A 55,153-nucleotide genomic window follows, 5' to 3' on the forward strand; every position below is an offset into this window, starting at 1 on the left:
CCCCCCCCCCCCCCCCCCCCCCCCCCCCCCCCCCCCCCCCCCCCCCCCCCCCCCCCCCCCCCCCCCCCCCCCCCCCCCCCCCCCCCCCCCCCCCCGCCGGTTCGGCGGGTGTTTCCGGTACGCGGGACACGGCGGGGCCCGATGGGCGTACGGTGGTGGACCGTGGCGCGAGGTGGTCGCGCGAGGAGGCCGGCCATGGAGGCGACGTTGAAGACGGTGATCGGCGGAGAGCTGGTCGAGCTGCCGGGCACCATCGCCGGTATCCGCGCCGTTCTCGACGAGGAGCAGGCGCGCGCGTTCGACCAGGAGATCCCGCACGTCCCGGCCGGCGAGCTGCCCGCCAGACTGGCCCGGTGGGCCCTGGGCGGCACGGCCGCCGACCTCGAGGACCAGGAGCTCTTCGAGCGACTGGAGCGCGGCGAGGACATCGGTGCCGTACCTGTCGAGGACAGCCGGCCGGAGGTGGCGTGACCCGCCGTCGCCTCCAGTACGCGCCCCCTGCCGACCAAGCCCGCGACTCCATGGAGCCCGCCCTGCGCACCCGCTTCGACGCGGCCATGCGCCGCCTGGCCGACGACCCGTACGGCCACGGCTCCACGGCGATAAAGAAGGAACGCGAACGCCGCGAAGCAACCGTCGCCGGCGTCGTCATCCGCTACTACGTCAGCGAGAGCGTCCTCACGGTCACGGTCGTGCGCATCGTGTACTTCTGAGCGGCGCCCGGCGACCGCGCTCGCAGGTGCGGTTCATGCCCGGTACGCGCAAGGCCCCCCGCCCTCCAGGAGGCGTTCCACCTCGTTGTGGGCCTCGTTGACGAGGCGGGCGACGGCCTGGGCGGCTTCGGCCGGGAGGCTTGCCTCTACTGCGGCGGCTACTTCCTGGTGACGGTGGACGGCTGACATGTCGATGTCGGGGGGCATCAGGGCCAGGTCCCGGCGGGCCGTGAGGAGTTCCTCCGTGACCTCGGCGAGCTGCGCGAACATGCCGTTGCCGGACGCCGTGAGCAGCGCGCGGTGGAAGGCCGCGTCCGCGGTGACGAAGCGCGCGCGGTCATTGGCCCGGGCGGCGCCCGCCATGGCGCGGGCGTGCTCGGTGAGCGCGGCGCGGGCGTCGGGCGCCGCGCCGGACGCGGCGAGCGCGGCGGCGGACGGTTCGACGGCGGCCCGCAGCTCGGCCAGTTCGCGCAGCTGGGCCTCGCGCCGGGGCGAGGCGAGCCGCCAGCGGATGATCTGCGGGTCGTAGAGGTTCCACTCGGCGAGCGGGCGTACGGTGATGCCGACGCGGGGGCGGCTGGTGACGACCCGCTTGGACTCCAGGACGCGGACGGCCTCGCGGGCCACCGTGCGCGAGACGCCGTACCGTTCCTGTACGTCCTCCAGGCGCAGCACCTCGCCCGCCCGGATCTCGTCCGCGGCGAGCGACCGGCCGATGCGGTCGACCACCTGCCCGTGCAGGCCCTGAAGTTCCACGCCGCTCCCCCGGTCTCCTCGTATCCGCCGGTGCTTCGTGTGCGCCGGTGCGGGGCGGCCGGCCGGCGGCCGCCCCGCTGATTGTCACACCTCCGGCGGCCCCTGGCGGTACGGGGTCAGAACGCCTGCCTCGGCGGTGTGGAGTCGGTCGCGCCGCGCAGGAAGTCCAGGTCGACGCCGGTGTCGGCCTGGGTGACGTGCCGGTCGTAGAGGTAGCTCCAGCCGCGTTCCGCGGGCGCGCGGGGCGGCTGCCAGGCCGCACGGCGGCGCTCCAGCTCGTCGTCGCCGACCAGGACGTCGAGGCGGCGGGCCGGCACGTCCAGGCGTACCGAGTCGCCGGTGCGGACGAGGGCGAGCGGGCCGCCGACCGCCGCTTCCGGAGCGACGTGCAGGACGCAGGTGCCGTACGCGGTGCCGGACATCCGGGCGTCGGAGATGCGGACCAGGTCGCGGACGCCCGCGTCGAGGAGCTTCTTGGGGAGCTGGACGTTGCCGACCTCGGGCATCCCGGGGTAGCCCTTCGGGCCGGTGTTGCGGACGACGAGGACGGTGTCGGCGGTGACGTCCAGGTCCGGGTCCTCGGCGACCGCGAGGTAGTCGTCGAGGGAGTCGAAGACGAGCGCGGGCCCGGTGTGGCTGAGCAGCTTGGGGTCGGCCGCCGACTGCTTGATGACCGCGCCGTCGGGGGCGAGGTTGCCGCGGAGTACGGCCGTGCCGGTGCCGGCGGGCTGGACGGGGCGGTCCAGCGGGCGGATGACCTCGCGGTCGTGGACCTCGGCGCCCGCGCAGTTGTCGACCAGGCTGCGCCCGGTGACGGTGACGGTGTCGTGGTGCAGGTGGTCGCGGAGGTCGTTGATCAGGGCCGGGAGCCCGCCCGCGTACGCGAATTCCTCCATCAGGAAGCGGCCGGACGGCATCAGGTCGATGAGCAGCGGGAGTTCGGCGCCGAGGCGGTCGAAGTCGTCCAGTTCGAGTGGCACGCCGAGGCGGCCCGCGAGGGCGAGGAGGTGCAGTACGGCGTTGGTGGAACCGCCGATCGCGGCGTTGACGCGGATGGCGTTCTCGAAGGCGGCGCGGGTCATGATGCGCTGCGGGGTGAGGTCGGAGCCGGCCAGTTCGACGGCTCGGATGCCGGTCTCCTCGGCGAGGGTGCCGCGGCGGGAGTCGACGGCGGGCAGCCCGGAGCCGCCGGGGACCATCATGCCGAGCGCTTCGGTGAGGCAGGCCATGGTGGAGGCGGTGCCCATGGTCATGCAGTGGCCGGCGCTGCGGGTCAGCGCGGTCTCGAACTCGGTGAACTCCTCCTGGGTGACGGTGCCCGCGCGCAGTTCCTCGGTCATCCGCCAGACGTCCGTGCCGGAGCCGACGTGCCGGCCCCGGAAGCGGCCGTTGAGCGTGGGCCCGCCGGTGAAGACGAGCGCGGGGACGCCGGCGCTGGCGGCGCCCATGAGGGCCGCGGGGGTGGTCTTGTCGCAGCCGGTGAGGAGGACGACGGCGTCCAGGGGGTTGGCGCGGATCTGCTCCTCGATCTCCATGGCGGCGAGGTTGCGGTACAGCATCGTGGTCGGCCGCATGATCGGCTCGCCCAGCGACATCGCGGGGAACTCCAGCGGGAAGCCGCCGGCCTGCAGTACGCCGCGCTTCACGGCGTCCGCGAGGATCTGCAAGTGGCCGTTGCAGGGCGTGAGTTCGGAGTAGGTGTTACAGATGCCGATGACCGGGCGGCCGTCGAAGTTGTGGCCGCCGCGGCCCATGGCGCGCAGGGAGTGCCGGGCGATGAAGCCGTTCTTGCCGCCGTCGCCGAACCAGGCGCGGGAACGGAGCGGGCCGGCTCCGTCGGGCTGCCGGTCGTTCACTGCCATGTGAAGTCCTTCCGACGCGGTGCGGGGTGGCCGTGTCCAAGCCGTGTCCTGCCGCCCCCTTCAATGGTGCTATCAAAGCACGATACGGTCCCGCCGCGTCCAGAGTTCAACGACGAAGAAGTCGACGAAGTGGAGAGCCGCGTGGAGAAGCAAGCGATGAAGGCGGTCACCTGGCGGCTGATGCCGTTCCTTGTCCTGCTCTATCTCGTGGCCTATGTCGACCGCTCGAACGTCGGCTTCGCCAAACTGACGCTCCAGCACGAACTGGGCCTGTCCAACGCCGCGTTCACCCTCGGCCAGGTCGCGTTCTTCGTCGCGTACGCGGTGTTCGAGATACCGAGCAACATCTACCTGGAACGGTTCGGCGCGCGCCGCTGGTTCACCCGCATCATGCTCAGCTGGGGCCTGGTCACGGTCCTCACCGCGGCGGTCGGCACCACCTGGCAGTTCTACCTGGCCCGCTTCCTGCTCGGCCTCGCCGAGGCCGGCTTCTATCCGGGCGTGCTGTACTTCCTCACCAAGTGGTACCCGTACCGCTACCGCGCCCGGATGGTCGGCTGGTTCATGATGTCCCAGCCGCTCGCCTTCATCCTCGGCAATCCGTACATGGGCGCGCTCGGCGGGCTGCAAGGCACGTTCGGGCTGGACGGCTGGCAGTGGATCTTCATCGCGACGGGCGCCCCGGCCGTCGTGCTGGCCTTCGTCACCCTGCGCCTGCTGCCCGACGGGCCGGAGGGCGTGCGCTGGCTGAGCACGGAGGAGCGGGGGTGGCTCGCAGCCGAACTCGCCGCCGAGGCCGCGGCCGTGGGCACCGCGCACGGCAGTCCGCTGCGGGCACTGCGGGACCGGCGGGTGGTCGCCCTGGCCCTGTACTTCCTCTGCTTCCCGCTGGGCTGTTACGGGCTGAGCTTCTGGCTGCCGACGATCGTCGACGGCTTCGGCGGACTCTCCACGACGGCCACCGGCTTCATCACCGCGGTCCCGTACGTCTTCGTGGCCCTCGGCCTGTACGTGGTCCCCAGGCTCGCCGACCGCAGCGGGGCGCGCTATCCGTGGCTCGCCGGGTGCGCGGCGCTCGGCGCGGCCGGCCTCGCGGGCAGTGCGCTGACCGGCAACCACGTGGTGCAGGTGGCCCTGATGAGCCTCGCCGCGGTCGGCCTCTACGCGGCCCAGCCCGTCCTGTGGACGCTGCCCTCCCGCTTCCTGACGGGCGTACAGGCCGCGTCCGGCATCGCGATGATCAACGCGGTCGGCAACCTGGGCGGCGGCTTCGGACCGATGGGCATCGGCGTCATCACCGACCGCACCGGTTCCGCCGTGACGGGCCTGTGGTTCCTGGTCGCCGCGATGGCCGTCGCCACCGTCGCCACCTTCGGCATCCGCCGGCTGGTCGAGGGCGGCGTCAGCTCCGCGGAGCGGCGTCCGGCCCCGGCACCAGGCCGTCTGTGACCAGCCCTTCGTACACCGCGGCACCGAGCGCTGCCACCGCGGACTGCGGCCGGACCATGACCGTGAACTCCTTGATCAGTCCGGCCTCGTCGAAGTGCAGCAGGTCGATGCCGTGGATCTCCTTCCCGCGCACGGTCGTACGGAAGACGAGCACGCTCGCGTCCACCGCTCCGCCGCCGTCACCGGCCGCCGCCGGCGCGCTCGTCTCCGCCGCTCCCTCGAACCGCCCGAGGTACCGGAAGTCCTCGAAAGTGCGCAGCAGCACCCCGAAGAGCCCCATCACCATCGGACGCCCCTCGAAAGGGGTGAACTTCACCGGGCTGTAGAACCGCACGTCGGGAGCGAACAGCTCCTCGATCGCCCCGAGATCGCCCTTCTCCACTGCCGCCCGGAACCGGTCCGCCGTCCGCTGCACCATTCCCCGCTCCTTCTCCCGAGAGCTCGTACGCCATCGGTCCTCAGTCGGAACCGTGACTAGTCAGAATCATGAATAGTCAGATTGATGACTATGATGATGCACAAGCATTTCGGAAAGGGAAAGGGGTCGGGTGCGATGGCACTCCGCCACGCGGTGCTCGCCGCGCTGCTCGACGGCGAGTACAGCGGCTACGAACTGGCCAAGGCGTTCGACGTCGGCGTCGCCAACTTCTGGCACGCGCAGCCGCAGCAGCTGTACGCCGAGCTGACCAGGCTGGAGAAGGACGGGCTGGTCACCGGGCGGCAGGTGCGGCAGGAGACCCGGCCCACCAAGCGCCTCTTCACGGTCACCGACGAGGGCCTCGCCGAGCTGCAGCGGTTCGCGGCGGCCACCGCCAAACCGTCCTTCATCCGGGACGACCTGCTGGTGAAGGTGCAGGCCGTGGACCGGGTCGACGCCGCGCCGGTGATCGCGCAGCTGGAGGAGCGGATGGCGGTCGCCGCCGCGAAGACCGAACTCTTCACCAAGATCCTCCGGCACCTCCGCGGCGATCTGGACGAGGCGGAGTTCCTGCGCACCGGCGACCGCATCGGCCCGTACCTCACCTGTCTGCGCGGCCTCGGTTTCGAGCGGGAGCATCACGACTGGTGCCGCAGCACCATCGCCGTACTCCGGGCCCGCGAGCCCCGGCGGCTGGCCTGAAACACCCGGGCCCCCGGCGTACGCCATACCCCGTCGGCGCCGCCCGTCACCCCCGCCACCAGGCACGATGCATACCGGCCGTTCGGGGGGCAGGTTCGCGACACGCTTGCGCGAAAACTCATAGAGTATCAATTCACGTCATATTCTCCGGTTCTGTGCAGAAGCGTGACGACGTGGTCGTGTCAGGCATGGTCCGGGAAGCGGCGGCGTGTCCTCCGCCCCCTGTGTGGGCAGCACGCCGCCTCAAGGTGTGCTTCCTCCTCTTCAACCTCTACGGCATCGGCGGCACCATCCGCTCGACCGTCAACCTCTCCGGCGCGCTGGCGGAGGCGGGGCACGACGTCGAGATCGTCTCGATAATCAGAAGCCGGGAAACGCCGCCGCTGTCCGTCCACCCCCGCGTACGGACCGTGCCGCTGGTCGAGGCCCGCAGGGACCGGCCCGGTTTTGATCCGGCGCACGACCCGAAGGGCAACCCCTCACGCGTCTACCCCGCCTCCGACGGCCCGTACAAGCACTGCAGCGCACTGGTCGACGAGCGGATCGAGAAGTACCTCCGCGACACCGACGCGGACGTGATCATCGGGACCCGGCCCGGCGTCAACGTCTACCTGGCACGCTTCGGGCCCGCCCGCGCGCTCCTGGTCGGGCAGGAACACCTCACCTACGACATGCACCGGCCGGAACAGCGGGCGGCGCAGAACGCGGCGGTGGGCCGGCTGGACGCCTTCGTCACGGTCTCCCGGCAGGACGCCAGGATCTACCGCGAGGCGCTCCCGGACGTCAGCACGGAGATCCGCTGCATCCCCAACGCGGTACCGCAGCCGGACGTGTCGCCCTCCTCCGGGCGCAACAAGCTGGTGGTCGCGGCCGGCCGGCTGATCCGCATCAAGAACTACCGGCTGCTGATCGACGCGTTCGCGCGCGTGGTGGAGCAGCGGCCGGACTGGAAGCTGCGGCTGTACGGGCGCGGGCCCGAGGCGCGGGCGCTGCGGTCCCGCATCCATGAGCTGGGACTGTGCGAGCAGGTGACGATGATGGGCGCGCACGCGCCGATCGAGCCGGAGTGGGCCAAGGGGTCGATCGCGGCGGTCTCCTCGGACGGCGAGTCCTTCGGGATGACGATCGTGGAGGCGATGCACGCCGGGCTGCCGGTGGTCGCCACGGACTGCCCGTTCGGGCCCGGCGAGATCATCTCCGACGGGGTGGACGGGCTGCTCGTCCAGCCGGGGAACGCCGAGGAGTTCGCCGCGGCGCTGCTGGAGCTGATCGCGGACGACGAGCGGCGGGCCGCGATGGCCGCGGCGGCGCGCGCCAAGGCGCTGGACTACGCGCCCGCGGCCATCGCCCACGCCTACGTCAAGCTCTTCGAGGACCTCGTCGCGAAGACCGGCAAGTGCTGCGCTCCTCCGGAGGCGCGGAAGAAGCCTGCCGGGGCGCATGCGCTGGGCGGGTACGCCGGTACCGCTGGGCAGGGCAGGGCGCTGCGCGCGGGCAGGGCGCTCGCCCGGCGCGTGGCACGCCCCCTGCTCCAGCAGCCGGTGACCGCGGTGCCGCTGCTCGGGGTCCTGCGGAAGGTCGCACCCGCCGCTGCCGCGCGGGCCGACGGCACGGCACGCAAGCTGCGCCCCGAGGCGCGCTGCGCGGTGGCCGAGGACGGCGCGCTGGTCCTGACGTTCCCCGCCGCGGGCCTGACCGGCCCCGCCGACCTGGTACTGCGCCGCCGCAACTCCGCCGAGGAGCTGCGGGTGCCGCTGCCGCCGCCCGCCCGGGAGGGCCGCGGCGGCCCGTACCGGGTCCGGCTGCGGCTGGCGCGGGTGCCGCTCGCCGAGGGGCACTGGGAGGCGTGGGTACGGCGGCGCGCGGACGGGGCGCTGCGGCCCGTGCGGACCTCTATGGTCGAGCGGGCCGCGCTGGTCGGCCGGCTCCCGGAGGTGGCCGACGGAGCCGTGCGCTCCTGGATCCCGTACGCCACCGACCGCGGGCGGCTGGCGCTGCGCACCTGGCAGCGCGCCGCGCACGCGGAGGCGGTGTGGGTCGCGGTCGGGCCCTCGGTCACCTACGTCGAGGCCGAACTGCTGGGCGCGGAGCCGTCGGCGGAGGCGGTGGTGACGGCGACGCGCCGCGGCGCGCGGCCGACGGTGCTGCGGCTGCCCGCGACGGAGCTGGGCGCCCGCCGGTTCTGCGTGCTGCTGCCGCACGAGGACTTCACGGGCCGGGTGGCCGGGTCGGCGCCGGTGGACCGGGAGTTCTGGGACCTGCGGCTGGTGCTGCCGGGCGGCATGGCCGTACCGATCGGGCGGATCGGCGGGGACATCGTCGCCCGCAAGGACATCGACACCCATCCGTCGGCGTTCCGCGGCGAGGGCGCGGCCCGCGCGCGGGTCCGCCCGTACTTCACCGACGCCAACGACCTGGCCCTGGTGGCCGCGCCGGCTCCGGCACCGGACACCGCGGCCGTCCACGCGGCCGCACCCCGGTGCGCGCATCTGCGGAACGGCTGAGCGACCGCCTGTTCGTTGGACGGAACGGCTGAGCCACCGGAACCGGCTGAGCGACCGGGAACGGCTGAGCGACCGTCTCCCGCCCGCCGGCGGGTGCGGCCCGCCGGCGCGCCCCGGTTCACACCGACTTCGTCGTACCGGCGAAGACCGACCAGGTCACCGGGCGGCCCAGGAAGGGGCTGAAGGATCGGGCGCGCGGGCTGGGGGCGTTGCGCCGGCGGGTCGCGCGGTGTCCGGGGCCGCCGGCCGCCTCGGCGCGGCGGGCGTCGGCCGCGGTCGGGAAGGGCGCCCCGAACACGTCGTGCCAGATCCCGGTCGCGCCCGTGTGGTCGCCGGACTGCTCCCGGCGGCGGGCCTCGGCGGCCTGGGCGGCCAGCGCGGCCAGTACCTCGGCGCGGGCCGCGCGCTGTGCCTCGGACCAGTCGGCGGTGAGGTCCTCGGAGCCGGTGGGGTCCAGGACGGGGCCGGTGACGGCCTGCGCGGCGTGCGCCAGGGTGGCGGCGATCGCGTCGGTGTGCTGCCGCGGTCCGGAGACCGCTTCGTAGGCCAGCGCCTCCCACAGGAGACCGCTGGTCTCACGCAGTACGGGGTGGCTGCCCCTTAACGCCTTGAGCATGCGCACCTGGTGGACGAAGCGGCCGTCGGTGGCGTGGTCGTGCCGGCCGATCACGCGGTTGAGCGTACGGACGGTGGAGCGCTCCCAGGAGTCCCGCTCCCAGTTGGCGGTGAGCAGGTCGGTGCAGCGCGGGTCGGCGAGGGCCGGGGTCAGGCCGAAGGTCACGTCCAGGTCGGCGAAGGTGACCTGGAGGGCGCGGGAGGTGCGGTCCTCGTCGCCGAACCGGGAGCCGGGGAACGCCTCGGTGACCGTGTCGCAGAGCATCGCCATGGCGTCGGCCGCGCCGCCGGGGCGCTTGACGAGGCGGGCGAAGCGCCGGTGGAAGACCATGACCATCCCGATGTCGTCCAGCGGGGCGATGCGGGTCTTGCGCGCGAAGCTGCCCTGGAGGCAGGAGCTTTCGATCAGGCCCACGTTCTTCAGCGCCGCGGTGATCTGGCGGTGCCGGCGACGGGCCCTCTCGTAACGGCCGGGTTCCAGGGCGAGAGCCTGGTCGAAGTCGCCGAATGCGGTCCTGGTGGTGTACGTCATCGCGAGGGGCTCGTTTCTCTCGACATCAGCGGGACGAGGGGGCGTGCCGGGTGTTCCGGTTGAGCGCCGGCGGCCGGGCCGGATGCTTCCGCGGAGGAGCGAGCGTAGCGGGGAATCGTTTCAGCGGAAGGGGTCGAACGTGTCACATCATGCATGGGAAAAATCGTTCCTCTCCGACACCGGCCGACGGCCGGACAAGCCGCTCGAGTTGTCTCGTGCCACTCCGTGCCACTCCCGCACGACGGGTTCCGTTTCCCTCCGTGCGCACACCGGGCCCAGCCGGGCGGCCGCAGCTCCCGAGGAGCGCGCCGCGCCCCATTCAACTACGCATATATCTGTCATGGAGCACCGTGGAACAGCTCGTCCTGATCGATGATGAACTTAATTCCCCCTTCTTCGTCCACCGCCGACAACGCTTGTTTCACGCCCTGTTGCCATCGCGACCGCATCCGACAGCGGCAGCGACCGTCTGGCATATGCCAGAAGCGTGTCGGCGACATACCCCTCCGACGGGCCGCCGACACCGCTCAGTTCGTGAGATCCGCCGCCAGAAGGTCCATCAGAAGCGCGTCGTGCCAGGTGCCGTCGGGTCCGCGCTCGTACTGGCGCATGATCCCGACCGGGCGGAAGCCGACCTTCCGATAGCTGCGGATCGCCGCTTCGTTGTCCGCCGCCGGGTCGATCGTGATCCGGTGATGACCACGCTCCGTCAGCAGGTGCCGCGCCAGCGTGCGCACGGCGTCGGTGCCGAGCCCCCGGCCGTGCAGCGCCGACGTCAGATAGATGTCGATATTCGCGTGCCGATAGTCCGGATCCGATTCCTGGGACCACTGGATCGCGCCAATGATCCGGCCCGTGTACTCGATCGCGTACGTGAACTCGCCGGGCGAAGCGAGATCATCGGCGACCGCGGCCTCCAGGTCCTTGCCGCCGCGCCAGCGCGCGTACACCTCGGGTTCGCCCCGGATCGCGGCCAGGACGGGGATGTCGTCCGCCGTGGCGGGGCGCAGTACCACGTCGGCGCCGTACAGAGTCGTCTGCATACGCCATGACGCTAGCGGCCGGGCCCCGCCACCGCACCGGTGCCGCGGCCGCCGTGATCTTCCGCTCGCGGGCTACTCCGCCGCCCGCGCCGCGTGCCGCTCGCGCAGCGCGGTCTTGAGCACCTTGCCCGCCGCCGAGACCGGCAGCGCGTCCGTGAAGTGCACCTCGCGCACCCGCTGATACGGGGCGACGCGCTCGGCGACGTACGCCAGCAGCTCGTCCGCCGTGGCCGCCGCGCCGTTCCGCAGGACCACGTAGGCGGCGGGTATCTCGCCCGCGTCCGCGGCGGGTGCGCCGATCACCGCGGCCGCCGCCACCGCCGGATGCCCGGCGAGGATGTCCTCCAGGTGCAGCGGATAGACGTTGTATCCCTTGTAGATGAGCATGTCCTTGGCGCGCCCCGACAGGAAGAGGTGGCCCCGCTCGTCCAGTCGCCCGATGTCGCCGGTGCGCAGCCAGCCGCCGGCGTACTGCTCGGCGGTGAGTTCCGGGTGCCCCTGGTACCCGTCGGTGATCTGCGGGCCGCGCGCCCACAGCTCGCCGGTCTCCCCCGCCGGCAGTGCGCGCTCCGGGTCGAGCAGGTCGCGGATGGACACGCCGACCATGGCCACCTGGTGGGCCTCGATGTCGTCGAGGTAGCGGGCGGGGTCGAAGCGGGTGTGCAGCACGGCGGTGGTGCCGATGACGGTGTGCGCGGCCATGCCGACCAGGCCCATCGCGTGGAAGAGCGGGGCCACGGAGATCGTCGACTCGGTGCCGGGGACGGACTGGTGGGGCGTCGCGGCCGTCTCGTCGCGGACCAGGCCGAGCGCGCCGTCCGCGTCGTACAGCCGCCCGGCGGCACGTACCCAGACGGTCTGGGCGACGTTGGCGATCACGTTGCGGTGCAGCACGCGGACCGCCTTGGACCGGCCGGTGGTGCCGCCGGTGAACGCCAGGTGCGCCACGTCCTCCGGGCGCCGCCGCGCGGGCTCGGCTCTGCCGTGCGTCAGCAGCTCCTCGGCGGGCAGAACGGTACGGCCTGCCGGGGGCTCGGGGAGGGGCCCTGCGCCGCTGCCCGGTCCCGGTACGACGGCGGTGAAGCGCACGCCGGGCGCGTCGGCGGCGTACACGGACGGCAGCGCGCCCGCGTACGCGATCACCGCGCGGGCGTCCGCATCGGCGAGCTGCGCCGCCAGCGGGGCCGCGGGCTGCGCGGGGTTGGTGGGGCTGACGACCCCGCCGGCCAGCAGCGTGCCCCAGTACGCGACCGGGAACCACGGGCAGTTGGGGATCATCAGCAGCACGGTCTCGCCGGGCACGATGCCGTGCTCGTGCAGGCCGCGCGCGAACCGCAGCGCCCGGTCGTACAGCTCGGCGTACGTCAGGCTCTCCTGCCCGTCGGTCAGCGCGAGCCGGTCGGGATAGCGCCGCGCGGCCCCGGCGAGCACGGCGCCGACGGGCAGTTGCGGATAGTCCAGTGCGGTACGCGGCATGGGGCGACTCCTCGGAAGGCACGGAGGGCACAGAGAGCCGAACGATCGATAAGTTATGGCGGCGGCGCAGACCCTGTCCAGGGGCGGGACCGCCTTCGAGCGCCGCGTTTACCACGTCGGCGCGCGTTCCCGCGGAGACGGCCCACCCGGCACAGGAGTTGCACGCCCGTCACGGGCCTCACGCGCGTAACCGCGCCGCGCTGCGGCACCTGAGCCGACCAGCCCCGACCAGCGCCGATCAGCGGTGGCCCGCCCTCGCCGGCCGCGACGACGGCAGACCACCGTCCAGGAACTCGACGCAAAGAGATCGGTAAAGGTCCGAGACCCATCGGCGACGCGTCACCAGAGCCATCTCTCCAGGAACTCCACCCAGATGTAGCCGACGAATCCGTCGAAGGCCGGCGGGTCAATGGCCTTCAGCTGCACCGCCAGCCGCCCCAGCTCGGCCACCGCGGCGCCCTCGTCGCCGTTCGGGTCGTTCAGGACCGCCGACCGGCTGACGTGCAGCCCGTAGTGGTGCAGCGTGCGCAGCCACAGCTCGATCGAGGAGTTGGCGAACCACGCCTCGCCGTCGGGCAGGACGTAGTACACCGCCCCGGAGTCCGGATCGACGCCGAACGCCCAGGTCAGCGCGGACGAACGGCTGCCGTGCGCGTTCTGCGTCAGCCGGTACAGGAGCCGGCCGTCACGGGTGCGCAGCTGCGGTTCGGGCTCGTGCTGGAAGCACGCCGTGCCGATGAGGTTGTCCACCACCGGTATCCCGGTGGTCACCAGTAACGCCTTCTGACGGTCCGGTATCCGCCACTTCGCCACGGCGTCCGGATCGGCCCGGACGACCTGTCCGGCACCGGCCCACGCCACCAGCTCTTCATATTTCGGCACAGGAGCCCCTCCCCCCACGGCTGACCGCACGCGGCGGGACTCTACCGGGAACAACCGTCCGGCGAGTCGGACATCTGACCACGCGGCGCGGCGCGAAGGAGCAGACCGGGGCAGAAAAGAGTATTGAACGGTCGTTAAAAGCCGCTGCCCGAAAACCGGCGCGGGAGGCTGCCGGCCGGCCGGTACTCGACCAGTACGAGCGCCAACTCGACGTACCGCTCGGCCAGTTCGCCGACACCGACATCGCCGCCCGCGCGGTACCACTGCGCCACCGCGTTGCACATCGCGATCACGCCGCGCCGGGCGTCCTCCGGGTGCGGCGTACGGAACACGCCCTGCGCCACGCCCGCGTCGACCACTTCGTGGAACAGCCGCGAGCCGTCGTACTGCCGCTGCCGCGTTTCCTTCAGCCGGCCCTCGGAGAGGTGGCGCCACTCGGTCAGCAGCAGGCTGCTCTCCAGCCGGTGCTCGGCGCGGTACCGGACGGTGGCCCGCACCAGGGCGGCCAGCCGCTCCCCCGCGTCCGCGCCGGCCCGCGCGAGCTCCGCCTCGCAGGAGGCGAAGTACTGGGCGCTGCTCTCGTCCAGCAGGGCGTGCAGCAGCTCCTGCTTGCCGGCGTAGTAGTGGTACATCGCGGAGAGGCTGACCCGGGCCCGCCGCGCGATGCCGCGGATGGACGCCGCGCCGTAGCCGCGCTCGGCGAACTCGTGCCGGGCGGCATCGAGGACGGCCGTCTGCCCCGCGGGCCGCTCCGCAGTCACCTGGATCCTCTCGCCTACTGAACGAACGTTGGCTAAGTCTACGCGGCCGCACACACGAAAGAACGCCGCCCAGACGGATCCGGGCGGCGTTCTTTCGTTGGCTGCGCCCCTTAAGGGGCGCGGGGAACTGCGCGAACGGCCACGACGGCGGGATGGTCGACCACCGGCGCGAGCCACCCACGGCGGGGCGGCCGGTCAGTCCTTTACGGGCTGGCCCGACAGGCGCTCGACGCCGCGCAGCAGCGCCGAGTGGTCCAGGCCGCCGTCGCCCTGGGCGCGGAGCGAGGCCACGAGGTTCGCGACGACGGAGCCGACGGGCAGCGCGGCACCGACGGTACGGGCGGCGTCGGTGACGATGCCCATGTCCTTGTGGTGCAGGTCGATGCGGAAGCCGGGCTTGAAGTCGCGGTTCTTGAAGTTGTCCTTCTTGCGGGTCAGCACGGTGGAGCCGGCCAGACCGCCGTTGAGGACGTCCAGGGCCGCGGCGAGGTCGACGCCGGACTTCTCCAGGAAGACCACGGCCTCGGCGCACGCCTGGATGTTGACGGCGACGATCAGCTGGTTGGCGGCCTTGACGGTCTGGCCGGAGCCGTGCGGACCGCAGAGCACGATGGTCTTGCCCAGCGCGTCGAACAGCGGCTTGGCCTCGTCGAAGTCGGCCTGCTCACCGCCGACCATGATGGACAGCACGGCCTCGATGGCGCCGGCCTCGCCGCCGGAGACCGGGGCGTCCAGGACGCGGATGCCCTTCTCGGCGGCGTTCTTGGCCAGGTCGATGGAGGTCTGCGGGGTGATCGAGGACATGTCGATCAGCAGCGCGCCGGACTTGGCGTTCTCCAGGATGCCGTCGGGGCCGTACGCGATGGCCTCGACCTGCGGGGAGGCCGGGACCATGGTGAGCACGACATCGGCGTCGCGGACGGCCTCGGCGATGCTCGCGGCGGCGGTGCCGCCGGCCTTGGCGAGCCGGTCGAGCTTGTCCTGCTCAAGGGTGTAGCCGGTGACGGAGTAGCCGGCCTTGATCAGGTTCTCCGCCATCGGGGAGCCCATGATGCCCAGGCCGATCCACGCGATCTTGGGGAGGTTGCTGCTCATGGAGAGTGTGATCCTTTCCAGGGGAAAAATGGGGACGGTCGGGAGGCGGGACGGTCAGGCGCTGTAGAGCCAGCCGAACGCCTGCGAGCTGGGGCGGTCGCCGGGCTTGTACTCCAGGCCGACCCAGCCGTCGTAACCGGCCTTGTTCAGGCGACCGAGCAGGTCCGCCAGCGGCAGGTCGCCGGTGCCGGGCGCGCCGCGTCCGGGGTTGTCGGCGATCTGTACGTGCCCGGTCTTGTCCGCGTAGGCGTCGATGACCTGGTTGAGGTCCTCGCCGTTCATGGACAGGTGGTACAGGTCCATCAGGAACTTGGCGTTGCCCAGGCCGGTGGCCGCGTTGACCTTGTCGACGATCTCGATGGCCTTCGGGGCCGACACGATCGGGCACAGCGGCGACTCGGGCTTGTTCAGCGCCTCGATCAGCAGCGTCGCGCCGACGCGGTCGGCCGCGCGGGCGGCGAGTACGAGGTTCTCCAGCGCCAGGGTGTCCTGGACCTGGGGGTCCACGCCGTCGACGCGGTTGCCGTAGAGCGCGTTGAGGGCCTTGCAGCCGAGCGACTGGGCGAAGTCGGCGGCGACGTCGATGTTGGCGCGGAACTTGTCGGACTCCTCGCCGGGGACGGAGAGGGCGCCGCGGTCGGGGCCCGGCAGCTGCCCGGCGTAGAAGTTCAGGCCGACCAGCTGGGTGCCGGCGTCCTGCAGCGCGTGCCGCAGCGCGTCCAGTTCGGACTGCTCGGGGACCGGCGCGTCGACCCACGGCCACCACAGCTCGACCTCGGTGAAGCCGGCGGCGGCCGCCGCCGCGGGCCGCTCCAGCAGCGGCAGTTCGGTGAAGAGGATCGACAGGTTGACGTCGAAACGGGAGTCGGTGAAGCCCATGAGGGGTGGGTTCCTTCCGGTGTGGGCGGTACGGGGGCGCGCGGATGCGGGAGGCCCGCACCCGGGTACGGGCCTCCCGCACGCGAGTGCGGACGGGAGGCCCGGCACCGTCAGCTCTTCAGCGGCGAGATCGCGCTCGGCGCGTGCCACGGCTCGGTGGCGATCTCCTCGAACTCCGTGACATCGCTGATGTCCGCGGTCTTGCTCATCGAGATGTTGGTGATCCGCTCCAGGATCGCCTCGACGACGACCGGCACCCGGTGCTCGGCGGCGAGCTTCTTGGCCTGCTCGAAGGCGGCGCCCAGCTCGGCCGGGTCGGTGACGCGGATCGCCTTGCAGCCCAGGCCCTCGGCGACCTTGACGTGGTCGACGCCGTAGACGCCCAGCTCCGGGGAGTTGATGTTCTCGAACTCCAGGTTGACCTGGAAGTTGATGTCCAGGCCGATCTGCGCCTGGCGGATCAGGCCCAGGTAGGAGTTGTTCACGAGGACGTGGACGTACGGGATGCGGTGCTGCGCGCCGACGGCCAGCTCCTCCAGCATGAACTGGAAGTCGTAGTCGCCGGAGAGCGCGACGACCTGCGCGTCCGGGTCGGCGGTGGCGACGCCGAGCGCGGCCGGGATGGTCCAGCCGAGCGGGCCGGCCTGGCCGCAGTTGATCCAGTGGCGCGGCTTGTAGACGTGCAGCATCTGCGCGCCGGCGATCTGGGAGAGGCCGATGGTGGTGACGTAGCGGGTCTCGGGCCCGAACGCCTTGTTCATCTCCTCGTACACGCGCTGCGGCTTCATCGGGATGTTGTCGAAGTGCGTACGGCGCTGCAGCGTGGCCTTGCGCTCCTGGGTGGCGGCGGCCCACTCGCCGCGGTCGGGCAGCTTGCCCGCGGCCTTCATCTCCTTCGCCACCTCGACGAAGAGCGCCAGCGCGGCCTTGGCGTCGGAGGCGATGCCGTAGTCGGGGGCGAAGATCTTGCCGATCTGGGTGGGCTCGACGTCGACGTGGATGAACTTCCGGCCCTTGCGGTACACGTCCATCTTGTAGCCGGTGTGGCGGTTGGCCCAGCGGTTGCCGATGCCGAGGACGAAGTCGGACGCGAGGAAGTTCTCGTTGCCGTAGCGGTGCGAGGTCTGCAGGCCGACCATGCCGGCGTTGAGCTCGTGGTCGTCGGGGAGGACGCCCCAGCCCATCAGCGTCGGGATGACCGGGATGCCGGTCAGCTCGGCGAACTCCACGAAAAGGTCGGAGGCGTCGGCGTTGATGACACCGCCACCGGCGATCAGCACCGGGCGCTCGGCCTCGTTCAGCATCGAGAGGGCCTTCTCGATCTGGGCGCGGGTCGCGGCGGGCTTGTAAACGGGCAGCGGCTCGTACGTCTCGGGGTCGAACTCGATCTCCGTCTGCTGGACGTCGATCGGCAGGTCGATCAGGACCGGGCCCGGGCGGCCCGACCGCATCAGGTGGAACGCCTCCTGGAAAACGCCGGGGACCTGCGCGGCCTCCAGCACGGTCGTCGCCTTCTTGGTGACCGGCTTGGCGATCGAGGCGATGTCGACGGCCTGGAAGTCCTCCTTGTGGAGCACCGAGGTGGGCGCCTGGCCGGTGATGCACAGGATCGGGATGGAGTCACCGATCGCGGAGTACAGGCCGGTGATCATGTCGGTGCCGGCGGGGCCGGACGTACCGATGCAGACACCGATGTTGCCGGGATTGGTACGGGTGTACCCCTCGGCCATGTGCGACGCGCCCTCGACGTGGCGGGCGAGCGTGTGGTCGATCCCGCCGCCCTCCTTGAGTGCCTTGTAGAAGGGGTTGATCGCCGCACCCGGCACGCCGAAGGCGTTGGTCACGCCCTCGCGCTTGAGGATCTCCACTGCCGCACGAGCGGCGGTCATACGAGGCATCGAGTACTCCTGCGTCGTCGGCCGGCCAGACGCGTCTCCGGTACCTCCGGAGCGCGCTCTTTCCGTATCTCGGAATAACTGTTTTGCTTTATGGAAGATGAAAGTAGAGGCGACGACGCCGCTCGTCAAGGGGGGTGTCAGCGGACCGAGACGCACGCAGACAGCACGACGCCCTCCCCGGAGGGGCCGGGGAGGGCGTGGAATGTGCCGAAAGTCGGGAGCTGGGCGGCTCTGGAGGATCAGCCGCGCTTGATGCGGCCGCGAACGGCGAGCACGGCGAGGCCGAGCAGGGCCGGCTCGGAGAGGCGGGACGCCATCTCGATGTACGTACCGGCGGTGGTCAGGCCCTGGCCGGTGGCGCGGAAGACCACGGAGTGGAGGACCACGTCGGCGGCCTTCTCGGCGCGCTCCCCCGTGAACCGCTCCAGGAAGGGCCGCTGGAGCCGCGGGTGCTGCTTCCCGAGGACACCGGCGCTCGCGGGGTACGGGCGCGCGGGCGTGTCCGGCAGCCCGAACGCCATCATCAGCAGGACCGTGGCCGCCATCGCGAGAACGAGCCCGAGGAGGGCGCGGGAGGCGCGCAACCCGTACCCGGAGAGCAGCCAGTACGCCTGCAGCAGCCAGCGTTCCGCCTTGCGCCACCCGAAGCTGTACCGGCGCATCTCCATTTCGCCGTAATAGAAATCTGCGGCGCCCGGCTCGTCCTTCGCGTCCTCGCGGGCTTTGCGGAGCTGGCGGTAGGTCGTGGTGAGCGTGGCAAGCCCCGGTACGCTGTCCGGCGATTCCGGCGGATCACCCCAGGCGTGCCGCGCCGGATGGCGGCGACGGGGCAGCGTACGCCATTGCCGCTCTTCCTCGATGATCTGGCGCTTGGTGCACCAGCGGGGAATTCCCCGGCTCCACCGGACGCCTTTGGGAGCGGCGGAGAGCCGCCATTTCCCCTCGAATCTCAGCTGGTCGAGGTGGTGCGCGCCGGAGAAACGGCAGCGGGTCAGGTCCACGTCGCTGAGCAACAGCATCGAGGCGTCGACCCCGCGAATCGAGGCGATCGACACGTCGATTTCATGAGCGGCCGAGAGCGCTTCCTCGGCGGGGTGGCGGGGCGTGGACAGGTCGGTCGCCACGGAACTCGGGAACATTAGGACGGCATTGGTGAGATCGACCGTTGCCCATCGCGCGCGCAGTGCCACGGCACCCTCTAAACGCGCGGAACGGGCATCGATTCGCGCCGCCATGACGGATATCCGCAGGGTGTTACGGAATTCCGCCTCGTACAGTACGAGCGTTCCATGACAGATGAGCGGGCCCATCCAGCCACCGGCGAAAACCGCTTGGAAGAATTCCGCGTCACCGTGGAAAACCGTCTCCGCGAACCACGCCCGACCGTCGAAATGGGCGCCACCGAACCATGCCTGATCGCGAAATTCCGCGCCCTCGAATCCGGCGTTTTCTGCGAACCGTACGCCACCGAATACCGCAAGCCCCGCGAACGACGCGCCGCCGAACCAGCCACCCCGCTCGAAACGCACGCCGTCGAAGACCACCGACGCCTCGAAACGCGCCCCCTCGAAGACGCCCTCGCCGTCGAACCGTACGCGCGAGAAATCCGTATCCTCCGTGAACCGCGCGTGCGAGAACAGCGCCTCCCCGCACACCGGACGGCCATCGTCACCGCGCAGCCGCGCCAGCAGGTCCCTGACCAGCTCCGCGTCGAGCGTCACCCCACGGCAGTCGAGATCCGCGCCGGGCCGCAGCCCCGCCAAGTACGCCTCACGATCGGCGGGTTCGAGGTGTGCCAGGCACCGGCCCGCATCGGCCCGTACGCCCCTGCATCCGAGCGGATCGTCCGAAGTCGCCCCGATCCCGCAGTGGTCCCAGTCCGGTGGAGTCGTGTCCATGCGGGTGATCCGATCAGGGTGGCCCGCGCAGCGCAACGGGCCGGAACACACTGTGTGTTCCGGCCCGTTGCGAGCTGCGAGCAGCGTCAGCGGATCGGCATCCCCGCCAGCGTCCGCGCGATCACCAGTCGCTGGATCTCGCTCGTGCCCTCGAAGATCGTGTAGATCGCGGCGTCGCGGTGCATGCGCTCCACCGGGTACTCGCGGGTGAAGCCGTTGCCGCCGAGGATCTGGATGGCCTGGCCCGTGACCTTCTTCGCGGTCTCACTCGCGAAGAGCTTGGACTGCGAGCCCTCGGCCGCGGTGAACGGCTTGCCGTTCACGGCCATCCAGGACGCGCGCCAGACCAGCAGCCGGGCCGCGTCGATCGACGTACGCATGTCAGCGAGCTGGAAGGCCACGCCCTGGTTATCGATGATCGGGCGGCCGAACTGCTCGCGGGTCTTGGCGTACTCGAGGGCCTCCTCGTACGCGGCGCGTGCGGTGCCGACCGCCATCGCGCCGACCGCCGGGCGGGACGCCTCGAAGGTGGCCATCGCGGCGTTCTTCACGCGCTCGCCGCCGCCGGCCTTGGCGCGCTCACGGGCGCGGGCCAGCCGCTCGTCCAGCTTCTCCTTGCCGCCGAGCAGGCAGCTGCCGGGGACGCGGACGTTGTCGAGGACGACCTCGGCGGTGTGCGAGGCGCGGATGCCGTGCTTCTGGAACTTCTGGCCCTGGGAGAGGCCAGGGGTATCCGGCGGGATGATGAAGGAGGCGTGGCCCTTGGAGCCCAGCTCCGGGTCGACGACCGCGACGACGACATGGACGTTGGCGATGCCGCCGTTGGTCGCCCAGGTCTTGGTGCCGTTCAGCACCCACTCGTCCTTGGCCTCGTCGTACACGGCACGCGTGCGCATCGAGGCGACGTCGGAGCCGGCGTCGGGCTCGGAGGAGCAGAAGGCGGCGACCTTGACGTCGTTCACGTCGCCGTACATCTGCGGGATCCAGGTGCCGATCTGCTCCTCGGTGCCGTTGGCGAGGACGCCGACCGCGGCGAGGCCGGTGCCGACGATCGAGAGGGCGATGCCCGCGTCGCCCCAGAAGAGCTCCTCCATGGCCATGGGGATGCCGAGGCCCGTGGGGTCGAAGTACTGCTGCGCGTAGAAGTCGAGCGAGTAGATCCCGATCTTGGCCGCTTCCTGGATCACCGGCCAGGGGGTCTCCTCGCGCTCGTCCCACTCGGCGGCGGCGGGGCGCATGACGTCCGCGGCGAATCCATGGATCCAGTCCCGGACTTCCTTCTGCTCGTCGTTGAGTTCCATGATGAACTCGGCCATGACCCCTCCAGCAGTGCGTTACTTGCGGTAACAGCAGTCTGTTACTCACGAGTAAGCATGTCAACCTCAGCGACCGATATCTCCCCTCCCTTGGACAGGGTGTTACGTTGCGCGAACAGCACGAAGTCACACAGGGCGGGGAGCCGGACGATGGAAATGACACAGGAGAGCCGCCGTACGGCCAGTGAGCGCCGACGACGCGAGCTGCTGGAGGCCGCGGACCGCGTGGTGCTCCGCGACGGCCCCGAGGCGTCGATGAACGCGATCGCGGCCGAGGCCGGGATCACCAAGCCGATCCTGTACCGGCACTTCGGCGACAAGGGCGGCCTGTACCGCGCACTCGCCGTACGCCACACCGACGCCCTCCTCGCCGGCCTGCGGGCCGCGCTGGACTCCCCCGTACCGCGCCGGGACCGGGTCGAGGCGACGCTCGACACCTACCTCGCGGCCATCGAGGCCCGGCCGCAGGTCTACCGCTTCCTGATGCATCCGTCGGACGAGGGGCAGACGCCGGACAGCGGCTTCGACGTCGGGCGGCACTCCGCTCCCCTGCTGCGGCGGATGGGCGAGGAGCTGGCGCAGGTCATCGCCGAGCGGGTGGACCTGGGACCGGTCGGCGACGAGCTGGCGCGGGTGTGGGGCCACGGCATCGTCGGGATGATGCACGCGGCCGGCGACTGGTGGCTGCGCGAGCAGCCGTGTTCGCGGGCGCAATTGGTACAGCATCTCGCGGACCTGCTGTGGGGCCGCCTCGCGGCAGCGGGCGACCGCCCGGGCGGACCGGGGTTCTAGGGACGGGGCTCCAGGGACGGGGCTCCAGGGACGGGGTCCCAGGGGCTGGGCCGAGCCCTGGGGCTGGAGGTGACGTTTCGCCTCCTGGGCCCCCCTTGTACCGGGGAACGCTCCAGTGGCAGCTGTGGTGCCCGATCCGCCCGCGATTCCCGCTTTCCCGCTACGCGCGCCCCGCCGCCCACGGCGCCCTGGCCGCCGCCCGCAGTGCGCGGCGGCGGCGCAGGCCGGTGAGGTGGTCGACGTACAGGCCGCCGTCCAGGTGGTCGCACTCGTGCTGCAGGCAGCGGGCGAAGAAGCCGGTACCGGAGATCCGGCACGGCTCCCCGTCCAGCGTGACGCCCTCGACCACCGCCTCGTCGTGGCGCGGCGTACCGGACTCGATCCCCGGCAGCGACAGGCACCCCTCGGGGCCGCGCAAGACCTCGCCGTCCACCGCCACGAGCCGGGGGTTGACCACGTGCCCGAGGTGGCGGACGTCCTCGTCGTCCGGGCAGTCGTACACGAACACCCGCCGCGCGACGCCGATCTGATTCGCGGCGAGGCCGACACCCCGCGCCGCGTACATCGTCGCGAACATGTCCTCCACCAGCCGGGCCAGCTCCGGCCCGAAGTCGGTGATCTCCTCGCACGGCGCGTGCAGGACGGGATCGCCGAGCAGCCGCATGGGGCGGACGCGGCCGGAACTGCCGGGGATGGTGCGGTGTCGCATGGGGGCAAGAGTACGTTCCGGCCGCTGAGCAGCACCGTTCCGGCCCCCGCGACCGATGGCCGCCGACCCGTCCGGTACGTCGCTTGTGCGGGACCCGGGTGCCCTCTCACGGGTGGTCTGGTTCGGGCCCCGGCGCGGAAATCGATAGGCTGATCCCCAACCACAGCCTCCCGGCCGGCCGGGCCGGTACGGAGGGGCGTTCCACCGGCGGCCTCGGGGGCAGGAGGGCGCCGGATGCAAGGAGGATCTAGGACGATGGCAGGCAACACGGACCCGCTGTCGCCGCGGGCCAAGCTGGCCGTGACGGCGGGCAGGGCCGCGGCGGCGGCGTCGCGCGCGGTGGGCCGCGGCAGCGGATCGGTGATCGGTGGCAAGGTCGCGCTCCGGCTCGACCCCGACCTGCTGGCCCGGCTCGCCCAGCACCTGGACGTGGTCCTGGTGTCCGCGACCAACGGCAAGACCACCACGACGCGGCTGATCGCGGAGGCGCTGCGGGCCAGCGGCCCGGTGGTCTCCAACGCGCTCGGCGCGAACATGCCGGCCGGCATCACCTCGGCGCTGGCCGGGGGTTCGGACGCGAAGTACGGCGTCATCGAGGTCGACGAGAAGTACCTCGCGGGCGTTGCCCGGGACGTCACCCCCAAGGCCATCGCGCTGCTCAACCTTTCGCGTGACCAGCTCGACCGCGCCGCCGAGACCCGCATGCTGGCGGAGAAGTGGCGCGAGGGGCTGGCCGGTTCCAAGGCGCTCGTCGTCGCCAACGCCGACGACCCGCTGATCGTCTGGGCGGCCTCCTCGTCCGCCAACGTCGTATGGGTCGCGGCGGGCCAGGAGTGGAAGGACGACGCCTGGTCGTGCCCGTCCTGCGGCGGTGTCATGCAGCGTCCGGGCGACGACTGGTTCTGCGGCGAGTGCGGCTTCCGCCGCCCGACGCCGAGCTGGGCGCTCTCCGGCGACCACGTACTGGACCCGCACGGTTCGGCCTGGCCGATCAAGCTGCAGCTGCCCGGCCGCGCGAACAAGGCGAACGCCACGACCTCGGCCGCGGTGGCCGCGGCCTTCGGCGTGCCCCCGCAGGTGGCCCTGGAGCGGATGTACGAGGTCCAGGCGGTCGCGGGCCGGTACGACGTGGTCTCCTTCATGGACCGCGAGCTGCGGCTGCTGCTGGCGAAGAACCCGGCCGGCTGGCTGGAGACGTTCTCGCTGATCGACCCGCCGCCGACGCCGGTGATCCTGTCCGTCAACGCGCGCGGCGCCGACGGTACGGACACCTCCTGGCTCTGGGACGTCGACTACACCCGGCTCGCCGGCCACCCGATCTTCGTGATCGGCGACCGCAAGCTGGACCTCGCGGTCCGGCTGGAGGTCGCGGGCCTGGACTTCCAGGTGTGCGAGAACGTCGACGAGGCCGTACGGAAGGCACCGCCCGGCCGTATCGAGGTCATCGCCAACTACACCGCCTTCCAGGACCTGCGCCGCCGCGTGGGCAACTGACCCGATCCGCAACGGACAAGGACGAGCGAGCATGAGTGACAACAGCCTGCGTCTGGTGTGGATCTACCCGGACCTGCTGAGCACGTACGGGGACCAGGGCAACGCACTGGTGGTGGAGCGCCGGGCGCGGCAGCGTCGGCTGGACGTCCAGCGCCTGGACGTCCGCTCCGACCAGCAGATCCCCACCTCGGGCGACATCTACCTGATCGGCGGCGGCGAGGACCGGCCGCAGCGGCTGGCCGCCGAGCGGCTGCGCCGGGACGGCGGCCTGAATCGGGCGGTCGCCAACGGCGCGATCGTCTTCTCGGTCTGCGCCGGGTACCAGATCCTCGGCCATGAGTTCATCAACGACCTGGGCGAGCGCGAGCAGGGGCTCGGGCTGCTGGACGTGGTGAGCACCCGCGGCGAGGGCGAGCGGTGCGTCGGTGACGTACTCGCCGACATCGACCCGGAGCTGAACCTCCCGCCGCTGACCGGCTTCGAGAACCACCAGGGCGTCACCCACCTCGGGCAGACCGCCCGCCCGTTCGCGAAGGTACGGTTCGGCAACGGCAACGGCGTGGGCGACGGCTACGAGGGCGCGTGGAACGACACCGTCTTCGGTACGTACATGCACGGCCCGGTGATGGCCCGTAACCCGCACATCGCCGACCTGCTGATCAAGCTGGCGCTGGACGTCAACGCGCTGCCGCCGGTGAGCGACCACTGGTACGAGGCGCTGCGCCAGGAGCGGATCGCGGCGGCTACGCAGCCGGCGTGAGGCGCGAGACGCAAAGCGAGACGTAGAGCGAGCCGTAAAGCAACGTTTCGGCGCGAGGCCCCCCTTGCCGTGTCAACGGGCGAGGGGGGCTTTGCGTGCCCGGGGTGGGGCGTGGGGCGTGTGGAAAGAGGGATCCCGGAGGAGCTCCAGATAAAGAGGGCCCGTGAGAGGCCCGAGGTGACGTTTCGTCTTCTGGGCCCCCCTTGTATTGGGGAACGATTCAGGGGGCGAAGTGGTGCCCGGAACGGGAGAGGTGTCCAGGACCGGGAGGGGTGTCCGAGGGGCTTGTCCGGGCCAGTTCGGTGCGCTCAAGTGTGGCCGGGATTGGCGCATGTGAGGGGGCGGATTCCCGTAGTGCGGGCAGGCGCCGCGGAGGGGCGCGCCGCGCTTGTAGGGTGTGCGCATCCAACCGGACGACGGGGTCCGGTCATCCGGTTGAGCTGCAGAGGTTTCTACGAGTAATGCGTATTGGTGTACTCACCTCCGGAGGCGACTGCCCCGGTCTGAACGCCGTCATCCGCTCCGTCGTCCACCGTGCCGTCGCCGACCACGGCGATGACGTCATCGGCTTCGTCGACGGCTGGCGCGGCCTGCTGGAGTGCGACTACCGCAAGCTCGACCTGGACGCGGTGGGCGGCATCCTGGCCCGTGGCGGCACCATCCTCGGCTCCTCCCGCGTACAGCCGGCCCACCTGCGGGACGGCGTCGAGCGGGCCCGCGGGCACGTCGCCGACCTCGGTCTGGACGCGATCATCCCGATCGGCGGCGAGGGCACGCTCAAGGCGGCCCGGCTGCTGTCGGACGCCGGCCTGCCGATCGTCGGCGTGCCGAAGACCATCGACAACGACATCGCGTCGACCGATCTGACCTTCGGGTTCGATACGGCGGTCGGCGTGGCCACCGAGGCGCTGGACCGGCTCAAGACGACCGCCGAGTCGCACCAGCGGGTGCTGATCGTCGAGGTCATGGGCCGGCACACCGGCTGGATCGCGCTGCACTCGGGCATGGCGGCCGGTGCGCACGCCATCGTCGTCCCCGAGCGCCCCTTCGACATCGACGAGCTGAGCGAGCGGGTCGCGGCCCGGTTCGACGCGGGCAAGAAGTTCGCCATCGTCGTGGTGGCGGAGGGCGCGAAGCCGCGCGCGGGCTCGATGGACTTCGAGGTCGGCGGCAAGGACATGTACGGGCACGAGCGGTTCGCCGGCGTCGCCCGGCAGCTGGCCGTCGAGCTGGAGGGCCGGCTCGGCAAGGAGGCCCGTGCGGTGATCCTGGGCCACGTCCAGCGCGGCGGGACCCCGACCGCGTACGACCGCGTGCTCGCGACCCGCTTCGGGTGGCACGCGGTGGAGGCGGCGCACCGCGGCGACTTCGGGATGATGACCGCGCTGCACGGTACGGACATCACGCTGGTGCCGCTGGCGGAGGCCGTCGAGACGCTGAAGACCGTACCGGGCGACCGGTACGCGGAGGTGGAGACCGTCCTCTAACCCGCTCGCCCACTCGTACAGGTAGTTGCCCCTCGTACGAGCCGCCCCCGGTCACCGTGCGTGCCGGGGGCGGCTCTAGGCTGGTCGCGGAGCATTGGTGCGAATCAGGAGCGAGCGGATGGATCACAGCGGGCACGGCATGATGATGGATCTGCCGCCGTTCACGCTGGGGCGCGGGCTGGAGTTCGGCGGCGACGCGTTCTTCCTCGTCGGATGCCTGCTGGGGCTGGCGCTGTACGGCTGGGCCGTGCTGCGGCTGCGGCGGCGCGGTGACAGCTGGCCGGTGAGCCGGATCGTGGCCTGGGTCGTGGGTGTGCTGACGGTCGCCCTGGTGATGTGCACGAAGCTGAACGATTACGGCATGGCCATGTTCAGCGTGCACATGGTGCAGCACATGGTGATCAGCATGCTGTCGCCGATCCTGCTGCTGCTCGGCGCGCCGGTGACGCTGACGCTGCGGGCGCTGCCGACCGCGGGCCGCGGCCGCAAGGGCCCGCGTGAGCTGCTGGTGGCGCTGCTGCACAGCCGGTACATGCGGATCATCACGCACCCGGCGTTCACGATTCCGCTCTTCATCGCGAGCCTGTACGCGCTGTACTTCACGCCGCTCTTCGACTTCCTGATGGAGTCGCGGACCGGGCACATCGCGATGATGGTGCACTTCCTGGCCGTGGGTCTGGTGTTCTTCTGGCCGATCATGGGTGTGGACCCGGGTCCGCACCGGCCCGGCTATGTGATGCGGATGCTGGAGCTGTTCGCGGGGATGCCGTTCCACGCGTTCTTCGGCATCGCGCTGATGATGGCGTCGGAGACGATGATCAAGACGTTCCAGCACCCGCCGGCCTCGCTGGGGGTGGACGCGCTCGCGGACCAGCAGGCGGCGGGCGGCATCGCCTGGGCGTTCAGTGAGATCCCGTCGGTGCTGGTGCTGATCGCGCTGGTCTTCCAGTGGTACACGACGGAGAAGCGGCAGTCGGTACGTAAGGACCGGCAGGCGGACCGGGACGGCGACAAGGAGCTGGCGGCGTACAACGCCTACCTCGCGTCGCTGAACGCGCGCGGTCAGGGCTGAGGCCCCGGCTCCGTCCGTTGGCCGGACGGACGGCGCGGAATCCGACGAAAGCTGGCGGTGCGGGCCGCGGCCGGGGAACATGTCCCCAAGGCCGCGGCCCGTGGCATATCCCGGTACGGGCCGCCGTGAGGAGGGTGCCAGGATGCCCGGATCGGCTAAGGCGATGGCAGGGTGCACGGTGGGCGGGCTGATCCTGGCCACGGCGTACACGGTGGCGGTCGGCAGCAGTGGCTGGCTCTGGTTCGCGTGGGTGGTTCTGGCCCTCGTGACGGTCGGGGTGGTGGCCGGGAAGCGGTGGTGAGCCCTTTTCCCGGCCTTCCCGAGCTCTTTCCCCCGGCCTTCCCGGGCTTTCTCGGCCTGTCCGAGCGCTTCGCGGCCGTCCCGAACGCTATGCGTACCGCACGGTCGCGTGCAGGGGCTCCGGCGGCTGGAGGAGCAGGCCGACGCGGGGGTCCGGGCCTGCGGGGGTGACGTCGAGGTGGCAGTGCTGGGCGAGGGTGGCGAGCAGGAGCGCGGCCTCGACCTGTGCGAAGCGGGCGCCGAGGCAGGTGCGCGGGCCGCCGCCGAAGGGGTACCACGCGTGGTCCGGTACGGGGTCGGGTGCTTCGGGGTCCCAGCGTTCGGGGCGGAAGCGGGCGGGTTCGGGGAACCACCGCGGGTCGCGGTGGGTGGTCCACTGGCTGCACCACACGACGGTGCCGGCGGGGATGCGGGTGCCGGCGAGGGTGGCGCCGTCGCGGGCGACGGCGGGGATGAGCCAGGCGGGCGGGTAGAGGCGGAGGGCCTCCTTGATGATCTGCCGGGTCCACGGCAGCCGGTCGTAGTCGTCGATGGTGGGCGGGCGCCCGGCGAGGACCTCGTCGAGTTCGGCGGTGAGCCGTTCGCGGGCCTCCGGTGAGCGCGACAGCAGGTACCAGGTCCAGGTCAGGGCCGTGGACGTGGTCTCGTGTCCGGCGGCCCAGAGGGTGGCGGCCTCGTCGCGCACCTCCTGGGCGGTCAGCGGCCGGCCTTCTTCGTCGCGGGCCGCCAGGAGTCTGCTGAGCAGGTCGTCGCGGTCCTCGGTGTCGCCGTGCTGCTGCCGCGCACGGATCAGCCGGTGCACTTCGGCGTCGATGGTGGCGATGGCCCGGAGCAGGCGGCGCCGGCCCCGGGTGCGGATCCAGCCCGGCAGGAAGAGGGTCCCGTTCCGCAGTTCGGCGCCGATGCCGTGTTCGGCGACGGCCATGGCCTCGCCGAGCGCCCGGGTGCGGTCGCCGAGGTCGTTGCCGAACAGGGTGCGCAGGACGATGCGCTGGGTGAGCAGCGCCATCTCGTGGCGTACGTCGATGCGGTCGCCGTTCTGCCACTGTCCGGCCGCGGCCTGGGCGCACTCGACCATGGCGGCGGCGTAGCCGCGGACCTGGCGCGGGCGGACGGTGGGCTGGACCAGGGACCGTTTGCGGCGCCAGTCGCTGCCCTTGCTGAGGATGAGGCTCTGCCCGGTGAGCTGCTTGAACGCCCAGCCGATCTCGAGGAGCTCGAAGGTGCGCTCTCGGGCGGCGAGGAATTCGGCGATGTGCGTGGGGTGGAAGAGGAACAGGCTGCGCCGCGGCCCGAGGGACCAGGTCACCGCGTCGCCGTACTCGTCACGCAGCCGTACGAGGAAGCCCAGCGGGTCCCTGCCGAAGGCGGGGAGGTTGCCGAGGAGGGGCAGGCCGCGGGGGCCGGGGACGGGCTTCAGAGGGACGGGTGTCGGGGAGGCGGAGGGCGGGTGCACGGGTTTCAGCTCGTCCCGCGCAGTACGCGCTGCTCGAAGCGGTGGAAGGCACTCTCCAGCCGCCACTGCAGGCGCGCCTTGAGGCCGGTGGCCGGGGAGCCGGCGGCGCGGTCGTGGCGGCCGGGGCCGGGCAGGAAGGCTTCCTCGAGGGAGGTGCGGGCGAGGTCCTTCAGCTCGGGGTAGCTGAGGTGGTACGTGGTCGCGGCGCGCTGGTATTCGTGGCTGATGTCGGTGCGGGAGATACCGGGGTCGTCGGTGGCGAGCGTGACCGGTACGCCGGCCCGGCGGTAGCGCGGGAAGGGGTGGTCGGCCCCGCTGACGCCGAGGATCTGGGCGTTGCTCGTCAGCGGCGATTCGAGGGCGATGCCGTGCTGGGCCATGGTGCGCAGCAGCTCGTCGGCGCCGTCCTCGTGTGCCAGGTCGACTCCGTGGCCGATGCGTTCGGCGTGGCCGGTGTGTACGGCTTCGCGGATGTGGAAGCGCAGGTCGGCGGGTTTGACCAGGCCGGGGGTGAGTTCGCCGGCGTGCAGGGTGATGTGGGCGCGGGGGTAGACGCCGTGCAGGTGGTCGAGCATCCGCATGTGGAGCCGGTAGTCGCGCAGGGCGACTTCGCCGTCCTCCGGTGCGACGAGGTTCACGGCGACGAACCGCCGGTCGCGTTCGGCCAGCCGCATGCCGAGCGCGAGCTGGGCGAAGACCTGCTGGGGAGCCTCGGCCCGGATGGCCTGGGAGATGAAGCGGACGGTCACGCGGCAGCCGGGCGCCGGGGTGCGGGTGCCGCAGTGGGCCGTGCGGCGGAAGACGGCCGTGGTCCGGTCGGCCTCCCGCCGGGCGTCGCGCACGACTCGGTCCAGCTTGCCGTCGGCCAGCAGCGCGCGGTGCATCCGGGCCGGGTCGGTGTCGTACCGGACGCCGGCGGCCAGGCGGTGCACGGCGGCCGAGGCCGGGCTGATCATGGTCTCCAGGTACGACTGGTGGTTCTCGGCGGTCGTGCCGGCCACGTCGGCCAGCAGCTCGCCGGGGTGCCGCTTGACGACCGCGTCGAATTTGTCGAAGGCGGCGAAGAAGTGATCGTGGCCGGATGTGCCGGGCGGCAGGTCCTGCATCGACCAGGCGCGGATGAGCCGCTGCCGGAAGGCGGGGTCGGTGCGGGTGTCGGCGGCGGGCCGGGTGCCGGGGCGGCAGGGGGGCGGCTGGGCCGTGTCGGTCCGGTCGATGCACAGGCCGTCCTGCGCGGCGAGCCGGACGAGCAGTTCGGTGGAGGCCGCGCCGGTGAGGTGGTGGTGCAGGTCGCCGCCCTTGGGCAGGGCCCGCATGAAGGCCCGGAGTTCCCGCGGGTGGTGCCGGATGGCGTCCAGGTGTGCGTCGACGCGCTGCTCGGCGGGGGTGGCGGGTCGGCCGGGCGGTGGTGGTGTCGCGGCGGCGTCCGGTACGGCGGGCAGGGCTGCCGCGCCCAGGGAGGCGGCGGCCAGGAGGGCCAGTGCGGTGCGGAGGCCGGGCCTGGGGCGGGGTGTGGGAGCGCTCCTGCGGAGCCGGTTGCCGAAGATCACGGTGCATCTTCGGCACGCCGGGTGGCCGGGTGCGACCTGACAGGCCGCGGGCGCGGCAAGGCCACCCGGTCGGCACAGCCACGGGGACGGCGGGCTGCTCGGCACAGCCACGGCACAGTGGCCTGCTCGGCACAGCCACGGGCAGGGCGGCCCGGTGGCTGTACCGGTTTTCAGCGGCCGGGTTCCTATGCCCCCGAGGCGGTCAGCTCGCGCTCGCGCTCCTCCGCCGGCTCCCGCTCGGTGTCCATGGCGGCTTCCCGGCCGGCCTCGCGGGCGGCGAAGGGGCACTGCCAGTCGGCGGGCTTGGGGCGGCCGGAGTAGCGGCGGGCCTCGGAGAGCTGCTCGTACTCGTACAGGTTGGGGTTGATGTCCCCCTGCAGCTTGATGTCCTGCTTGCGTATTTTGTCCGCCAGCCGGTCCCACATGCCGGCGCCCTTTATCAGGTCGAACTGCTTGTGGGAGTTGAAGGCCAGCATCGGGAAGGGAGGCCGACGGCCCCAGCGGCGGTGCGTCTCGTGCAGACCTATGACGAAGAAGGGATGGCCGGCCACGCTGAACGCGAACTGTCCGGACTGCGGATCGGAGGAATAGCCCTCGGCCCAGCGATGGGATTCCGCGTCCTGCTCGTGGAGCAGCTGCAGCTGCTCCCAGAGAAGCTCTTCGAACCGCAGCTCATCGACGCCGCGAGGTTCCTCGAAGGTCGCGATGAAGCTGGTGAACGTCTTGGGGCTCCAGTCCGCCGAACCGACGAATTCCGCGAGGTCGAGCGCCATCAGCCGGGCGGCTTCCGTACTCCCCATCCGGTCGTAGTGCCGGTGGGTGATACCGCCCCGGCGCCAGGCCGATCGGCCCGCCAGACAGGCGAACCGCTCCCCCAGGATGAACTCCTCGACCTTGCCACGCGCATCCGCCGTCATGGCCAGCCTTCCTTCCAATTACGTGCCTCCTCAAAGGGAGATCGTTCCGCCGTGTGTACGTGCCGCGCCCACCCCGAAGTGGCGGCGCCCGGACCCACGGCGGCCGTGACAGCTGCGCCGCGTGGGCAGGACCGAGTCCGCTGGGAAATCAGGGAAAGGTCGCTCGGTGATTGTGACGGGCAAAGGCCGATCAAAGAAAATCCGCCGGGAAACGGGCGGCGACGAATCGCCCCATCCCCCTGCAATCGGGTGGTTGTGCGCCTCCGGGTGCCGTCACGGGGCAGGCGTTCCGTGGAAGCTTTCGGACCGGTCTCCGGACCGATCGACACCGGTCCGGACCGATCGGGGCCCGGTCCGGATCGCTTCGGACCGAGGAGAGGTGTGGCATGAGTGAGTACGAGCGTTCCCGCACGATGCCGGCGCTGCCCGAGCACGTCTTCGACCAGGCGAGCGATGTGTCGCGGCTCGATTCGTGGATGCCGGCGGAGCTGCACGTACGGGAGGAGCAGCTGCCGGCCGTGACGGTGCACGAGGACCGTACGGGCGAGGACGCGTCCGCCCTTTTCCGTGCCGAGCCGGATCAGCAGCGCCTGGAATGGGGCACCCGGGAGAACGGCAGCTACGCGGGCTGGCTCCAGGTGGCCGGCATCGGGAGCGGGGCGAGCGAGGTGACCATTCACCTGTCCTTCTTCGAGGCGTCCCACGACCCGGGCGGCGAGGCCGTGAACGCCGCGCTGGACCGGAGCCTGGAGCGGCTGGCCGAGCAGGTAAGGCTGCGTGTCGACGGCACGGAAGGATGAATGATCATGCATCACGACGAGTTCCTGCGGCTGGTGCAGGCAGGGGCCGCGCTCCCCGACCGCGGGACGGCGGAGCGCGCGGTACGGGCCACCCTGGAGACGCTGGCGGAGCGCGTCCCCGACGGCCTCGCCGAGCACCTCGCGGCCCAGCTGCCGCGGGAGATCGGCGAGCACCTCCGCCGGGTGGTCGCCGCGCACGAGGGCGGACCGGAGGAGTACCACACGGCGGAGCGGTTCGATCTGACGACCTTCGCCGCGCGGATCGCCTGGCGCGGCGGGGTCTCGGAGGACGCCGCACTGCAGGAGGCGAGCGCGGTCTTCGAGACGCTGGACGCGGCGCTCGCGCCCGAGCTCAGCGAGAAGCTCGGCAGCGTCCTCCCGCCCGACATCCGTGAGCTGCTGCCCGTCTCCCGTGCGGAGGACCGTTGACCGTGAACCCGACACCGGATCCGCGTACCGCCGTGATCACCGGCGCCGACTCCGGCATCGGCCGGGCCACCGCCGCACGCCTCGCCGAGCAGGGTCTGGACATCGGCATCACCTGGCACAGCGACCGGGAGGGCGCCGAAGCGACGGCCGCGGAAGTCCGCGGCAAGGGCCGGAACGCAGTGATCGAGCGGATGGACCTCGCGGACCTCCCCGCGGCCGCCGGCGCCGTCGACCGGCTCGCCGAACAGCTGGGCCGGATCGACGTCCTGGTCAACAACGCCGGCACCGGCACCGCGACGCCCTTCCTGGACATCGACCACGCGACGTTCCAGCACGTGCTCGACGTCGACCTCGCAGGGCCGTTCCTCTGCTCGCAGCTGGCCGCCCGGCGCATGATCGGCCAGGGGGACGGCGGCCGGATCGTCAACGTCACCAGCGTGCACGAGCACCAGCCCCGGGTCGGCGCGGCGCCGTACTGCGCGGCCAAGGGCGGGCTGGGCCTGCTGACGCAGGTCATGGCGCTGGAACTGGCCGAGCACGGCATCAACGTGAACGCGGTCGCGCCCGGCGAGATCGCCACGCCGATGACCGGGCAGGAGGACGAGGACGTGACCCTCAAGGACCGGCCGGGCGTCCCGCTGGGCAGGCCGGGCGACGCCCGTGAGGTGGCCGCCGTCATCGCCTTCCTCGCCGGGCCGGACGCGGCGTATGTGACGGGGGCGTCGTGGGCCGTCGACGGCGGGATGCTGCGGATGGGCCCGCAGGCCGGGTCCCACCTGCCGGACCACAGCTGGCGCCGCCCCTGAAACCGGGCCGACGCCGCCTTATGTGGCGCTGCGCTCGCTCTCGTCCCGCAGCTCGCGTTCCACTGCGCGGTTGCGGGCGTCGTCCGGCCGGCCGGCCGCGCTGCCGGGCCGGCCCGCTCTGAGCAGCTCGCGCCACCGCTCCGGGCTCCAGTCGGCCGGCCGGGTCGTGGCGAGGAAGTGCCGCACCGCGGCGAGGAAGCGGTCCGGGTCGGCGGTGAAGGGGAAGTGTCCGGCGCCCTCGAAGATCTCCAGGCGGCTGCCGGGCATCGCTTCGTGCGCGCGGTACGCGTGCCGTACCGGTATCACGCCGTCCCGGGACCCCCACAGCAGCAGGGTCGGCATGCCCTCGGCCAGGTAACACCGGTCCAGCATCGTGATGACCTGGCCGCGCCAGTCGACCACGGCGCGCAGGCTCCGGACGAAGGCGCTCCGGGACCCCGCGTCCGGGAGCGAGTCGACCAGCCGGAGCAGGGCCGGCGCGTCCTGCCCGAGGTCCGTGCCGAGGCCCTTGAGCAGCCCGACGACCAGCCGGGTCTGGCAGCGCATCCCCGGCAGGCCGAGCGCCGCGAGCAGCGCGGCGGCCACCGGCAGGGACACGGCCCGCAGGACGGGGGTGACCTCCCGGCCCACGCCGCCCGCGCTGACCAGCACCAGGCGCTCGGTGCGCTCGGGGAACTGGTACGCGAACTGCATGGCCACCCCGCCGCCGAGCGAGTGCCCGATCAGGGTCGCGCGGTCGATGCCGAGGACGCCGAGCAGGTCGCGGACGCCGTTGGCGTAGGCGGCGACCGAGTAGTCGGCGCGCGGCTTGTCGGAGGCGCCGTGGCCGAGCAGGTCGGGGGCGATCACGGTGTGGTTCCTGGCCAGCGCGGGGAGGATGCCCGCCCAGGTCGCGGAGGAGTCCCCGATGCCGTGCAGGAACACCAGCGCCGGTCCGCGGCCCGCGAGCCGGAAGGCGCGGCGGTAGCCGTGCACCACGTGGTAGCGCAGCTCCACGTCGTCCTGCACGCCGACGCCCCCTCCCCGGCCCGCTCCCCGCTTCTCCCTACGAGCGTAGAAGGTGTAGCGCCCCGGCACCGTTACCGGTGGATTTCGAACCCGCTACGGTCGCGGGGACACGCGGTGCCGGACCCAGACGTTGGGTTCGACGTAGACCGCGTGATCATGGGCGGTGTCGCAGTGCACGGGGACCAGGGCGCCGGGCACCTCGACGGCGCCGTCGCGGTCGAAGGGCAGGCCGGTCCACCGGCGCCACTGGGCCAGGGAGCCGCTGACCGTCATCGACGCGGGGGCGATCTTCTCGATGGTGCCGCCGGCCTTGACGTGCACCCGTAGCCACGGGTCGGCGGGCAGTCCGTCCGCGCGCCGCCGGCGGAGGTAGTCGGCCATCGGGACGCGCGGCTCGAGATGCTTGGCCGTCGGGCGGACCGGGGCCAGCAGCGCGTCGTGGCCCTGCCGGCCGACGGCGTTCCGCAGCGCCTCCAGCATCCGGTAGGACAGTCCGCGGCCGAGGTACTCGGTGTCCACCGTGATCTCCAGGGCGCTGGCCGTCGTCGGCGCGCGCCCGTCCCGCCGGTCGTGGAAGGACCAGCCCAGCACCCGGTCCCAGCCCCGGTCCGGGGTCTCCTCGCGGCCGTCGTGCCCGGCGTCGAAGGGCACGCTCAGCCCGCGCGCCACGACGCGGTCGCCGTCCGTCGCCACGACGCAGTACTCGGGGAACTCCGCGGCCACCCGGCCCAACAGGGCGTCCGCCACCGGGTCGTGGGGCACGAAAGCCGGCCAGGTGTCGGCGAACTCGTAGAGCCGGGGCAGCAGCGCCGGACGCTCGGCGACGGGGGTGATCCGGATGCGGTCGGTGTCTGTCGCGGCGCGGTGGCCGGCACGGCGGTCGGTGTCTGTCACAGCGCGGACGCTGCCACAAGGCCACCGCTCCGGCCAGCGGTTTTCGCCGGTCCTGCGTGGCCGGCCGACAAGCGGCTACACGTCCTCGTGGGTACCTGGCGGGCAACGCGTCAGGTACCCGCGAACAGGGAGGAGTTGGCATGATCTTCTTCCGGCGGTCCCGCCTGAAGGCACGCGCCGTGAAGCAGCAGACGAGGCAGGCCGCCGGCCGCACCGCGGAGGGGCTGGACGCCCGGCTGCCGGTCTCCGAGGCCGGCGGGCTGCTGCGCAAGCCGTTCCCCGACCACTGGTCGTTCCTCCTGGGCGAACTGGCCCTGTACAGCCTGATCGTGCTGGTGCTGACGGGGGTGTACCTCACACTCTTCTTCAAACCCGGCATGCACGAGGTGGTGTACCACGGCTCGTACACGCCGCTCTCCGGCGTCCGGATGTCCGAGGCGTTCGACTCCACCCTGCGCATCAGCTTCGACGTGCGCGGCGGGCTGCTGATCCGGCAGATGCACCACTGGGCCGCGCTCGTCTTCCTCGCCGCGATCGGCGTCCACCTGCTGCGGATCTTCTTCACCGGCGCGTTCCGCAAGCCCCGCGAGGTGAACTGGATGATCGGGGTGACGCTCTTCCTGCTGGCGCTCGCGGAGGGCTTCGCCGGCTACTCGCTCCCCGACGACCTGCTGTCGGGCACCGGGCTGCGGATCGCGCAGGGCATCATGCTGTCGCTGCCGCTCGTCGGGTCGTACATCAGCATGTTCGTCTTCGGTGCGGAGTTCCCCGGCCACGACGTGATCCCGCGGCTGTACGGGGCGCACATCCTGCTGCTGCCGGGGCTGATCCTGGCGCTGGTCACCGTCCATCTGATCCTGGTCTTCTACCTCAAGCACACCCAGTGGGCGGCCCCGGGCCGCACCAACCGCAATGTGGTCGGCAAGCCCCTCTTCCCCCAGTTCATGGCCACCTCGGGCGGCCTGTCCCTGATGGTCTTCGGGGTGACGGCGTTCCTCGGCGGGGTCGCGCAGATCAACCCGGTCTGGGTCTACGGCCCTTACCGGCCGGACCAGGCGTCCACCGGAGCCCAGCCGGACTGGTACGTCGGCTTCCTGGAGGGTGCGCTGCGGCTCGTGCCGCCGTGGGAGACGACAGTCGCCGGTCACACCTTGATGTGGAACGTGCTGCTCCCGGCGGTGGTGCTGCCGCTCGCGATGTTCGCGCTGCTGTACGCCTATCCGTTCGTCGAGGCGTGGGTGACCGGTGACCGGCGCGAGCACCACCTGTGCGACCGGCCGCGGGACCGGCCCGTGCGCACGGGGCTCGGCGCGGCGGCCGTCAGCGCTTACGCGGTACTGCTGCTGGCCGGCGGGAACGACGTGGCGGCCGCCACCTTCGGCATCGACCTCAACGCGCTGACCCGGGTGCTGCGGACGGCGCTGATCGTGCTGCCCGTCGTCGTGTTCGTGGTGGTCAAGCGGGTGTGCCTGGCGCTGCGCGAGGCCGAGCTGGAGCGGCTGGCCGAGGGCGAGGAGACCGGGCGGATGCGCCAGACGGTCGAGGGCGGTTACGAGGAGGAGCACCGGCCGGTGAGCGACGAGGAGCGGTACGTGGTGCTGCACGGCAGCATGCCGGCGCCTCCCCCGCTGCCGGCGGCCGGGCGGGACGGGACCGGTGACGGGTCCGCGGAGGACGGCGGAGGCGGCGAGGCCGGACGGCTGCGGTCCGCGCTCAGCCACTGGTTCGCGGGCAAGGGCCCTGACGGGCCCTAGGTCGTGTCCGCAAAGTCCCGTCGTCCGCCCGGAGGGCGGGACACGGCCTAGCGGTCCTGCCGGTCCTCGCGTCCCACGTACTGGAACACCATCTCGAAGACGCCGAGGGCCAGCACCCCGGCGCCGAGCAGCGCCAGCCACAGCCCGAAGACGACCCCGAGCGCGACGACCGTGAAGCCGGCGGCGACGACGAGGGGCCAGGGGCTGGCGGGCGGGAAGAATTCCAGCGGCCCGGCGGTGTCGGCGACCTCGGCGTCGCGACGGTCCTGCGGCCGCCGTCCGCGCCGCCGGTACTGCACGGCCAGGAAGAAGGCGACCAGCGCGGCCATCAGGCAGGCGACGATCAGCACGCTGGTGCCCGCGGGGTCGTGCCCGTACTTGCCGTAGACGCCCGCGGTGACTCCGAAGAAGGCCGCCACACCGGCGAAGAGAACGGCTTCGGTCTTCATCTGCCCCTCCCCTCCTCCTGCGACTTCTGCGAGGTCACGTGTGCCACTCCTTCTCCGGGTGGTGCAGGTCAAAGGCGGGCGACTCGGAGCGGATGCGCGGCAGGGCGACGAAGTTGTGCCGCGGCGGCGGGCAGGAGGTGGCCCATTCCAGGGACCGGCCGTAGCCCCACGGGTCGTCGGTGCCGACGCGCGTGCCGTACTTCGCGGTCTTCCACACGTTGTAGAGGAACGGCAGGGTCGAGGCGCCCAGCAGGAACGCGCCGATGGACGAGACGGTGTTCAGGACCGTGAAGCCGTCGGCTGCGAGGTAGTCGGCGTACCGCCGCGGCATGCCGTTCTCGCCGAGCCAGTGCTGGACGAGGAAGGTGGTCTGGAAGCCCACGAACAGCGTCCAGAAGTGGATCCTGCCGAGCCGCTCGTCCAGCATCTTCCCCGTCAGCTTGGGCCACCAGAAGTAGAAGCCGCCGAACATCGCGAACACGACCGTCCCGAACAGCACATAGTGCAGATGCGCCACGATGAAGTACGAGTCGGTGAGGTGGAAGTCCAGCGGCGGCGAGGCGATCAGTACGCCGCTGAGCCCGCCGAGCAGGAACGTCACGAGGAAGCCGACGGCCCACATCATCGGCGGTTCGAAGGAGAGGGACCCGCGGTACATGGTCCCGATCCAGTTGAAGAACTTCACCCCGGTGGGCACCGCGATGAGGAACGACATCAGGGAGAAGAACGGCAGCAGCACCGCGCCGGTGGCGAACATGTGGTGTGCCCAGACCACGGCCGACAGCATCGTGATCGCGACGGTCGCGCCGATCAGCCCGACGTACCCGAAGACCGGCTTGCGGGAGAAGACGGGCAGGATCTCCGTCACGATGCCGAAGAACGGCAGCGCGACGATGTACACCTCGGGATGGCCGAAGAACCAGAAGAGGTGCTGCCACAGGATCGCCCCGCCGTTGGCCGCGTCGAAGACGTGCGCGCCGAACTTCCGGTCCGCCTCCAGCGCCAGCAGCGCCGCCGTCAGCACGGGGAAGGCGGGGAGCACGAGGATCGAGGTGAAGAGCACGTTCCAGGTGAAGATCGGCATCCGGAACATGGTCATGCCGGGCGCGCGCAGGCACATGATGGTGGTGATGAAGTTGACCGCGCCGAGCGTGGTCGACACGCCCGCCACGACCAGGCCCATCGTCCACAGGTCGCCGCCGGTGCCCGGCGAGCGGACGGCGGAGTTCAGCGGCGCGTACGCGAACCAGCCGAAGGCCGCGGCCCCGCCGGGCACCAGGAATCCGCTCACCACCATCAGGCCGCCGAAGAGGTACATCCAGTACGACAGCGCGTTCAGGCGGGGGAAGGCGACGTCCGGCGCACCGATCTGGAGCGGCATGACGGCGTTCGCGAAGCCCGCGAAGAGCGGGGTGGCGAAGAGCAGCATCATGACCGTGCCGTGGATCGTGAACAGCTGGTTGTAGATCTGCTCATTGATGATCTGCAGCCCCGGCCGCGCCAGTTCCGCCCGCATCAGCAGCGCGAGGACGCCGCCGAAGAGGAAGAAGCAGAAGGACGTCACCAGGTACAGATTGCCGATCACCTTGTGATCGGTGGTCTTCGTCAGCCGGACCAGTCGCCTGCCCAGCGACGGGGCCGGTCGGTACACCGGCCGTACCGCGCCGTCCGCCAGTTCGGTCACAGCCTCGCCTCCCGGGAACACGCCGAATCGACCGTGCCCGAGTGCCCCGCGCCGCGGGGAAAATCCGCCCGGTCGGCGGGACAATTCCGGTGTGAGCGGAGATCGGGAGGTACCAGGAGTACGCGGCGCCCGGCTGCTGGTGCCGGGGGCGGTGAGCGGGCTGCTCGCCGGGTACGCGGCGCTGGCCGTCGCGGAGCTGGCGTCGGCGGCGGTGGGGCCGGAGGCCGGCCCGGTCGTGGCGGTGGGCGGCACGGCGATCGACCTGACCCCGGCGCCGGTGAAGGAGTGGGCGATCCGGGCCTTCGGGACGGCGGACAAGCTCGTCCTCCAGCTCGGCATCCTGGCCGTACTGGCGCTGCTCGCGCTCGCCCTGGGCGTCCTCGCGCTGCGCCATCGGCGGCTCGGCGCGGCGGGCATTCTGCTGTTCGGCGTGGTCGGCGCGGTGGCCGCGGTGAGCCGGCCGGACGCGGGCGCCCTGGACGCGCTGCCGTCGCTGGTCGGGGCGGTGGCGGGCAGCGGCCTGCTGTACTGGTTCGCCGGACGGCTGCGCGTGCGTACGGCACCGGGACCGGCACCGGGACCGGCACCGGGTCCGGGTCCGGGGCCGGCACCGGAGGCGACGGCCGGGGAAACACCCGCTGCGGGCACGGCCGGGGAAACGCCCGTGGCGGGCAAGGGCTGGGACCGCCGCGGCTTCCTCCTCGCGGCCTCGGCCGCGGCGGCGGCCTCCACCGGCGCCGGCGTGCTGGGCCGTACGCTCAACGGCTCGGGCAGAGACGCGCTCGCCTCCCGAGGCCGCGTCGTCCTGCCCCCGCCGGCCTCCCCCGCCCCGCCCGTCCCGCGAGGAGCCCAGCTGCGTGTCGCGGGCCTCGGCCCGTTCCGCACCCCGTCCAAGGACTTCTACCGGGTCGACACCGCGCTCCTGGTCCCCAAGGTCGACGCCACGACCTGGCGGCTGCGCATCCACGGCAAGGGTGTCACCGCGCCGCGGACGCTGACCTTCGACGATCTCCTCCAACGCGACCTGATCGAACGCGACATCACCCTCGCCTGCGTGTCCAACGAGGTCGGCGGCCCGTACGTGGGCAACGCGCGGTGGATCGGCGTCCCGCTGGCGGAGCTGCTGCGGGAGTGCGGCGTCCGGCAGCCGTCCCGGGGCGGACCGGCCGACCAGCTGGTGGCGCGGTCGGTGGACGGCATGACGATCGGCAGTCCGGTCGAGGACGTCATGGACGGCCGGGACGCGCTGCTGGCGGTGGGCATGAACGGCGGGCCGCTGCCGTTCGAGCACGGCTTCCCGGTACGGATGGTCGTCCCCGGCCTGTACGGCTATGTCTCGGCCTGCAAGTGGATCGAGGACATCGAACTCACCACCTTCGACGCCTACGACGCGTACTGGGTCGAGCGCGCGTGGGCGCGCGAGGCGCCCGTGAAGACGCAGTCGCGCATCGACACGCCCAGGCCCGGCGCCCGGCCGCGGGCCGGCACGGTCATGATCGCGGGCGTCGCGTGGGCGCAGCACCGGGGCATCGAGCGGGTCGAGGTGCGGATCGACGACGGGCCGTGGCGACGGGCCGACCTCGCCGCCGAGGACACCCGCGACACCTGGCGCCAGTGGTCCTTCCCGTGGCGGGCGTCCCCCGGTACCCACACCCTCACGGTCCGCGCCACGGACCGCACCGGAAAAACGCAGACCGCGCACCCTGCGCCGCCCATTCCCGACGGTGCGACGGGCCATCACTCGGTGGACGTCACCGTCGAGTGACGTGCCCGGCCGCCGTGCTCAGGCGTCGAGTACCCGGTCGGTGTCCAGGCGGGTGAGGAGTTCGGGGTGGTGGAGCTCCGCCAGGGGCGCCAGCAGGTCGGGGTGGCGCAGGAGGGCGGCGGCTCGCCGGTCGTCGGTGCCGGGCGCGACCAGGCGGCGGAATTCGACCGGGGTCCCGGACGCGTGCCAGGTGCCGGCGAGGGCGGTCACCGCGGTTTCGGCCAGGGCCGGGGTGCTGAGCAGGGCCGCGGCCCAGCTTGCGACGACCTCGTCCACCCACGACCGCCACGCGCTCTCCGCCTCGTCGTCCGGCCCGGGGACGTCCGCGCCGGTGAGCCAGTCGAGCCGCCCCGATCCGCCCGGGCCGGTGACCGCGACCAGCGCGGCGTCCATCGGCGTCGGGTAGCGCAGCCACGCCGCGACGGTCACGGCCTGCCGGGCCTGCGCTTCGGTGAGCGCGGCGCTCATGGCGCCGCCGCTCGACGGATACGCGCAGGTCAGCCACTGGGTCGTCGCCGATATCAGCGAGGAGAGGTCCGTGGGCACCGAGGAGCCCTCCGAGTCGGTGAGGGGGCAGGCCGCACAGAACGTAACCCAGCGGCACTCTCCGGATAAATGAGGCAGGTCACCACGGAGGCGTGGCGTTCGTCTCCGCTTGGTCGGCCAAAGGCGCGCCGCCCGGCCGGCCCCGGTCCTACACAGGGTCAGTGGTCGGCTGGGGGCGGACGGTGAGGATCTGCTGTGCGTGGCCGACGGGGCCGTTGATGTCGTGCAGGACCGTGCTGGTGATGCCCTGGCCGGTACCGCCGAAGGTGACCGTGGTGTCCAGTCCGGTCCAGCGGCCTTCGGGCTGCCGGTGGAGGTGCACGGTGAGGTCGACGTTGGGGAACATCCAGGCGGTGGGCGATTCGCGCACGGCGATGCCGTTGGCGGTGTCGACCAGCGCGAGGTAGGAGGCCAGCGGGCTGCTGGGCTGTCCGGCGACGAGGTCGAGAGGCGTCGACACCCAGGCCGTCGTACGGCCCGGCTGCGGTGGTGCGACCGGCCGGACGTCCAGGGAGGCGATGTACCCGCCGGGCCATACGGAGGCCAGCGGCCAGGTGGGCAGCGACTCGGGCGGCGCGAGCCGGTCGCCGGCGCCGCCGGCCACGGCCGCGGTGTCCACGGCGGCGAGCAGCCAGGCGCGCGCCCGGACCACGGGGCGGTCGGCGATCCGCACGACGGCCTCGAGCAGCTCGATCGTACGGCCCGGCCGCAGCGTCTCCACGCGGATCTCGCACTCGTCGAGCGCGAGCCGCCCGAGGATGTCGAAGCTGATCCGCCCGAGGACGAGACCGCTGTCCGGACGCGCGGCCAGGTGGCGCTCCATGGCGTGCACGATGAGACCGCCGAGCGGGCTGAAGTGCTGCTCGTTGGCGTCCCAGGCACCGCCCACATGCGGGGTGGGCTTGTAACGGTGCTCGTCCATGGGCTCGTAGAAGCTGTCGTGGTGCGACGCGCCGGTGCTCAACGGAATGTTCTCCCGAGTGTCCTGACTGAGTGCGCTGCTGACGAAGAGTGCCAGGTCAGGATGGCACGCAGGAGACAGGCGGGGAAGATCGCCAGGAGGCGGGCGGGGAAGATCGTCAGGCCGGGCCCTGGGCCGCGGGCCGGCGGCGGGCCGTGTCGGGCGGCCAGACGGGGCGGTGCCCCTCTGGGAGGGTGGCGAGGGCCTGGGTGACGGTGGTGAACACCGGGAGCAGCTCGCCGCTTCCGGTCTGGTCCAGGAGCTGCCGTACGCGGCGGCCCACGCACGCCAGCAGGAGGCGGCCCTGGCGGCGCCGCAGGAGCCAGTGCACGCCCAGCAGGCAGTTCAGGCCGCGGGAGTCGCAGAAGGTGAGCGCTGAGCAGTCGAGGGTCAGATAGCGGTAACCGGCGCCGACGCAGGCACCCACCGTGACCCGGAAGACGCTTTCGCTGCCGTGGTCCAGTTCGCCGCTGACGCGCAGCACGGCCCCGTCCTCGCAGGAGGCGAGCGTGGTGATCGCCAGTCCGTCGGCGTACGGCATGCAGCACCTCCGGCGCTCTCCGTGCCACTTCCATGTTGCTGCGGATCGTACGGGCCGTGCGCGCGGAAACAAGGTGATTTCCCCGAGTTTCTGCTTGCTCCGCCCTCCTTGCACCGTGTTCGTCGCGCCTTGTTCCCTGCGCCTCTCCTCTGCCGCCTTTCTCCGGTGGGGAGTTGACGCGGTCCGTGCGGTACGGTCCGTTCAGGCAGCACCCGGTGAGAGGAGGTGGGCACAGTGGCCGGACCCGTGGCTCACGCCGTCCTGGAGGACCAGGCCCAGCTCCGTACGGTGCTCGACTTCGCCCGCCGGCACTTGGCGAGCAACGCGGCCGAGGCCGAGGCGTTCGCGCCCGGTGACCACAGCGGCCAGATGCGCCACCGCCTCGCCGGCCTCACGAAGACGATCGAACTGCTCCTGGAGGCCGCCGAACCGCTGGCCGCCCCGCCTCGGAGCGACGCGCCCCGTCCGGACGGCACGGCCGAGTAACCGCGGCGATCGCCCCCGCCCCGACCGGGCACGGAGAGAAATCCCGGCCGGACACTGAGACAAATATCGCGTTGATTGATAGGAATACCGTACGGACTGATAAGGCATCACCTATCAATGGTTGCTGTCACGCCTGCACCCTCGCCTGTTCAGGGTCCGCGCCGCACTCCTCGCGCATCGAACCGGAAGCATGGCATCCGCCAAGGCCACGGCATTGACGGTGCGTATCCCGCTTGCTCCGCTGAGCGACCGTTGCCAGGATGCGGGTGCACTTGAGATATGACCGAGCAGCATGCCAACGTCAGATTCGAGCCAGGATCATCGGGCGTTCGGTCCACAGGAGACGACTACGCATGTGCGACGAATCGATCCACCAGCCACCGATCCCCCAGCAGTTGACGCCACTTCTCCTCGACCTCGCCGACGCCGCCCCGCGTGACCTGGACAACGGTGGCGTACTGCGGCGGCTGACCGATCACAGCCGGAAACTGCCGGGTGTCGAGGCGACGGCGGTCATCTCCGTGGACGAGCGGCGCACGAACACCGCGAAGGTGGTGGCCGCATCGGACGACGCGTCCGGTCAACTCGCGCAGGCGCAGCTGGAATTCGACGAAGGCCCGGGGCTCGAAGCCCTCCGCACCGGACGCCGGCTCGCCGATCTCCCCCTCGGCCTCCCGAGCTTCCGTTCCCGATGGCCGCGTTACGTCCCCCGGTCGCTGTCCGAGGGATTCACCGGCATCACCGTCATCCCCCTGTGCCACGAGGACCGGGCGATCGCCGCACTCCACCTCCACCACCAGCACTGCCGCCACCACGCGTTACCCGGCGAATCCGTCCGGGCAGCACAGGCCCTGAGCGACGCGGCGGTCATCGGCGTGGCTCATGAGCGGCAACTCCGGTACGTCGACCAGCTGCAAGCGGCCCTGACCTCGCGGATCGCCATCGAGCAGGCGAAGGGAATGCTCGCGGAACGCTTCGAGTGGACCACTCACAAGGCGTTCGAACTGCTCCGCTCGTACGCGCGCAGTCACAACACCCGCCTGAACGACCTCGTCCGCTCGGTCATCGACGGCCCACCCACCGAGGGCCCGTTCCGGCGCCCGTCACCTCGCTAGCCCACCTCGCCGGTCGGCCTGCCGGGCCTGCCCTCAAGGGGAGCGGCGCGGGGGTACAGGATCGAGGGCGGCGGCAAGTCCGGGCGGCTTCGGAGGCTTCCACTGAACTCCCGTGCAGGGGCCCCGTTTTCGGGCGTGCGGGGTCCCGCATGGTCAACCGGATGGGCGGTACTGCACACGTATCAGCGAGTTTGGTACCCCGTTCGGGTTAAGGGCGTTTTCCGCACATCGGACCGGAGATGATCCGTGCGGGCATTCCCTCACATCAGGAGACAATCATGAGCATCCGCCGCGCAGTCGCCGCCACGGCCCTCGCCGCCGCCGCTGTCCTCGGAGGAGCGGGCGTCGCAGCAGCCGACTCCGGCGCGCAGGGCGCCGCCTTGAACTCGCCCGGCGTCATCTCCGGTAACAACGTCCAGATCCCCATCCACATCCCGGTCAACGCCTGCGGCAACACCATCAACATCATCGGGCTGCTCAACCCCGCCTTCGGCAACACCTGCGTGAACAGCTGACCCATCGGGTCCCGTCACGCCTGACCGGTTCAACGCTTCAACGGTCGACTCCGACCGGCCGGACGCCCCGCCATCTCCCCCTTGCGGCGGGGCGTTCCGCATGCCCGCGCGCGAACGCGGCGCACCATCGAGGTCCGCGCCGTCATCCCGCCCGGCGTCGAGGCCGACGTACTGCTCCCGGACGGCTCAAGACCACGGTCGCGGCGGGCGAACACGTCTTCCGACGGTAGAACGTCCTCCCCCGGCCGAAGCCGCCGCGGCGCCGCTCCCCCCGCTCGGCAGGCCCTCTTCACACCGCGGTCGCCGTGCGGTGGAGGTGTTCCAGGGCGTCGAGGACGATGGTGCGGTGGTGCCAGGCGAGCCAGCGGCCGGCCTGGTCGCCGATCCGGTCCAGGGCGTGGGCCTGGGCCGGGGCGAGGAGTTGCTGGGGGCGGTCGTGGTGGGTGGAGACCATGCCGAGGCAGACGCCGTTCGCGGTGGTCAGCGGCGTGCTGTGCGCGGCGCGGCTGCCGGCCTGGAGGATCTTGCGGCGGGCCTCTTCGGTGAAGACCGGGTCGGTGGCGACGTCGGTCACGGTGACCCGCGTGACGTTGCGCGCGGCCAGCGCGCAGGACGTGCCTTCCTTGCCCACGACGTCGAAGTACTCGACGAACTCCTCGTTCAGGCCGTGGTGATCCTCGATGCGCAGACCGCCGGCCTGGCGGTCGGCGAGCTGTACGTTGCCCATCGAGGTGTCCGAGAGCGTCATGGACTGGTGCAGGACGGCGGAGATCACCGCGCTGCGGTTGGTGTCGTCCCCGTTCACCTGCGGCAGTGCGGGGAGCTTCGGCGGGCGGGTCCGGATGCGGTCGGGGAACCAGCGGGCGGTGCCGCTCTTGGGCCGGGGTGCGTTGAGTACCGCGGAGGCCAGGGACCGGAGCTTGACGTTGTGCTGCTGCGAGGCGTTGCGCAGCAGGGCGAACGCGGCCTGTCCGTCGCGCAGCCCGTAGCGCTCCTGCAGTACCCCTTGCGCCTGCGCGATCATGGGGTGCGTACGGACCTTCCCCCTGAGGTCCCGGACCTTGGCGTGCAGGCGCTCGATCTCCTGCTCCAGCTCCAGCGCCTGCTCCTGCTCGGGCTTCTCGTCGGGCGTCGTGGGGGAGGCGGCGGGGGCGGTGGTCGCCCGTACGGTCTCCGGCGGGGCCGGGACGCAGGCGGTGATGAGGTCTTGCGCGGTCGGCAGCACGGTGAGGCGGCCGCCGGCGGTCCCGTTGCCCGCTCCGTTGCCGGCGGCGGCGGTCGCGTTGGCGGCGTCCAGGACCCGGGTGACCTCCTCGGACGGGGCGGCCAGCAGCAGCCGGAGGCCGCGGCGGTCCAGTTCCGCCGCGCACGCGGCCAGGCCGCGCGCCGCGGCGACGGACATCTCCCGTACCGCCGACAGGTCGACCGCGACCGCCTCCGGCTGCCCGGTGGTGTCGCGGATCGCCGCGAGGAGCGGGTGGTCGGCGGAGTCCAGGGCACCCTCTACGCCGAGCATCCGCAGCCACCCGGCCGCAGCAGGCAACCGCACCATGTCGGTCCGGACTTCCCGTGCTGCTTCACTGCTCATACCGTCTCCGTATCTGTATGCCGTCATGTCGTCGTGCCGCTGTGTCGCTTTGTCGCCACGCCGTCCTCGGCGTCACCGGCGTGTCACCGACTGTCGTCGGTATGGCCTGAATCGCCGAGGTGCCAGGCGTACCTACGTCACACTACGGCTGTCGCGCAGGAGGTTCGCGCAGTAGACCTGCCAAGACACCGTCGTCGAGCCGGTCCAGCAGAATGAGGAGAACCGCGTGTTCTACCAGGTGCTCAAGTACGTCGTCCTGGGACCGCTGTTGCGAGCGGTCTTCCGGCCGCGGGTGGAGGGGCTGGAGCACATCCCCGAGGAGGGTGCGGCGATCATCGCCGGCAACCACCTCTCCATCGCCGACCACTTCGTCATGCCCGCGATGGTGCCGCGCAGAGTCACCTTTCTGGCCAAGGCCGAGTACTTCACGGGGCCCGGCCTCAAGGGCCGGCTGACCGCGGCGTTCTTCCGCGGGATCGGGCAGATCCCGGTGGACCGGTCCGGCGGGAAGGCGTCGCGGAGCGCGATCAGGTCGGGGGTGAACGTGCTCCGCCGGGGCCGGCTGCTGGGGATCTATCCGGAGGGCACCCGCTCGCACGACGGGCGGCTCTACAAGGGCCGTACGGGCGTCGCCGCGATGGCGCTGGAGGCCGGGGCGCCGGTGATTCCGTGTGCGGTGATCGGCACGTTCGAGGCCCAGCCGGCCGGGCGGCGGCTGCCGCGCGCGACGCGGGTCACGATCCGCTTCGGGGAGCCGATGGACTTCTCCCGGTACGCGAACATGACCTCCGAGCACGCCGCGCTGCGGGCCGTCACGGACGAGATCATGTACGAGATCATGAAGCTGTCGGGGCAGGAGTACGTCGACATGTACGCGACCGACGCCAAGGCCGCCGCGCAGCAGGCCGGCAAGCAGCACTGAGGCGAGCCCCTGCGTAAGCGAGCGGGGCGCCCGGGAAACCCCGGGCGCCCCGCCTTGTCCGCGCTGTCGTGACCCGCTACGGCGTCACGGCTTCGGCGTGGCGTGCGGCGCGCACGTCACGTCCTTGGCGTCCGTCTTGCCGTCGACGAAGTAGGCGTCGACGCGGTCGTTGACGCACGGGTTGGTCAGGCCGGTGACACCGTGCGAGCCCGCGTCCTTCTCGGTGATCAGGCGCGAGCCGGACAGCCGGCGGTGCAGCTCGACGGCGCCCTCGTACGGGGTCGCGGCATCCCGCTCGCTCTGCACGATCAGCACGCTGGGCAGGCCCTTGCCGGTCTTGACGTCCACCGGGGTCTGCTGCTTCTCCGGCCACGTGGCACAGGGCAGGTTCATCCAGGCGTTGGCCCACGTCATGAACGGGGCCTTCTCGTGGATGCGGGTGTTGTCACGGTTCCAGCGCTGCCAGCTGGTGGGCCACTTGGCGTCGTTGCACTCCACCGCCGTGTAGACCGCGTTGCCGTTCTCCGAGGAGATGTTGCCGGCCTTGTCGCTCATGTCGGGCGCGGCGTTCTCGATGAGCGGCTTCTCGTCACCGGCGACGTACGCGCTCCACGCCTTGGCGACCGGGGCCCACATCGAGTCGTAGTACGGCGCGTTCTGGAAGAAGCCGGTGAGCTCGGCCGGGCCGACCTGGCCGCCGAGCGGGGACTTCTTCGCGGCCGCGCGCAGCTTCTCCCACTGCGCCTGGACCTTCTCGGGGGTGTCACCGATGTGGTACGTCGCGTCGTTCTTCGCGACCCACTTCTTCCAGTCGCCCCAGCGGCCCTCGAAAGCGATGTCCTGGTCGAGGTTGGCCTCGTACCAGATCTTCTCGCGCGAGGGGTTCACGACGGAGTCGACGAGCATCCGGCGCACGTGGTCGGGGAAGAGCGTGGCGTAGACGGCGCCGAGGTAGGTGCCGTAGGAGACGCCGAGGTAGTTGAGCTTCTTGTCGCCCAGGGCCGCGCGGACGACGTCCAGGTCACGGGCGGTGTTGGGCGTCGTCATGTGCGCGAGCAGGGAGCCGCTGCGCTCCTTGCAGCCGTCCGCGTACTCCTTGGCGAGCTTGCGCTGGGCGAGCTTGTCGGCCTCGTCGTCGGGCACCGGGTCGGCCTTGGGCGCCTTGACGAACTCCTGCGGGTCCATGCAGGAGATCGCGGCGGAGTGGCCGACGCCCCGGGGGTCGAAGCCCACGAAGTCGTACGCCTTGGAGGTCTTGGCCCACAGGGGGTTCTTGCTGGTCACCCGGGCGGGGAAGCGGAGGCCCGAGCCGCCGGGGCCGCCGGGGTTGTAGATCAGCGAGCCCTGGCGCTCGTCCTTGGTGCCGGTGCTCTTGGCCCGGTCCACGGCGATCTTGATCTTCTTGCCGTCCGGCTCGGCGTAGTCGACCGGCACGGTCACGAACCCGCACTGGATCGGGGCGTCCAGGCCCCAGTCCTTGGGACAGGTCTGCCAGTCGATGCCCGCCTTCGCGGCGCGCGCCGCGGCGGTCCGCACGCCGCGGTCCTCGGCTGCGCCCCGCTGGTGGTTCACGCCCGCGCTGGCGGGCGTGGCGGCGATGGCGCCGGCTATGAGTGCGCCGGCCACCACGGTCCCGGCGGCGCCGAGCGCTGCTGTTCGTCTCACGTAGGTGTTCCCCCTGCATGGTGCGCCACTTGTGGCGGCGATGATCACAGAGCTGCACAGGGATCCTGTCTCGTACACCCGTCCGACGGAAAGACCGGACGGGTGTTTCTTTACCAACCCGTAGGAATCGCCGCCGCGTCGAGGAGCCGCCGGACGGCCAGTGCGTCGGGTGCGACGGCGGTGACGAGCGCCGCGGGCCCGGCGAGCGGCGTGAGCACGGCCTGGCCGGGGCCGTCGGCCGCCTCCAGGGTCCGTACCGGCACGGGCCGCTCCGCGAACGCCGGGTCGACGACGAGCAGTTGGCCGACGGCGCGGTGTCCGGCGAGCACCGCGGAGGAGTCCCAGCCGGGCACGCCCGGCCCGTACGCCGTCTCCTGGTCCAGCAGGACGCGGCCCGCGCGCCGGACCGTCAGCCGGGCGGCGAGCCGGCCGGTGGCCTCGCCGGTCCGGCCGAGCACCTGCTCCTCGCGGAGCACCAGCCGGGCGGTGGGCGCGAGGTCGACGGTGGTGGTCTGGATCAGGTCGCTGCCGGCCGCGGAGATCAGCGGCTCGGGCAGCCAGTCCAGGCGGGCCCCGTCGGCCACGTCCAGCGCCACGTCGTAGCGGGCGGTCCCCGGGTGGTGGCCGGGCAGCGCGAGGGTCGCGGCGGCCGCGGTGATCCGCAGGTCGCTGCCCTCCCCCGCGCGTGCCTCGATGCGCAGCCGGTCGCCGCCCACCGGGGCGCTCATCGCGCCGACCACGCAGACCCGGGCGGCAGCGTCGTGCGAGCGCAGCCGGCGCAGCGCGAGCGGCCCGTCGCCGTCCAGTACGGGCAGCCGGGAGACGCCGTACGGGTCGGCGGCCGCGGCGATGCGGGCGGTGGCGCGCAGTTGGCGGGCGGCGGGTGCCCCGGGGGCGTCCGGAAGTACGGCAGCGGGCGCCGTGGGCGCGGGCGGGGGCGGCGCGAGCGTCATGCCGGGCCCGCGGTCCACTCGGCGAGGCGCTCGCGGACCCAGTCCGCGACCGGCGCGACGCCGTTCTCGCCCTTTATGGAGGTGAAGGCGACGGGCAGGTCACCGCGCTGCGCCTTGGCGTCGCGGGCCATGGACTCCAGGTCGGAGCCGACGTACGGGGCGAGGTCGGTCTTGTTGACGACGAGCAGGTCGGCGGTGGTGACGCCGGGGCCGCCCTTGCGCGGGATGTCGTCGCCGCCGGCCACGTCGATCACGAAGATCTGGAAGTCGACCAGGCCCTTGGAGAAGGTGGCGGTGAGGTTGTCGCCGCCGGACTCGACGAGTACGAGGTCGAGCGGGCCGCCCTCCGCGGTGGAAAACGTGTCTTCCAGGTCCTCGACGGCCTCCAGGTTGGCGGAGATGTCGTCGCGGATGGCGGTGTGCGGGCAGGCGCCGGTCTCGACGGCGGTGATCCGCTCGGGCGGCAGTACCGCCTCGCGGAGCAGGAATTCGGCGTCCTCGCGGGTGTAGATGTCGTTGGTCACCACGGCGATGGACAGTTCGTCGCGCAGCCGGCGGCACAGGGCCGCGACGGTCGCGGTCTTGCCGGAGCCGACCGGGCCGCCGAGCCCGATGCGCAGCGCGCGGCGGGTGCCGTCGGCGCGCTTCGGCTCGGCCGCACTGTAGGTGTGGCGGTGCGGGAACTGCTCGTCGAGATCGTGGTCGAGGTGCATACGGACTCCGTGGGGGTGCGGAAGAGCGGGTGGGTCAGGACGCGAACAGCCGTACCGGCCAGGCCGCGTGCTGCTCGGCGGTGATGTCCAGCAGCGGTGCGGAGCGGGCGGGCAGCGCGCCGGTCCCGTCCTGCGGTACGCGCGCCGCGGCCGCGACGGCCTCGGCCACGACCGCGTCCAGGTCGGGGGCGAGGCGCGCGAGGACCGCGGTCGCGTCGAAGGGGTCCAGGCTCAGCAGCCGTACGGCAGCGGTGGCCGGGCCGCTGACGGTCTCGTACCCGACGGCGTACGCGGCGTCCTCCGGGTCCAGGCCCGCCGAGCGCGCGGCGAGGCCGAGGACGACGGGCTGGTGGGCGCCGCGCGGCCGGGCCGCGGCGAGCGCGTCCAGCTCGGCCGAGGGCCAGGTCGCGCGGGCCGCGCGCATCATCTGGCGGCCGAGCTTGCGTGCGGTGGTCCGCAGGGCCGGTACGGGTGTACGGGCGTCCGCCGCCTCGTCCAGGGCCAGCGGGTCGACGCCCGCGGCGGCCGCGGCGGCGAGGCCCGCCGCGACCAGCCCGGCCGTGTGCAGCCGGCCGCGGCAGAACTCCTCCAGCGAGCCGCCGTCCCGGACGCGGCCGGCGGCGACGGCCGGTTCGGCGCCGCCGGAGTGGGCGTGCCCGCCGGCGGGGAAGCGGCCGTCGGCCAGGACCAGCAGCGCGGCGCGGCTCATCGGTGCCCGCCCTTCGGCAGTGGTGCGTCAGCGGTGGTCATCAGAACAGGAAGTACCGCTGGGCCATGGGCAGTTCGGCCGCGGGCGCCGGCTCGACCACCGCGTCGTCGATGGTCACCGTGAAGGTGTCGGGGTCGACGACGACCTTCGGCAGCGCGTCGTTGTTGCGCATGGACGCCTTGGTGACCCGGCGGGTGGAGCGGATGGCCGTCAGCTCCTTGGCGACGCCCAGCCGCTCGCCCAGCCCGTCCGCGACGGCCTGCTCGGAGACGAAGTTGAGCGAGTTGGACCCGGGGGCCTTGCCGATCGCGCCGAACATCGGGCGCGGCAGGACCGGCTGCGGGGTGGGGATGGATGCGTTGGCGTCGCCCACCTGCGCGTACGCGATCTGGCCGCCCTTGATGACCAGCCGCGGCTTGACGCCGAAGAACGCCGGGTCCCACAGCACGAGGTCGGCGAGCTTGCCGGTCTCGACGGAGCCGACGACGTGGTCGATGCCCTGGGCGATCGCCGGGTTGATGGTGTACTTCGCGACGTACCGGCGTACGCGGTTGTTGTCGGCCGCGAAGTCCCCTTCCAGCGCGCCGCGGCGCTTCTTCATGACGTGCGCGGTCTGCCAGGTGCGCATGACGACCTCGCCGATGCGGCCCATGGCCTGCGCGTCGGAGGACATCATCGAGATGGCGCCCATGTCGTGCAGGAAGTCCTCGGCGGCGATGGTCGAGGGGCGGATGCGGGACTCGGCGAAGGCCAGGTCCTCGGGGACCGCGGGGTTGAGGTGGTGGCAGACCATCAGCATGTCGAGGTGTTCCTCGACGGTGTTGACGGTGTGCGGCCGGGTCGGGTTGGTCGACGCGGGCAGCACGTTGGGCTCCGACACCATGGCGATCATGTCGGGGGCGTGGCCGCCGCCCGCGCCCTCGACGTGGAAGGCGTGGATCCCGCGGCCGGCGATCGCGGCGAGGGTGTCACCGAGGAAGCCGGCCTCGTTCAGGGTGTCGGTGTGGATCGCGAGCTGGGCGCCGCTCTCCTCGCAGACGTTCAGGCAGGCGTCGATGACGGCCGGGGTGGCGCCCCAGTCCTCGTGGATCTTGAAGCCGAGGATGCCGGCGCGCAGCTGGTCGCGCATGGAGGCGAGGGAGGTGGTGTTGCCCTTGCCGAGCAGGCCGACGTTGACGGGGAAGGCGTCCATCGCCTCGAAGAGGCGGGCGACGTGCCAGGCGCCGGGGGTGATGGTGGTGGCCTTGCTGCCCTCGGCCGGGCCGGTACCGCCGCCGATCATCGTCGTCACACCGGAGGCCAGCGCCTCGGTCGCCTGCTCGGGGCAGATGAAGTGCACGTGGGTGTCGATGGCACCGGCGGTGAGGATCTTGCCCTGTCCGGCGATGATCTCGGTCTCCGGGCCGATGACCAGGTCCGGGTGGACGCCGTCCATGGTGTCCGGGTTGCCGGCCTTGCCGAGCGCCACGATGCGGCCGTCGCGGATGCCGACGTCGGCCTTGACGATGCCCCAGTGGTCGATCACGATCACGCCGGTGATCACGGTGTCCGGGGCGCCGTCGGCGCGGGAGAGCCGGGACTGGCCCATCGACTCGCGGATGACCTTGCCGCCGCCGAAGACGGCCTCGTCGCCGCTGCGCCCGGGGCCGCCCGCCCAGTCCTCGGTGATCTCGATCAGCAGGTCGGTGTCGGCGAGGCGCACCAGGTCGCCCGCCGTCGGGCCGAAGAGGTCGGCGTACGCGGCACGGGAAAGTTCAGCCATCGAGGGTGCCTCCGGTCTCGCCACGCAGGCCCGCGACGATCCGCTTGCCCCCGAGGGGCACGAGTTCGACCTCGGTGGGGATACCGGGCTCGAAGCGCACGGCCGATCCGGCGGCGACGTTCAGGCGCTTGCCGTGCGCGGCCGCACGGTCGAAGTCGAGACCGGGGTTGGCCTCGGCGAAGTGGTAGTGGGAGCCGACCTGCACGGGGCGGTCGGCGACGTTGAGGACGGTCATGCGCGTGACGGGAAGCCCCTCGTTGAGGCGTACCGGCTCATCGGCGTGCAGGATCTGTCCCGGGATCATCTGCGGCTCTCCCTGGGTCAGCTGATGGGGTCGTGAACGGTGACGAGCTTGGTGCCGTCCGGGAAGGTGGCCTCGACCTGGACGTCGTGGATCATCTCGGGGATGCCTTCCATCACGTCGTCGCGGGTGAGGACCTGGCGCCCGGAGGACATGAGCTCGGCGACCGTACGGCCGTCGCGCGCGCCTTCCAGGATGTGCACGGTCAAGAGGGCAATGGCTTCGGGGTGGTTGAGCCGTACGCCGCGGGCCCGGCGCTTTTCGGCAACGTCCGCCGCGACATGAATCATCAGCCGTTCTTGTTCATGCGGGGTCAGTTGCATATTCCACCTCACAATCATGCGCCCGGACCGCATCGGCCCAGGTCACGGGCGTGGACACACCCGCTAAGTAGATGTATCACACATTCAACAAAGGAAAAGCAAACTGATCTCCAGGTAAGTTCCATGAAATGGCGAGGACTTCGCAGGCTAGCTCCGCTCGATGTCGGCCGCGTTAACCCGGTGAATCCCTTGTTAAATCTGGGGAGCGGGCCCTTTGGTCGCGATTTCCGCCCATCCCGCACTTCGCTCGAAAGAGACAAAGCGCACCGGCGTCCCGCTCCCCGGAGCAACGTGTTCGCTATCCGCCCTTGACTGGCCACAGACAAGTCACGATGCTCATCTGCGCGCGCCCGCACGCCCCACGCGTCGCGGAAGCGCTCGCACGACACAACAACAAGCTCCGCACCAACCCCCCACACAGCATCGGAGCCACATCGTGACCCGTTCCGCACGCATACGCCGGGCGGCCCTGGCCGCCGGCGCCTGCACCGCCATCGCCGCCACGCTCTTCACGGCGGCCGGCGCCCAGGCCGACCCCGCCCCGCTCGCCGCGCCGGACATCCCGGTCTCCGCCGTCACGGCGGACCTGGACCAGCTGCAGTCCATCGCCGACGCCAACGGCGGCAACCGCGCCCACGGACAGCCCGGTTACAAGGCGTCCATCGACTACCTCAAGGACAAGCTGGACAAGGCCGGGTTCACCACCCAGGTCCAGGAGTTCGACCACAACGGCAGCAAGGGCTACAACCTCGTCGCCGACTGGCCCGGCGGCGACGAGAGCAAGACGGTCATGGCCGGCGCCCACCTGGACTCGGTCGACGAGGGGCCGGGCATCAACGACAACGGCTCCGGCTCGGCCGGCATCCTCGAAGTCGCCCTCGCGGTCGCCAAGGCGGACCTCAAGCCCGCCAAGCACCTGCGGTTCGGCTGGTGGGGCGCCGAGGAGTACGGCATGGTCGGCTCGCAGCACTACGTGTCGAGCCTCGCCGACGCGGACCGCGCGAAGTTCGACTCGTACCTCAACTTCGACATGATCGGCTCGCCCAACCCGGGCTACTTCGTCTACGACGACGACCCGCGCCTGGAGAAGGTCTTCAAGGACTGGTACGCCACGAAGGACATCGCCAC

The 55,153-nt window shown here is 71.7% G+C and carries 53 protein-coding genes (1 of these 53 cut by a window edge); 21 read left to right on the plus strand and 32 right to left on the minus strand.

Translation table 11 applies throughout. The features are described 5' to 3' along the window. Positions 1-195: 195 nt before the first annotated feature. Positions 196-471 carry a hypothetical protein gene (locus ACIGXO_RS31640; protein ID WP_399793751.1) on the plus strand — a complete coding sequence of 92 codons (276 nt, stop codon included), beginning with the start codon at positions 196-198 and terminating at the stop codon, positions 469-471. Positions 472-521: 50 nt separating this feature from the next. Next, positions 522-713, plus strand: coding sequence for a hypothetical protein (locus tag ACIGXO_RS31645; RefSeq protein WP_399794092.1), 192 nt, complete (start codon positions 522-524; stop codon positions 711-713). A gap of 33 nt (positions 714-746) precedes the next feature. On the opposite strand, the gene ACIGXO_RS31650 is transcribed toward ACIGXO_RS31645, so the two are convergent. Beyond that, positions 747-1,469: a FadR/GntR family transcriptional regulator gene (locus ACIGXO_RS31650; RefSeq protein WP_399793753.1), complete on the minus strand. Its 723-nt coding sequence runs from the start codon at positions 1,467-1,469 to the stop codon at positions 747-749. 116 nt (positions 1,470-1,585) lie between these two features. Next, positions 1,586-3,331 carry an IlvD/Edd family dehydratase gene (locus ACIGXO_RS31655; protein ID WP_399793755.1) on the minus strand — a complete coding sequence of 582 codons (1,746 nt, stop codon included), beginning with the start codon at positions 3,329-3,331 and terminating at the stop codon, positions 1,586-1,588. Positions 3,332-3,472: 141 nt separating this feature from the next. On the opposite strand from ACIGXO_RS31655, the gene ACIGXO_RS31660 reads away from it, so the two are divergent. After that, on the plus strand, positions 3,473-4,780 hold the full coding sequence (locus ACIGXO_RS31660; protein WP_399793757.1) for an MFS transporter: 1,308 nt from the start codon (positions 3,473-3,475) through the stop codon (positions 4,778-4,780). Here ACIGXO_RS31660 and ACIGXO_RS31665 read toward each other — a convergent pair. Further along, the gene (locus tag ACIGXO_RS31665; protein WP_399793759.1) at positions 4,734-5,198 is read right to left on the minus strand and encodes a nuclear transport factor 2 family protein; all 465 of its coding nucleotides are present in this window, start codon (positions 5,196-5,198) and stop codon (positions 4,734-4,736) included. The two genes, ACIGXO_RS31660 and ACIGXO_RS31665, sit on opposite strands and share 47 nt — an antisense overlap. 135 nt (positions 5,199-5,333) lie before the next feature. On the opposite strand from ACIGXO_RS31665, the gene ACIGXO_RS31670 reads away from it, so the two are divergent. Then, positions 5,334-5,900 (plus strand): PadR family transcriptional regulator, encoded by a 567-nt coding sequence (locus tag ACIGXO_RS31670; RefSeq protein ID WP_399793761.1) that lies wholly within the window; start codon positions 5,334-5,336, stop codon positions 5,898-5,900. Positions 5,901-6,055: 155 nt separating this feature from the next. Continuing rightward, on the plus strand, positions 6,056-8,404 hold the full coding sequence (locus ACIGXO_RS31675; RefSeq protein ID WP_399793763.1) for a glycosyltransferase family 4 protein: 2,349 nt from the start codon (positions 6,056-6,058) through the stop codon (positions 8,402-8,404). A 118-nt stretch (positions 8,405-8,522) separates the two neighbouring features. Here ACIGXO_RS31675 and ACIGXO_RS31680 read toward each other — a convergent pair whose 3' ends face one another. The 10 genes from ACIGXO_RS31680 to ACIGXO_RS31725 form a co-directional block, all read right to left on the minus strand. Then, the gene (locus tag ACIGXO_RS31680) at positions 8,523-9,551 is read right to left on the minus strand and encodes a hypothetical protein (protein WP_399793765.1); all 1,029 of its coding nucleotides are present in this window, start codon (positions 9,549-9,551) and stop codon (positions 8,523-8,525) included. A gap of 527 nt (positions 9,552-10,078) precedes the next feature. Continuing rightward, positions 10,079-10,594 carry a GNAT family N-acetyltransferase gene (locus ACIGXO_RS31685; RefSeq protein WP_399793767.1) on the minus strand — a complete coding sequence of 172 codons (516 nt, stop codon included), beginning with the start codon at positions 10,592-10,594 and terminating at the stop codon, positions 10,079-10,081. Positions 10,595-10,666: 72 nt separating this feature from the next. Next, entirely contained in the window at positions 10,667-12,070 is a 1,404-nt protein-coding gene (locus tag ACIGXO_RS31690; protein WP_399793769.1) for a class I adenylate-forming enzyme family protein, read from the minus strand. A gap of 339 nt (positions 12,071-12,409) precedes the next feature. Next, positions 12,410-12,952, minus strand: a complete 543-nt coding sequence (locus ACIGXO_RS31695) for an SUKH-4 family immunity protein (protein ID WP_399793771.1) — start codon at positions 12,950-12,952, stop codon at positions 12,410-12,412. A gap of 134 nt (positions 12,953-13,086) precedes the next feature. After that, complete coding sequence (locus tag ACIGXO_RS31700; protein WP_399793773.1) at positions 13,087-13,713, minus strand: TetR/AcrR family transcriptional regulator; 627 nt, start codon at positions 13,711-13,713, stop codon at positions 13,087-13,089. 195 nt (positions 13,714-13,908) lie between these two features. Continuing rightward, a complete protein-coding gene (locus ACIGXO_RS31705; protein ID WP_399793776.1) occupies positions 13,909-14,808 on the minus strand; it encodes a 2-hydroxy-3-oxopropionate reductase in 900 nt (299 codons plus the stop codon). A 54-nt stretch (positions 14,809-14,862) separates the two neighbouring features. Beyond that, positions 14,863-15,687 (minus strand): TIM barrel protein, encoded by an 825-nt coding sequence (locus ACIGXO_RS31710; protein WP_399793778.1) that lies wholly within the window; start codon positions 15,685-15,687, stop codon positions 14,863-14,865. A gap of 110 nt (positions 15,688-15,797) precedes the next feature. Beyond that, positions 15,798-17,585 (minus strand): glyoxylate carboligase, encoded by a 1,788-nt coding sequence (gcl, locus tag ACIGXO_RS31715; RefSeq protein WP_399793780.1) that lies wholly within the window; start codon positions 17,583-17,585, stop codon positions 15,798-15,800. A 239-nt stretch (positions 17,586-17,824) separates the two neighbouring features. Further along, entirely contained in the window at positions 17,825-19,306 is a 1,482-nt protein-coding gene (locus ACIGXO_RS31720) for a pentapeptide repeat-containing protein (protein ID WP_399793782.1), read from the minus strand. A 263-nt stretch (positions 19,307-19,569) separates the two neighbouring features. Continuing rightward, positions 19,570-20,799, minus strand: coding sequence for an acyl-CoA dehydrogenase family protein (locus ACIGXO_RS31725; RefSeq protein WP_223734608.1), 1,230 nt, complete (start codon positions 20,797-20,799; stop codon positions 19,570-19,572). Between the two features lie 150 nt (positions 20,800-20,949). On the opposite strand from ACIGXO_RS31725, the gene ACIGXO_RS31730 reads away from it, so the two are divergent. Further along, positions 20,950-21,591 (plus strand): TetR family transcriptional regulator, encoded by a 642-nt coding sequence (locus ACIGXO_RS31730; RefSeq protein WP_223734609.1) that lies wholly within the window; start codon positions 20,950-20,952, stop codon positions 21,589-21,591. Between the two features lie 160 nt (positions 21,592-21,751). On the opposite strand, the gene def is transcribed toward ACIGXO_RS31730, so the two are convergent. Continuing rightward, positions 21,752-22,300 (minus strand): peptide deformylase, encoded by a 549-nt coding sequence (def, locus tag ACIGXO_RS31735; protein WP_399793785.1) that lies wholly within the window; start codon positions 22,298-22,300, stop codon positions 21,752-21,754. Between the two features lie 255 nt (positions 22,301-22,555). Here def and ACIGXO_RS31740 point away from each other — a divergent pair, with 255 nt between their 5' ends. The 5 genes from ACIGXO_RS31740 to ACIGXO_RS31760 all read left to right on the plus strand — a co-directional run bounded on the left by ACIGXO_RS31740 (position 22,556) and on the right by ACIGXO_RS31760 (position 27,414). Next, entirely contained in the window at positions 22,556-23,794 is a 1,239-nt protein-coding gene (locus ACIGXO_RS31740; protein WP_030257815.1) for a MurT ligase domain-containing protein, read from the plus strand. A 31-nt stretch (positions 23,795-23,825) separates the two neighbouring features. Further along, entirely contained in the window at positions 23,826-24,554 is a 729-nt protein-coding gene (locus tag ACIGXO_RS31745) for a type 1 glutamine amidotransferase (RefSeq protein WP_031057724.1), read from the plus strand. 461 nt (positions 24,555-25,015) lie between these two features. After that, positions 25,016-26,041, plus strand: coding sequence for a 6-phosphofructokinase (locus ACIGXO_RS31750; RefSeq protein ID WP_399793787.1), 1,026 nt, complete (start codon positions 25,016-25,018; stop codon positions 26,039-26,041). A gap of 118 nt (positions 26,042-26,159) precedes the next feature. Next, positions 26,160-27,113 carry a cytochrome c oxidase assembly protein gene (locus ACIGXO_RS31755; RefSeq protein WP_399793789.1) on the plus strand — a complete coding sequence of 318 codons (954 nt, stop codon included), beginning with the start codon at positions 26,160-26,162 and terminating at the stop codon, positions 27,111-27,113. Positions 27,114-27,255: 142 nt separating this feature from the next. Further along, positions 27,256-27,414, plus strand: coding sequence for a hypothetical protein (locus ACIGXO_RS31760; RefSeq protein WP_030257823.1), 159 nt, complete (start codon positions 27,256-27,258; stop codon positions 27,412-27,414). Positions 27,415-27,501: 87 nt separating this feature from the next. Here ACIGXO_RS31760 and ACIGXO_RS31765 read toward each other — a convergent pair whose 3' ends face one another. The 3 genes from ACIGXO_RS31765 to gntA all read right to left on the minus strand — a co-directional run bounded on the left by ACIGXO_RS31765 (position 27,502) and on the right by gntA (position 31,336). Then, positions 27,502-28,869, minus strand: coding sequence for a cytochrome P450 (locus tag ACIGXO_RS31765; RefSeq protein WP_399793791.1), 1,368 nt, complete (start codon positions 28,867-28,869; stop codon positions 27,502-27,504). 5 nt (positions 28,870-28,874) lie between these two features. Further along, positions 28,875-30,419, minus strand: a complete 1,545-nt coding sequence (locus tag ACIGXO_RS31770) for an adenosine deaminase (protein WP_399793793.1) — start codon at positions 30,417-30,419, stop codon at positions 28,875-28,877. Positions 30,420-30,604: 185 nt separating this feature from the next. After that, on the minus strand, positions 30,605-31,336 hold the full coding sequence (gntA, locus tag ACIGXO_RS31775) for a guanitoxin biosynthesis heme-dependent pre-guanitoxin N-hydroxylase GntA (protein WP_399793795.1): 732 nt from the start codon (positions 31,334-31,336) through the stop codon (positions 30,605-30,607). Positions 31,337-31,722: 386 nt separating this feature from the next. On the opposite strand from gntA, the gene ACIGXO_RS31780 reads away from it, so the two are divergent. Genes ACIGXO_RS31780 through ACIGXO_RS31790 form a run of 3 tightly spaced genes read left to right on the plus strand, consistent with a single transcriptional unit; the run spans position 31,723 to position 33,371 of the window. Then, a complete protein-coding gene (locus ACIGXO_RS31780) occupies positions 31,723-32,136 on the plus strand; it encodes an SRPBCC family protein (RefSeq protein ID WP_399793797.1) in 414 nt (137 codons plus the stop codon). A gap of 6 nt (positions 32,137-32,142) precedes the next feature. After that, complete coding sequence (locus ACIGXO_RS31785) at positions 32,143-32,565, plus strand: DUF2267 domain-containing protein (RefSeq protein WP_399793799.1); 423 nt, start codon at positions 32,143-32,145, stop codon at positions 32,563-32,565. 2 nt (positions 32,566-32,567) lie between these two features. Beyond that, positions 32,568-33,371, plus strand: a complete 804-nt coding sequence (locus ACIGXO_RS31790) for an SDR family oxidoreductase (protein WP_399793801.1) — start codon at positions 32,568-32,570, stop codon at positions 33,369-33,371. A gap of 18 nt (positions 33,372-33,389) precedes the next feature. On the opposite strand, the gene ACIGXO_RS31795 is transcribed toward ACIGXO_RS31790, so the two are convergent. Both ACIGXO_RS31795 and ACIGXO_RS31800 read right to left on the minus strand, forming a co-directional pair. Then, complete coding sequence (locus ACIGXO_RS31795; RefSeq protein WP_399793803.1) at positions 33,390-34,379, minus strand: alpha/beta fold hydrolase; 990 nt, start codon at positions 34,377-34,379, stop codon at positions 33,390-33,392. Between the two features lie 93 nt (positions 34,380-34,472). Then, positions 34,473-35,273 carry an N-acetyltransferase gene (locus ACIGXO_RS31800; protein ID WP_399793805.1) on the minus strand — a complete coding sequence of 267 codons (801 nt, stop codon included), beginning with the start codon at positions 35,271-35,273 and terminating at the stop codon, positions 34,473-34,475. A 140-nt stretch (positions 35,274-35,413) separates the two neighbouring features. On the opposite strand from ACIGXO_RS31800, the gene ACIGXO_RS31805 reads away from it, so the two are divergent. Beyond that, positions 35,414-37,027, plus strand: a complete 1,614-nt coding sequence (locus ACIGXO_RS31805) for a cytochrome bc complex cytochrome b subunit (RefSeq protein WP_399793807.1) — start codon at positions 35,414-35,416, stop codon at positions 37,025-37,027. 47 nt (positions 37,028-37,074) lie between these two features. Here ACIGXO_RS31805 and ACIGXO_RS31810 read toward each other — a convergent pair whose 3' ends face one another. After that, on the minus strand, positions 37,075-37,476 hold the full coding sequence (locus ACIGXO_RS31810) for a cytochrome c oxidase subunit 4 (protein WP_399793809.1): 402 nt from the start codon (positions 37,474-37,476) through the stop codon (positions 37,075-37,077). Positions 37,477-37,510: 34 nt separating this feature from the next. Continuing rightward, positions 37,511-39,127 carry a cytochrome c oxidase subunit I gene (gene ctaD / locus ACIGXO_RS31815; protein ID WP_399794094.1) on the minus strand — a complete coding sequence of 539 codons (1,617 nt, stop codon included), beginning with the start codon at positions 39,125-39,127 and terminating at the stop codon, positions 37,511-37,513. A gap of 124 nt (positions 39,128-39,251) precedes the next feature. On the opposite strand from ctaD, the gene ACIGXO_RS31820 reads away from it, so the two are divergent. Continuing rightward, a complete protein-coding gene (locus ACIGXO_RS31820) occupies positions 39,252-40,925 on the plus strand; it encodes a molybdopterin-dependent oxidoreductase (protein WP_399793811.1) in 1,674 nt (557 codons plus the stop codon). An 18-nt stretch (positions 40,926-40,943) separates the two neighbouring features. Here ACIGXO_RS31820 and ACIGXO_RS31825 read toward each other — a convergent pair whose 3' ends face one another. The 3 genes from ACIGXO_RS31825 to ACIGXO_RS31835 all read right to left on the minus strand — a co-directional run bounded on the left by ACIGXO_RS31825 (position 40,944) and on the right by ACIGXO_RS31835 (position 42,973). Further along, on the minus strand, positions 40,944-41,471 hold the full coding sequence (locus ACIGXO_RS31825) for a hypothetical protein (RefSeq protein ID WP_399793813.1): 528 nt from the start codon (positions 41,469-41,471) through the stop codon (positions 40,944-40,946). A gap of 148 nt (positions 41,472-41,619) precedes the next feature. Then, positions 41,620-42,393 carry a thioesterase family protein gene (locus tag ACIGXO_RS31830; RefSeq protein WP_399794096.1) on the minus strand — a complete coding sequence of 258 codons (774 nt, stop codon included), beginning with the start codon at positions 42,391-42,393 and terminating at the stop codon, positions 41,620-41,622. Between the two features lie 157 nt (positions 42,394-42,550). Beyond that, complete coding sequence (locus ACIGXO_RS31835; protein ID WP_399793815.1) at positions 42,551-42,973, minus strand: STAS domain-containing protein; 423 nt, start codon at positions 42,971-42,973, stop codon at positions 42,551-42,553. Positions 42,974-43,207: 234 nt separating this feature from the next. Between ACIGXO_RS31835 and ACIGXO_RS31840 the strand changes: the two genes are divergently transcribed. From ACIGXO_RS31840 to ACIGXO_RS31850, 3 genes are all read left to right on the plus strand, one after another. Next, positions 43,208-43,459, plus strand: a complete 252-nt coding sequence (locus ACIGXO_RS31840; protein WP_399793817.1) for a hypothetical protein — start codon at positions 43,208-43,210, stop codon at positions 43,457-43,459. A 353-nt stretch (positions 43,460-43,812) separates the two neighbouring features. Continuing rightward, positions 43,813-44,574, plus strand: coding sequence for a GAF and ANTAR domain-containing protein (locus ACIGXO_RS31845; protein WP_399793819.1), 762 nt, complete (start codon positions 43,813-43,815; stop codon positions 44,572-44,574). 278 nt (positions 44,575-44,852) lie between these two features. Next, the gene (locus tag ACIGXO_RS31850; RefSeq protein ID WP_399793821.1) at positions 44,853-45,089 is read left to right on the plus strand and encodes a chaplin; all 237 of its coding nucleotides are present in this window, start codon (positions 44,853-44,855) and stop codon (positions 45,087-45,089) included. A 289-nt stretch (positions 45,090-45,378) separates the two neighbouring features. Here the strand turns inward: ACIGXO_RS31850 and ACIGXO_RS31855 are convergent, their stop codons facing one another. Beyond that, entirely contained in the window at positions 45,379-46,677 is a 1,299-nt protein-coding gene (locus ACIGXO_RS31855; RefSeq protein ID WP_399793823.1) for an ANTAR domain-containing protein, read from the minus strand. Positions 46,678-46,903: 226 nt separating this feature from the next. Here ACIGXO_RS31855 and ACIGXO_RS31860 point away from each other — a divergent pair, with 226 nt between their 5' ends. Then, the gene (locus tag ACIGXO_RS31860) at positions 46,904-47,599 is read left to right on the plus strand and encodes a lysophospholipid acyltransferase family protein (RefSeq protein WP_399793826.1); all 696 of its coding nucleotides are present in this window, start codon (positions 46,904-46,906) and stop codon (positions 47,597-47,599) included. 84 nt (positions 47,600-47,683) lie between these two features. Here ACIGXO_RS31860 and ACIGXO_RS31865 read toward each other — a convergent pair whose 3' ends face one another. The 7 genes from ACIGXO_RS31865 to ACIGXO_RS31895 all read right to left on the minus strand — a co-directional run bounded on the left by ACIGXO_RS31865 (position 47,684) and on the right by ACIGXO_RS31895 (position 54,025). Then, positions 47,684-49,264 (minus strand): alpha/beta hydrolase, encoded by a 1,581-nt coding sequence (locus tag ACIGXO_RS31865; RefSeq protein ID WP_399793828.1) that lies wholly within the window; start codon positions 49,262-49,264, stop codon positions 47,684-47,686. 110 nt (positions 49,265-49,374) lie between these two features. Continuing rightward, the gene (locus ACIGXO_RS31870) at positions 49,375-50,217 is read right to left on the minus strand and encodes an urease accessory protein UreD (RefSeq protein WP_399793830.1); all 843 of its coding nucleotides are present in this window, start codon (positions 50,215-50,217) and stop codon (positions 49,375-49,377) included. After that, entirely contained in the window at positions 50,214-50,930 is a 717-nt protein-coding gene (ureG, locus tag ACIGXO_RS31875; protein WP_399793832.1) for an urease accessory protein UreG, read from the minus strand. Before ureG ends, ACIGXO_RS31870 begins: the two co-directional genes overlap by 4 nt. Before the next feature lie 34 nt (positions 50,931-50,964). Continuing rightward, a complete protein-coding gene (locus tag ACIGXO_RS31880; RefSeq protein ID WP_399793834.1) occupies positions 50,965-51,639 on the minus strand; it encodes an urease accessory protein UreF in 675 nt (224 codons plus the stop codon). A gap of 40 nt (positions 51,640-51,679) precedes the next feature. Further along, on the minus strand, positions 51,680-53,401 hold the full coding sequence (locus ACIGXO_RS31885; RefSeq protein WP_399793836.1) for an urease subunit alpha: 1,722 nt from the start codon (positions 53,399-53,401) through the stop codon (positions 51,680-51,682). Beyond that, the gene (locus ACIGXO_RS31890) at positions 53,394-53,705 is read right to left on the minus strand and encodes an urease subunit beta (protein WP_399793838.1); all 312 of its coding nucleotides are present in this window, start codon (positions 53,703-53,705) and stop codon (positions 53,394-53,396) included. The genes ACIGXO_RS31885 and ACIGXO_RS31890 overlap by 8 nt, the downstream gene beginning before the upstream one ends. A 17-nt stretch (positions 53,706-53,722) precedes the next feature. Next, positions 53,723-54,025, minus strand: coding sequence for an urease subunit gamma (locus ACIGXO_RS31895; RefSeq protein ID WP_031057600.1), 303 nt, complete (start codon positions 54,023-54,025; stop codon positions 53,723-53,725). A 436-nt stretch (positions 54,026-54,461) separates the two neighbouring features. Between ACIGXO_RS31895 and ACIGXO_RS31900 the strand changes: the two genes are divergently transcribed. Beyond that, positions 54,462-55,153: the 5' portion of a M28 family metallopeptidase gene (locus ACIGXO_RS31900; RefSeq protein WP_399793841.1), read on the plus strand. 256 nt of this gene lie beyond the right edge of the window; only the first 692 of its 948 coding nucleotides appear in the window; the start codon lies at positions 54,462-54,464; the stop codon falls past the right edge of the window.

Source organism: Streptomyces sp. NPDC053542 (assembly GCF_044544685.1).
In the GTDB taxonomy this organism is placed as follows: domain Bacteria; phylum Actinomycetota; class Actinomycetes; order Streptomycetales; family Streptomycetaceae; genus Streptomyces.

Coding starts and splice junctions, on each gene's coding strand:
- ACIGXO_RS31655 (WP_399793755.1), bottom strand. CDS start 3,331: ATGGCAGTGAACGACCGGCAGCCCGACGGAGCCGGCCCGCTCCGTTCC.
- ACIGXO_RS31705 (WP_399793776.1), bottom strand. CDS start 14,808: ATGAGCAGCAACCTCCCCAAGATCGCGTGGATCGGCCTGGGCATCATG.
- ureG (WP_399793832.1), bottom strand. CDS start 50,930: ATGCACCTCGACCACGATCTCGACGAGCAGTTCCCGCACCGCCACACC.
- ACIGXO_RS31780 (WP_399793797.1), top strand. CDS start 31,723: ATGAGTGAGTACGAGCGTTCCCGCACGATGCCGGCGCTGCCCGAGCAC.
- ACIGXO_RS31745 (WP_031057724.1), top strand. CDS start 23,826: ATGAGTGACAACAGCCTGCGTCTGGTGTGGATCTACCCGGACCTGCTG.
- ACIGXO_RS31740 (WP_030257815.1), top strand. CDS start 22,556: ATGGCAGGCAACACGGACCCGCTGTCGCCGCGGGCCAAGCTGGCCGTG.
- ACIGXO_RS31755 (WP_399793789.1), top strand. CDS start 26,160: ATGGATCACAGCGGGCACGGCATGATGATGGATCTGCCGCCGTTCACG.
- ACIGXO_RS31895 (WP_031057600.1), bottom strand. CDS start 54,025: ATGCAACTGACCCCGCATGAACAAGAACGGCTGATGATTCATGTCGCG.
- ACIGXO_RS31690 (WP_399793769.1), bottom strand. CDS start 12,070: ATGCCGCGTACCGCACTGGACTATCCGCAACTGCCCGTCGGCGCCGTG.
- ACIGXO_RS31725 (WP_223734608.1), bottom strand. CDS start 20,799: ATGGCCGAGTTCATCATGGAACTCAACGACGAGCAGAAGGAAGTCCGG.
- ACIGXO_RS31665 (WP_399793759.1), bottom strand. CDS start 5,198: ATGGTGCAGCGGACGGCGGACCGGTTCCGGGCGGCAGTGGAGAAGGGC.
- ACIGXO_RS31890 (WP_399793838.1), bottom strand. CDS start 53,705: ATGATCCCGGGACAGATCCTGCACGCCGATGAGCCGGTACGCCTCAAC.
- ACIGXO_RS31870 (WP_399793830.1), bottom strand. CDS start 50,217: ATGACGCTCGCGCCGCCCCCGCCCGCGCCCACGGCGCCCGCTGCCGTA.
- ACIGXO_RS31830 (WP_399794096.1), bottom strand. CDS start 42,393: ATGGACGAGCACCGTTACAAGCCCACCCCGCATGTGGGCGGTGCCTGG.
- ACIGXO_RS31885 (WP_399793836.1), bottom strand. CDS start 53,401: ATGGCTGAACTTTCCCGTGCCGCGTACGCCGACCTCTTCGGCCCGACG.
- gcl (WP_399793780.1), bottom strand. CDS start 17,585: ATGCCTCGTATGACCGCCGCTCGTGCGGCAGTGGAGATCCTCAAGCGC.
- ACIGXO_RS31880 (WP_399793834.1), bottom strand. CDS start 51,639: ATGAGCCGCGCCGCGCTGCTGGTCCTGGCCGACGGCCGCTTCCCCGCC.
- ACIGXO_RS31730 (WP_223734609.1), top strand. CDS start 20,950: ATGGAAATGACACAGGAGAGCCGCCGTACGGCCAGTGAGCGCCGACGA.
- ACIGXO_RS31710 (WP_399793778.1), bottom strand. CDS start 15,687: ATGGGCTTCACCGACTCCCGTTTCGACGTCAACCTGTCGATCCTCTTC.
- ACIGXO_RS31640 (WP_399793751.1), top strand. CDS start 196: ATGGAGGCGACGTTGAAGACGGTGATCGGCGGAGAGCTGGTCGAGCTG.
- ACIGXO_RS31685 (WP_399793767.1), bottom strand. CDS start 10,594: ATGCAGACGACTCTGTACGGCGCCGACGTGGTACTGCGCCCCGCCACG.
- ACIGXO_RS31805 (WP_399793807.1), top strand. CDS start 35,414: ATGATCTTCTTCCGGCGGTCCCGCCTGAAGGCACGCGCCGTGAAGCAG.
- ACIGXO_RS31835 (WP_399793815.1), bottom strand. CDS start 42,973: ATGCCGTACGCCGACGGACTGGCGATCACCACGCTCGCCTCCTGCGAG.
- ACIGXO_RS31855 (WP_399793823.1), bottom strand. CDS start 46,677: ATGAGCAGTGAAGCAGCACGGGAAGTCCGGACCGACATGGTGCGGTTG.
- ACIGXO_RS31845 (WP_399793819.1), top strand. CDS start 43,813: ATGTGCGACGAATCGATCCACCAGCCACCGATCCCCCAGCAGTTGACG.
- ACIGXO_RS31750 (WP_399793787.1), top strand. CDS start 25,016: ATGCGTATTGGTGTACTCACCTCCGGAGGCGACTGCCCCGGTCTGAAC.
- ACIGXO_RS31645 (WP_399794092.1), top strand. CDS start 522: ATGGAGCCCGCCCTGCGCACCCGCTTCGACGCGGCCATGCGCCGCCTG.
- ACIGXO_RS31785 (WP_399793799.1), top strand. CDS start 32,143: ATGCATCACGACGAGTTCCTGCGGCTGGTGCAGGCAGGGGCCGCGCTC.
- ACIGXO_RS31850 (WP_399793821.1), top strand. CDS start 44,853: ATGAGCATCCGCCGCGCAGTCGCCGCCACGGCCCTCGCCGCCGCCGCT.
- ACIGXO_RS31680 (WP_399793765.1), bottom strand. CDS start 9,551: ATGACGTACACCACCAGGACCGCATTCGGCGACTTCGACCAGGCTCTC.
- def (WP_399793785.1), bottom strand. CDS start 22,300: ATGCGACACCGCACCATCCCCGGCAGTTCCGGCCGCGTCCGCCCCATG.
- ACIGXO_RS31760 (WP_030257823.1), top strand. CDS start 27,256: ATGCCCGGATCGGCTAAGGCGATGGCAGGGTGCACGGTGGGCGGGCTG.
- ACIGXO_RS31670 (WP_399793761.1), top strand. CDS start 5,334: ATGGCACTCCGCCACGCGGTGCTCGCCGCGCTGCTCGACGGCGAGTAC.
- gntA (WP_399793795.1), bottom strand. CDS start 31,336: ATGACGGCGGATGCGCGTGGCAAGGTCGAGGAGTTCATCCTGGGGGAG.
- ACIGXO_RS31810 (WP_399793809.1), bottom strand. CDS start 37,476: ATGAAGACCGAAGCCGTTCTCTTCGCCGGTGTGGCGGCCTTCTTCGGA.